At 58.7% G+C, this 57,671-nt stretch carries 42 protein-coding genes (1 of these 42 cut by a window edge); 25 read left to right on the top strand and 17 right to left on the bottom strand.

Annotated elements, in window-relative coordinates:
* Positions 1 to 6: 6 nt before the first annotated feature.
* The 6 genes from EYD00_RS21935 to EYD00_RS21910 all read right to left on the bottom strand — a co-directional run bounded on the left by EYD00_RS21935 (position 7) and on the right by EYD00_RS21910 (position 13,991).
* Positions 7 to 1,368 (bottom strand): polysaccharide biosynthesis/export family protein, encoded by a 1,362-nt coding sequence (locus EYD00_RS21935; RefSeq protein WP_502685800.1) that lies wholly within the window; start codon positions 1,366 to 1,368, stop codon positions 7 to 9.
* Between the two features lie 2 nt (positions 1,369 to 1,370).
* Complete coding sequence (locus EYD00_RS21930; RefSeq protein ID WP_034498075.1) at positions 1,371 to 2,681, bottom strand: capsule polysaccharide biogenesis protein; 1,311 nt, start codon at positions 2,679 to 2,681, stop codon at positions 1,371 to 1,373.
* Positions 2,678 to 4,273, bottom strand: coding sequence for an LTA synthase family protein (locus EYD00_RS21925; RefSeq protein WP_034498078.1), 1,596 nt, complete (start codon positions 4,271 to 4,273; stop codon positions 2,678 to 2,680). Before EYD00_RS21925 ends, EYD00_RS21930 begins: the two co-directional genes overlap by 4 nt.
* A gap of 61 nt (positions 4,274 to 4,334) precedes the next feature.
* Positions 4,335 to 5,126, bottom strand: a complete 792-nt coding sequence (locus EYD00_RS21920) for an SDR family NAD(P)-dependent oxidoreductase (RefSeq protein WP_034498079.1) — start codon at positions 5,124 to 5,126, stop codon at positions 4,335 to 4,337.
* A gap of 13 nt (positions 5,127 to 5,139) precedes the next feature.
* The gene (locus tag EYD00_RS21915; protein WP_034498081.1) at positions 5,140 to 6,495 is read right to left on the bottom strand and encodes an aminotransferase class I/II-fold pyridoxal phosphate-dependent enzyme; all 1,356 of its coding nucleotides are present in this window, start codon (positions 6,493 to 6,495) and stop codon (positions 5,140 to 5,142) included.
* 56 nt (positions 6,496 to 6,551) lie between these two features.
* Positions 6,552 to 13,991, bottom strand: a complete 7,440-nt coding sequence (locus EYD00_RS21910) for a type I polyketide synthase (RefSeq protein ID WP_034498084.1) — start codon at positions 13,989 to 13,991, stop codon at positions 6,552 to 6,554.
* A 260-nt stretch (positions 13,992 to 14,251) separates the two neighbouring features.
* Between EYD00_RS21910 and EYD00_RS21905 the strand changes: the two genes are divergently transcribed.
* Positions 14,252 to 14,578 carry a hypothetical protein gene (locus EYD00_RS21905; protein ID WP_034498086.1) on the top strand — a complete coding sequence of 109 codons (327 nt, stop codon included), beginning with the start codon at positions 14,252 to 14,254 and terminating at the stop codon, positions 14,576 to 14,578.
* 585 nt (positions 14,579 to 15,163) lie between these two features.
* Here EYD00_RS21905 and EYD00_RS21900 read toward each other — a convergent pair.
* Complete coding sequence (locus tag EYD00_RS21900; RefSeq protein WP_034498088.1) at positions 15,164 to 15,964, bottom strand: hypothetical protein; 801 nt, start codon at positions 15,962 to 15,964, stop codon at positions 15,164 to 15,166.
* Between the two features lie 140 nt (positions 15,965 to 16,104).
* On the opposite strand from EYD00_RS21900, the gene EYD00_RS21895 reads away from it, so the two are divergent.
* Positions 16,105 to 17,172 carry a linear amide C-N hydrolase gene (locus EYD00_RS21895; protein WP_034498090.1) on the top strand — a complete coding sequence of 356 codons (1,068 nt, stop codon included), beginning with the start codon at positions 16,105 to 16,107 and terminating at the stop codon, positions 17,170 to 17,172.
* A 40-nt stretch (positions 17,173 to 17,212) separates the two neighbouring features.
* On the opposite strand, the gene EYD00_RS21890 is transcribed toward EYD00_RS21895, so the two are convergent.
* A complete protein-coding gene (locus EYD00_RS21890) occupies positions 17,213 to 17,740 on the bottom strand; it encodes a dihydrofolate reductase family protein (RefSeq protein WP_034498091.1) in 528 nt (175 codons plus the stop codon).
* Positions 17,741 to 17,787: 47 nt separating this feature from the next.
* On the opposite strand from EYD00_RS21890, the gene EYD00_RS21885 reads away from it, so the two are divergent.
* The 4 genes from EYD00_RS21885 to EYD00_RS21870 all read left to right on the top strand — a co-directional run bounded on the left by EYD00_RS21885 (position 17,788) and on the right by EYD00_RS21870 (position 20,344).
* Complete coding sequence (locus EYD00_RS21885) at positions 17,788 to 18,357, top strand: TetR/AcrR family transcriptional regulator (protein WP_034498093.1); 570 nt, start codon at positions 17,788 to 17,790, stop codon at positions 18,355 to 18,357.
* Positions 18,358 to 18,730: 373 nt separating this feature from the next.
* Entirely contained in the window at positions 18,731 to 19,330 is a 600-nt protein-coding gene (locus EYD00_RS21880; protein ID WP_034498094.1) for a superoxide dismutase, read from the top strand.
* Positions 19,331 to 19,433: 103 nt separating this feature from the next.
* A complete protein-coding gene (gene fdxA, locus EYD00_RS21875) occupies positions 19,434 to 19,769 on the top strand; it encodes a ferredoxin FdxA (protein WP_034498096.1) in 336 nt (111 codons plus the stop codon).
* 11 nt (positions 19,770 to 19,780) lie between these two features.
* Positions 19,781 to 20,344 (top strand): flavin reductase family protein, encoded by a 564-nt coding sequence (locus tag EYD00_RS21870; protein WP_034498098.1) that lies wholly within the window; start codon positions 19,781 to 19,783, stop codon positions 20,342 to 20,344.
* 157 nt (positions 20,345 to 20,501) lie between these two features.
* Here the strand turns inward: EYD00_RS21870 and EYD00_RS21865 are convergent, their stop codons facing one another.
* The 4 genes from EYD00_RS21865 to EYD00_RS21850 all read right to left on the bottom strand — a co-directional run bounded on the left by EYD00_RS21865 (position 20,502) and on the right by EYD00_RS21850 (position 25,410).
* On the bottom strand, positions 20,502 to 21,458 hold the full coding sequence (locus tag EYD00_RS21865; protein WP_034498100.1) for a hypothetical protein: 957 nt from the start codon (positions 21,456 to 21,458) through the stop codon (positions 20,502 to 20,504).
* Positions 21,459 to 21,538: 80 nt separating this feature from the next.
* The gene (locus EYD00_RS21860; protein WP_034498102.1) at positions 21,539 to 23,224 is read right to left on the bottom strand and encodes an ABC transporter permease; all 1,686 of its coding nucleotides are present in this window, start codon (positions 23,222 to 23,224) and stop codon (positions 21,539 to 21,541) included.
* A complete protein-coding gene (locus EYD00_RS21855; RefSeq protein ID WP_022563749.1) occupies positions 23,221 to 24,306 on the bottom strand; it encodes an ABC transporter ATP-binding protein in 1,086 nt (361 codons plus the stop codon). Before EYD00_RS21855 ends, EYD00_RS21860 begins: the two co-directional genes overlap by 4 nt.
* A gap of 111 nt (positions 24,307 to 24,417) precedes the next feature.
* Positions 24,418 to 25,410, bottom strand: coding sequence for an ABC transporter substrate-binding protein (locus EYD00_RS21850; RefSeq protein ID WP_034498105.1), 993 nt, complete (start codon positions 25,408 to 25,410; stop codon positions 24,418 to 24,420).
* A 288-nt stretch (positions 25,411 to 25,698) separates the two neighbouring features.
* Between EYD00_RS21850 and EYD00_RS21845 the strand changes: the two genes are divergently transcribed.
* On the top strand, positions 25,699 to 26,832 hold the full coding sequence (locus tag EYD00_RS21845) for an ROK family transcriptional regulator (protein ID WP_034498107.1): 1,134 nt from the start codon (positions 25,699 to 25,701) through the stop codon (positions 26,830 to 26,832).
* A gap of 113 nt (positions 26,833 to 26,945) precedes the next feature.
* On the opposite strand, the gene EYD00_RS21840 is transcribed toward EYD00_RS21845, so the two are convergent.
* The gene (locus EYD00_RS21840; RefSeq protein WP_034498108.1) at positions 26,946 to 27,896 is read right to left on the bottom strand and encodes an AraC family transcriptional regulator; all 951 of its coding nucleotides are present in this window, start codon (positions 27,894 to 27,896) and stop codon (positions 26,946 to 26,948) included.
* A 95-nt stretch (positions 27,897 to 27,991) separates the two neighbouring features.
* Between EYD00_RS21840 and EYD00_RS21835 the strand changes: the two genes are divergently transcribed.
* On the top strand, positions 27,992 to 28,741 hold the full coding sequence (locus tag EYD00_RS21835; protein ID WP_034498110.1) for an SDR family oxidoreductase: 750 nt from the start codon (positions 27,992 to 27,994) through the stop codon (positions 28,739 to 28,741).
* Between the two features lie 133 nt (positions 28,742 to 28,874).
* On the opposite strand, the gene EYD00_RS21830 is transcribed toward EYD00_RS21835, so the two are convergent.
* Positions 28,875 to 29,771, bottom strand: coding sequence for a glycerophosphodiester phosphodiesterase family protein (locus tag EYD00_RS21830; RefSeq protein ID WP_034498112.1), 897 nt, complete (start codon positions 29,769 to 29,771; stop codon positions 28,875 to 28,877).
* Positions 29,772 to 29,982: 211 nt separating this feature from the next.
* Between EYD00_RS21830 and EYD00_RS21825 the strand changes: the two genes are divergently transcribed.
* The 5 genes from EYD00_RS21825 to EYD00_RS21805 all read left to right on the top strand — a co-directional run bounded on the left by EYD00_RS21825 (position 29,983) and on the right by EYD00_RS21805 (position 36,647).
* Positions 29,983 to 31,131 carry an ROK family transcriptional regulator gene (locus EYD00_RS21825; RefSeq protein ID WP_034498114.1) on the top strand — a complete coding sequence of 383 codons (1,149 nt, stop codon included), beginning with the start codon at positions 29,983 to 29,985 and terminating at the stop codon, positions 31,129 to 31,131.
* 194 nt (positions 31,132 to 31,325) lie between these two features.
* The gene (locus tag EYD00_RS21820) at positions 31,326 to 31,832 is read left to right on the top strand and encodes a sigma-70 family RNA polymerase sigma factor (protein WP_034498116.1); all 507 of its coding nucleotides are present in this window, start codon (positions 31,326 to 31,328) and stop codon (positions 31,830 to 31,832) included.
* 84 nt (positions 31,833 to 31,916) lie between these two features.
* Entirely contained in the window at positions 31,917 to 32,885 is a 969-nt protein-coding gene (locus tag EYD00_RS21815; protein ID WP_034498119.1) for a FecR family protein, read from the top strand.
* A 109-nt stretch (positions 32,886 to 32,994) separates the two neighbouring features.
* Positions 32,995 to 35,424: a TonB-dependent siderophore receptor gene (locus EYD00_RS21810; RefSeq protein WP_034498121.1), complete on the top strand. Its 2,430-nt coding sequence runs from the start codon at positions 32,995 to 32,997 to the stop codon at positions 35,422 to 35,424.
* On the top strand, positions 35,424 to 36,647 hold the full coding sequence (locus tag EYD00_RS21805; RefSeq protein ID WP_034498123.1) for an MFS transporter: 1,224 nt from the start codon (positions 35,424 to 35,426) through the stop codon (positions 36,645 to 36,647). The genes EYD00_RS21810 and EYD00_RS21805 overlap by 1 nt, the downstream gene beginning before the upstream one ends.
* Before the next feature lie 56 nt (positions 36,648 to 36,703).
* On the opposite strand, the gene EYD00_RS21800 is transcribed toward EYD00_RS21805, so the two are convergent.
* Entirely contained in the window at positions 36,704 to 38,686 is a 1,983-nt protein-coding gene (locus tag EYD00_RS21800; protein WP_034498525.1) for a phosphatase PAP2 family protein, read from the bottom strand.
* Between the two features lie 205 nt (positions 38,687 to 38,891).
* Positions 38,892 to 40,172, bottom strand: a complete 1,281-nt coding sequence (locus tag EYD00_RS21795; protein ID WP_034498528.1) for an ABC transporter substrate-binding protein — start codon at positions 40,170 to 40,172, stop codon at positions 38,892 to 38,894.
* A 195-nt stretch (positions 40,173 to 40,367) separates the two neighbouring features.
* Between EYD00_RS21795 and EYD00_RS21790 the strand changes: the two genes are divergently transcribed.
* From EYD00_RS21790 to EYD00_RS21765, 6 genes are read left to right on the top strand one after another with little or no spacing between them, the layout of a single operon-like run.
* Positions 40,368 to 42,890 (top strand): hypothetical protein, encoded by a 2,523-nt coding sequence (locus EYD00_RS21790; protein WP_034498125.1) that lies wholly within the window; start codon positions 40,368 to 40,370, stop codon positions 42,888 to 42,890.
* A gap of 13 nt (positions 42,891 to 42,903) precedes the next feature.
* Positions 42,904 to 43,998 (top strand): beta-galactosidase BglB, encoded by a 1,095-nt coding sequence (gene bglB / locus EYD00_RS21785; protein ID WP_034498127.1) that lies wholly within the window; start codon positions 42,904 to 42,906, stop codon positions 43,996 to 43,998.
* Between the two features lie 5 nt (positions 43,999 to 44,003).
* The gene (gene pglB / locus EYD00_RS21780) at positions 44,004 to 45,356 is read left to right on the top strand and encodes a polygalacturonase PglB (protein ID WP_034498529.1); all 1,353 of its coding nucleotides are present in this window, start codon (positions 44,004 to 44,006) and stop codon (positions 45,354 to 45,356) included.
* Entirely contained in the window at positions 45,356 to 46,459 is a 1,104-nt protein-coding gene (locus tag EYD00_RS21775) for an ABC transporter ATP-binding protein (RefSeq protein WP_022563733.1), read from the top strand. The genes pglB and EYD00_RS21775 overlap by 1 nt, the downstream gene beginning before the upstream one ends.
* Position 46,460: 1 nt before the next feature.
* Positions 46,461 to 47,456: a carbohydrate ABC transporter permease gene (locus EYD00_RS21770; RefSeq protein ID WP_034498130.1), complete on the top strand. Its 996-nt coding sequence runs from the start codon at positions 46,461 to 46,463 to the stop codon at positions 47,454 to 47,456.
* Between the two features lie 2 nt (positions 47,457 to 47,458).
* On the top strand, positions 47,459 to 48,508 hold the full coding sequence (locus tag EYD00_RS21765) for a carbohydrate ABC transporter permease (protein WP_034498132.1): 1,050 nt from the start codon (positions 47,459 to 47,461) through the stop codon (positions 48,506 to 48,508).
* Positions 48,509 to 48,598: 90 nt separating this feature from the next.
* On the opposite strand, the gene EYD00_RS21760 is transcribed toward EYD00_RS21765, so the two are convergent.
* Positions 48,599 to 51,298, bottom strand: a complete 2,700-nt coding sequence (locus EYD00_RS21760) for a DNA translocase FtsK (RefSeq protein ID WP_034498134.1) — start codon at positions 51,296 to 51,298, stop codon at positions 48,599 to 48,601.
* A gap of 375 nt (positions 51,299 to 51,673) precedes the next feature.
* Here EYD00_RS21760 and EYD00_RS21755 point away from each other — a divergent pair, with 375 nt between their 5' ends.
* The 6 genes in view from EYD00_RS21755 to EYD00_RS21730 are tightly spaced (at most 9 nt apart) and all read left to right on the top strand, a layout consistent with a single transcriptional unit that may run on beyond the window.
* On the top strand, positions 51,674 to 53,281 hold the full coding sequence (locus EYD00_RS21755; protein ID WP_034498136.1) for an ABC transporter substrate-binding protein: 1,608 nt from the start codon (positions 51,674 to 51,676) through the stop codon (positions 53,279 to 53,281).
* Between the two features lie 9 nt (positions 53,282 to 53,290).
* Entirely contained in the window at positions 53,291 to 54,280 is a 990-nt protein-coding gene (locus EYD00_RS21750; protein ID WP_006697258.1) for an ABC transporter permease, read from the top strand.
* Positions 54,277 to 55,107 carry an ABC transporter permease gene (locus EYD00_RS21745; protein WP_004438917.1) on the top strand — a complete coding sequence of 277 codons (831 nt, stop codon included), beginning with the start codon at positions 54,277 to 54,279 and terminating at the stop codon, positions 55,105 to 55,107. The genes EYD00_RS21750 and EYD00_RS21745 overlap by 4 nt, the downstream gene beginning before the upstream one ends.
* On the top strand, positions 55,104 to 55,904 hold the full coding sequence (locus EYD00_RS21740) for an ABC transporter ATP-binding protein (RefSeq protein WP_034498140.1): 801 nt from the start codon (positions 55,104 to 55,106) through the stop codon (positions 55,902 to 55,904). Before EYD00_RS21745 ends, EYD00_RS21740 begins: the two co-directional genes overlap by 4 nt.
* Positions 55,901 to 56,680 (top strand): ABC transporter ATP-binding protein, encoded by a 780-nt coding sequence (locus EYD00_RS21735; protein ID WP_034498143.1) that lies wholly within the window; start codon positions 55,901 to 55,903, stop codon positions 56,678 to 56,680. The genes EYD00_RS21740 and EYD00_RS21735 overlap by 4 nt, the downstream gene beginning before the upstream one ends.
* A 9-nt stretch (positions 56,681 to 56,689) precedes the next feature.
* Positions 56,690 to 57,671, top strand: partial view of a pyridoxal-phosphate-dependent aminotransferase family protein gene (locus EYD00_RS21730; protein WP_034498145.1) — the 5' portion only. The gene runs 137 nt beyond the window's last position; the window shows 982 of its 1,119 coding nt (coding positions 1-982); the start codon lies at positions 56,690 to 56,692; its stop codon lies beyond the right edge, outside the window.

The raw sequence follows: 57,671 nt of genomic DNA, 5'->3' as shown, positions 1-57,671 counted from the left end.
GAAAGCTTAATCAACCAGATTTCTAACCTGGTATGCGGTTCCTATCGGCCTTCCGACGAGCTGCAGGAAGCGATCCAGATCAACCACGGGGTGACGGGAAACATAGATAACGTCGCGGCTCTTGATCGGGAACGTCTGGCCAACGATGAGACTGTCGGCGCGGGTCATGTCCAGGCGATAGACCAGCGGGTAACGCCCGTCATTGTTCGGGTTCATGCCCTTGTCACGCAGCTGCCTGAAGCGCTCCGCACCAAGCAGATCCGCCACGATTTCGGGTTCTTCATAACGGAACACAAAATAGCCGGCGGCATTGGAACGATCGGAGGCTCCACCTCCGGCCATTGCCACCGCCTCCAGAATATTAAGGTCGTTTGCCCCGAACTCGATCCGGCTGTTCTTGCTGACCTCTCCAAGGACGGTAAATGTTCGTGGATCCTTAGTGACGAATATCTGGTCACCGGGCTGGACGTAGATATTCTCAGACGGATTTTCGATGACCGTCTTGAGAAGCGCGCTGCCGGTCGCGCGCCCGCGAACAAGGGTAACATAGGATTCATAAGGCTGAGCACTCGGACCACCGGCCTTTGCGATCACCTCGGTAATAGTCTCACCTGTGAGGCTCATCGGCACCATGGAAGGGCGCCCTACGGCGCCGGAGACGGTAACGTTTCTGGAACTTGTGGCAACACTGGTAACAAGAACGTCCGGCTCGATCGCTTTGCTGATCAGGCCCGAGAGAATCTTCTGGCGCGCCTCTTCAAGGGTGGCGCCAGCAAATTTGACGGTGCCGACATAAGGAATTGCGGCGGTTCCATCTGGCTGCACAACCACGTCCAGAACCGTCTGCTTGTTCTCGGAGCTTGAAAACAGCCCGTTCGCACCGGCTTCGAAAATGGAAACCTTGAGCTGATCACCGACGCCAATCACAACGCGCTTGGCTGCCCCGCCAATACCGAAGCGCCTGTGGAGCGTCGTCGTGGAGAAGTTCGCAATCATCTGCGCCGAACGATGACTGACATCGACGACATCGAAGACCGTGGAAACGGAGTCGCCTTTCACCATCGCCGGCTTGCCAGCCTGTGATTTTATCTCATCAGCAGTGGGGCCGGCGCTTGGCAATGTGTCGCATCCGCCAATGCCAATTGTCGAAACGACGATAAAGCAGTTGCGAAAAAGTTTCGAAGTCCCCAGAAAACCCAAACCAAACATCCCCAGAAATACTTGTATTCCAACGCGAACGCCGCCCTGTCCAAACACTCGACACAGTTGCATAAACCCATGACCTTTTAACCTCAACACGAGATTAATGAAGACCACAAAATATGACACAGCAACTCGCACCCACGTCTTTGCTGCTGCATGTGCCATTGTTACAACGCGGCCGCCTCTCTGGCTTCATGTCGCTTTTCCGGGCGGCGACGTGGGACGGACCCACAATCCCCTCCCGGGGCGTTGATCTCGTTCCGCAGCAACCTGCCGGCGATTGCGGCCGCTGCGGCGGCCGCCCCTTCCCCTGAATAAAAGTTTCCCCGGACGTGAATGGCTGCGGCCAGAAGCTTAAAAAAATCCTCGACCAGCGCCGTGTCGGGTCTTTCAGGCGTCCGCCAGAAATCATCAAGTGCCCCCTGATAGGTTGCACCTTGGACATCATATACCGCACAGCCGAGGACCTTGACCGGAATTCCGTGCCGCAGGCCATGCAATACCGCGGTTGAATTCACCGTCACCAGACCACGGCTAACCTCCGTCAATCTGAGAAGGTCGCCACCGTCCACAAAATGAACCCTGGCTTCGACACCGTTCAACTTTGCCGTTCGAGCAACCACGTGGCGCCACTTCAGCAAGCCGTTATCGAGCGGGTGAAGCTTGACGACCAGTTCCGCGTCATCGGGAGCATATCGTGAGAAGGAAGCGATGATCTCCTGGATCGCTTCGGCCTGCGTCGAATACGGCGAATGTGATCTCAATTGATAATCCGTCTCGAGCTGAAGCGGATAAACAAAGAACTCGCGGCCGGACCGAACAACCGCCTCCACGAGCTTCTCCGCCCTGCGGCGCTTCACTGATGACGTCAAAAATCGTCCGACCCAACCCGCATATTCGACGATGGGATGAAAAAGGCCGTGGCGGCGATAACCGGGATACAAGGCGGAGAGAAACACGTTTGGAAGATTATAGGCAAGATCGAGCAAGGCCTCCGTCAAGAAGCTCTGACTGAACTTCCGTGAAAAATCCGGCGCAGGAAGTCCCTTCGCCGCGCGCCTGATCTCGTCAGGATCATTCGGGAATCTGGAGTTCGAAGACATGCCGTCTTTTTCGACGGTAACCCAATCTGGCCGAAGATACCCCATTTCGATAACGGTCACGGCGACATTCAGCGTTTTGGCAGCCTCGATTGCTGCCCGATGATAGGGACGCTCCTCGCCCAAAAGGATCAGATCGGTAACGCCAAAGTCACGCAGAAAGCCACGGATGTAATCCGACCAGTCAGGCCAGGTCCCGCGATAGTTGACACCCCCCGGCCGTCTCCAGAACAGCCAGTCACCTGCATTGAGATTGATGCGCAGACAGCGGTGGCCGGCATGTTCCAGACGGCCCGCCAACCTGTAAAACAACGAAGAAGACGGTCCCTGCAAGAACAGGAATACCCTCTCCTCCGCTTCTGGGTACTGGCCGTTCATGCAAGCCGCTCTTTGTATAACTTCGCATGAAGCAAGATCGTCTCGATCAAATTCCAGGGCGCCTCCTCCCTGACCTGCACTTTAGAACCGGCATTCTGAGCAGCCGCTCCCAACGGAACGACAAAGTAATCTGTACGAGGGTCCGGGAACGGGTCCGCGTAGCTTTTAAGCAGCGGCGCGTGATCACCGTAAAAGGCAAGCCAGACAGGGCGATCCGAGGTGTCGAGCGCAGCAACGAGAGTTCCAAGGGCATCGTCGGCACGCTGCAGAAGCTCACGATAGATCCCTACGGGCTCAGTCAAGCCTTCACATCGACCAGCTTCCCACGGTCCATGGTTCGCCATCGATGCAACGAACACAAACGTGGGCTTGTCGTCATCGATGTTTTCTATCGTTTTCAATACTTTATATGTGAGATCATGATCCGAGACGTAGGGCTCGGCAGTTGTAGGCTGGTGATCAAACTCATCCAGCATCGTCAGATGCTCGAAACCCAAGAGTGGCAAGGCTTTATGACGCATGAAAAACGTGCGGTCGTATGGGTGGATGAACTGCGTGTGCCAACCGTTCCTCAACAATTTATTTGGCCATGCCAACTCGGCGTAATGTCCCGCGCGCAGATACGGGTAGGAGGCGTCGACATGAATCTCCTCCGGTTTCAAGCCGCTCAGAACGGCGAATTCCGTTCGCAGCGTGTAACCGCCTTCAAACACATTGGTAAGCCTACCAGATTGCGCCGCCCGCTTCTTCAGCCTGTCGATAGTCGGCAATTCAAGTTGGTTATCACCCAGATTGCGCAAGTCATAGAAGGATTCCGACTGCCAGACGACAACCAAGGGCGCGCCGTGATGCTCGCCTTCAATCAAATCGTGGATCACGCGATGCAGGCCATCAGAAATCTCTTTGACCAGCGTGTCACGATTTTTTCCGAGCCAGACGATGAAGTGCAAAACGACAGACGTGAAGGTTCCAAACCGGACCGTGTTTGGCCTCACTTTAAGAGTGACGAGAAGGGCTTCCGACAGGCTTGCGGCAATGCGGTTCACCCGCCTGACGAAGAGAAGACTTAAAAGGCCGATGTAACCGACAAACCCAAATATGACCCAGAATGCCTTGTGCCTCGAGGGCAGCACAGTTGGCTCAAAAATCATGTACAGCGCCGAGACGCCGAATACATATAGGCCCGCGAAAGTCCAGAAGATGATGTTGAATTTCGTCGCGTAGAAAATCGTCTTGTATTTAAATACGTCGAGGACCAGAGCTATGTCGGAAAACAGCAGCGGCTCGCGAATAAACGCAAATTTGACGCGTGAAATTGCGGTAAAAATAACGAAATAACTGGCAGCCGCGTTCGCGGCATAGATCGGGCGCCAGGAAATCACAAAAAAGAACGCAAATACCAGAGCGATGACCGGCAAGCGAGCGCAGTTCTCGACAAAAAAACGACGCCGACTCCGGACCTGAGAATATTTCCTGCGCGCTTCCGCAGGCAATGCGAAACGGTCTGTGACATATACTACAAAAGCAGCTGCGGCAAAGCATAGCGATGTCAGCAGGAATGGATGATCTTGAGGCGTTAATGGAATTTCCATGAGAGATGTCGTTCGGTCGTATAGGTTTCCCTGATTGTGAAAATAGGCACTGATTTTCCGGTCAGCATTTCCTTGCGTGAAGTGAGACAGACCGCTTCAGCTGCCAGTACAGAACAGGTTTGATGAAGCTGCCCAGCATAGCCAAAACCTTCAACTTTAAACCAAAATGGACTTCCGGCCTGCGGTGGGAGATGCCGTCGAAAATCTGCCGGGCAACGGCATCTACAGACCAAGGACTTGTGTCTCCCATCAATGCCTTGGCGAGAGGCGGCCTCTTCGGCAGCTCGTTCTGAAGCTGCGGCGTGCAGGTATCGGGAGGGAAACTTATGCCGATGTAGATTCCGGCACCAACTTCGCTGCGAAGACTCTCGGCAAATGCGGCCAGAGCAGCTTTGGAGGCGCAATAGGCGGAATATCCCGGGATACCGATAAAAGCGGCGGCAGAGGAAATCATCATGATGTTTCCCCTGTCTCGACTTTTCATCCCGGCGTAGATCGCTCTCACGGCATTGACCGTGCCTGAAAAATTGATGTCCATCTGCAATTCAAAGTGCGAAGGAACGAGTTCTTCAAAAAAAGCAGGCTCAACGACACCGGCAGACGTGATCAGTAGATCGCAAACACCAAACCCGAGTTCGCATTGTTCGAAAACCTCGAGGAGTAGATCCATCCGCCTGACATCGGCCGAAACCGCATTCACCCTGCCCGGTCCAACCTGCCGCAGGTTTTCACAGGCATTGCGGAGCGCATTTTCATCTCTTGCGACGAGCGAAACGTCATAACCATTCAAGATGCACAATCGGGCGATCTCCAAGCCGATGCCACTCGAACCACCCGTAATGATCGCGTGCATACTCCACCCCGCCTCAACGATTTGCGACGATGCGCTGCAGCTCATCCAGATTCAGGGACGCGGCTGAGATGTTTTGTGCGACAAGCTCTTCGAGAAGCTTTGCAGTCGTTTCAACGGCACGGGAGATCTGCTCTTCCGTGTGTTCAGCCGTTAGGAAGAACCGGATTCTGGCCAGCCGTTCAGGCACGGCGGGATGAATAATGGGCAGCGCATTGATACCCGCTTCAAAAAGGCGATTGCTCAATTCCACGGCGCGCAGAGAATCACCGACAATGACCGGAACAACCGAAAAGCCGGCGCTCGTACCCGTATCCAGTTCCCTGTTCTTCGCCGCCTCGAGAAACAGCTGTCCGTTACGGTAAATCTGACGTACGCGCTGAGGCTCCTGTCGCAAGACAGCCAGGCTACCAATCGCCGCGGCCGCCAGAGGAGGGGCTAAGCCGACGCTGTAAACGAAACCGCCGGCGTGCCCTTTGAGAATTTCCACCAGAGCCGCGTTTCCGGCGATATAACCACCACAACTCGATGATGTTTTCGACAGTGTTCCCATCCAGATGTCGATTTCGGTCGGATCAATACCGAAGTGTTCAAATGTTCCCCGCCCCTGCGCTCCCAGCACGCCAAGCGCATGCGCCTCATCAACCATCAACCAGAAAGGATATTCATCGCGAAGGCGCAATATGGTCGGCAGATCGGCAATGTCACCGTCCATGGAGTAAACTCCCTCGACGATCACGAGAACATTTCGATAGCCCTGCGCCGCGCCGGAGAGGATGCGCTCCAGATCGGCTATGTCATTGTGCTTGAAGACCAACCGCTTCGCGCCGGATAGCTGCGCCCCCGTAAGCGCACTGTTATGAATGAACTCATCATGAATGATGAGGTCCTGCGGCGTCATAAGACAGCTTATGGCTGAAAGATTTGTCAGGTAACCGCTTACAAAACAAACGGCTGCCTCAACGCCGTAATTTTCCGCAATGGATTTCTCCAGCTCGACATGCAACGGCCTCTCCCCGGCGACCAATCTGCTTGCCGAAGAGGAAACTCCAAACTGTTGAATGGCGCGTCTTACCGCCTCATGAACGTCCGGGTGAGTATTCGTTCCCAGATAATCATAGGATGCGAAATTGATCAGCTTTCGACCATCTATCATTGTCTCCGCCCCGGCGGCGATATCATGCGAGCGATGGAAGGGGTTTTTCACGCCTGCAAATTTCGCAGCAGCCTTCTGTATCTGAAGGGACTTATAGGCAGGATGGTCTTCAAACGCGCCACGCAACTTTTTCTGCGGCGGTGCATTCTTCTCCGTGGTCCTGAGGTCCCGTCTTTTCTCGACCTTGCCACGCTGCTCACGCAGCTTCTCCAGCATCCCTACCGAGAGCACCGGATTGGCTCCACCACGACCTGAACCTTTTTGTGCGCTCACTAGACGGCCTCCGGAATCTTCTGAACACCATGCCTGTTTGCCAGCCCTTCCAGCAAATCATCGACGACATTGTCGTCCGTATCCTGGGGTCGGCGACTCAGCAACTTTTCGCGAAGCTTCCCAACAATCGCTCCAACCGTCGTGTTGTCAGAAATGCTGCTCAACGGCAGATCAATCCCAGTTTTCTGCTGAAAACTCGCACCCAGCTCCATGGCCATCAAACTATCTAGGCCAATATCCCTGAGGACCTTATCCGGGGTAATGTTGTTTTCAGCCATTTTAAGGATCGAGGCCAGTTCCGCCGCGATCAGCGAGTGCAGAATTACCTCCGCATCCTCAGCGGATTTATCGGCAACCATCGAATGGAGATCTATCTGCTCACCAACGGCAACCTGCTCGTGCATCTGACTATTCGAAATTGCCGAAAACAAGGGCTGTTTCACGGTCTTCAAGGTTCCAGCCGCTGTCCAGTCGATGTCGGCAACCATTACCGTTGCACCGCCGACATCCGCCGGCATGGCAACGAGATATTCCTCGACAAAACGCAAGGCGTCGCGCGCTTTCAGCGCCGTCTTGCCGATCCGCTTGGACAACAGCTCGCTCACCTGCGTATTGCGGGCCAGGAACCCCGTATCCGCTATCGCGCCAAAACCAACGGCCAGGCCGGGCTTGCCCCGCAGGCGACGGGCCCGTGCAAGGCCTTCCAGATACCCGTTTGCAGCGACATAGTTGGATTGGCCCGGGTTCCCGACCAAGGTGGTTGCGGACGAAAACAACAGGAAGAGATCAAGATCGTCTCCCTCGGTCAGCTTATCCAGAAGTACGGCACCTTCGACCTTGGTGTGCACCACAGGCTTGTTACGTTCGCGGCTGAGATTTGAAATCAACGCATCATCCAGCACCATAGCAGCGTGTACGATGCCCTTCAGAGGGGCCGCTTTTCGCAGATCAGCCAGCAAAACACGAAGTTGCGTCTCATTTGTAACATCGCAGGCATGGACTGACGCCTCGATCCCCATCTCCTGCCAGCGTGCAATAGCATCGCGCGTATCGTCATCCAGAGTTCCGCTGCGCGTTGCGAGAGCCAGATGCGAAGCACCCTTATCCGCCAGCCAATTGGCCGCCTCAAGTCCAAAGCCGCCAACGCCACCGATGACGAGATAAGTACCGGGCAAAAGACCGAAATCCGGCCGACGCCTCTGCAACACGGCATCTCTTCCGCGAGCAGGCGGCGTAACGAGAATCTTGCCGATATGACCGGCGCTTTGCATCAACCTGAATGCCGTGGAAATCTCGTCATGGGAAAAGGCTCGGTAAGGTAGCGGCTTCAGCGCGTTTTGCGCAAAAAGAGCCGAAATTTCCTCGAATATCTTCGAGGTGATATGCGGTGCCTCAACCAGCAACTGATCCGCGTCGATGCCGAAATAAGAGATATTCTTGCGGAACGGTCGCAAGCCGATCTTGCGATCGGCGTAATAGTCGCGTTTTCCAAGCTCCAGGAAGCGTCCGAACGGTTTCACCAGTTCCAGACTGCGTTCCATGGCCTCTTGGAAGAGAGAATTGATGACGACATCCACGCCCAGACCGTTTGTCACGCGCAGGACATCATTGAAAAACTCGAGGGAACGAGAATCGAAGACAAAGTCGACGCCGAGGCTCGCCAGCAAATTCCGTTTTTCCACGGTGCCGGCCGTAGCAATAACCGTCGCACCCTTGAGTTTCGCGATCTGCAAGGCAGCAAGTCCGACACCGCCCGCAGCACCATGGATGAGAACCGTCTCGCCGGCACGCAAACCCGCAAGCTGTACAAGCGCATAATAGGCCGTCAGGAATGTAACAGGCAGCGTCGCCGCTTCGACAAGTCCGATGGTGTCGGGAATACGTGTAACCCCCTTTTCAGGGACGACGACATGGGTCGAAAACCCATTCGGCCCGATGCCCATCACCCTGTCGCCCGGGCCAACATGATGCACATCGCTCCCTACCGACAGAACTGTTCCGGAAAACTCCATGCCGATCGTTGCGCCTGCAAAGCCGTCCTCAAGCGCCTCTTCCGGCAGCATCCCCATGGCCCACATGACATCGCGGAAGTTCAGGCCTGTTGCCGAAACTTCCACAACGACATCACCGGCGCCCGCGACCGGCAGGCTGTTCTGCTGCCACTCGATGGTCTCGATGCGGCCGATTGTGCGCTGTACAATCGAAGCAGCCTCAAATGTATCTGTATGCTGCTTTGATCGTTTAAAGGGGCCGGAAACAACCCTAAGCGGCTGCCATGATCCATCGACTGCATCATGGAGCAGTTCGTTTTCACCCTGCGCATGTAATGTCAGAAATTCGCGCCACAGCTTCTCGGTCAGCGCGCCGCCGGCAACATCGATCGTAACGACGTCAATCTCGTCATATTCGTTTTGGAGAACCCGTGCGAAAGTCCAGACCGCGTGGGCAACCGGATCGACGCAGGTTCCATTCGTCGGCGCGCCGCCCGGAGCGACGATAATCAGTCGCGGCGGATATTTCCAAGCCCCCGCGGAGTAATGCCGCAGGGTTTCAGCCATATCGCCCAGAAGACAGATATAGTCCTGAAGTCTCGACGAATGGGTCGTGGGCGCAGAATGATCCGGCAAAACCAGTGTGATATCGAGCTCACCGGTGCCCAGTTCGACCAAGGCATCCTGCAAAATCCTGCGGGTCAAATCCGGACCGCAATCAAGTTCGACATGCTTGCCTGCCTGCAGATCAGGAAACGGTGCGTCTTTCGGCTTGATAGTCAAAAGGTTTTCACACGCCCGAAACAGCCGGGATTCATTGATGCTGATTTCACCGCGGGCAGTCAGGATGGCCAGCGATCCATCCTCGAAGTCCGCCCGAACAACAGCGCCATCGGCAAAACCGAGTTCACCGATCCGGCCCAGCATCTCCGCATTGGGAAGCATTTTTCCAACCGGCAACTCCGACAGAACGCTCTGCCTGAACCACCCTTCTTTCAGCCCGAAGACGAAATCCGCAAGCGAACCATATTGATGCTCGACAAAACAAAGCTCGGCGCCCGACTTTGCGATTGAACTCAGTGCTGAATTCAACGCTTCGCTGTCTTGCAGACGTCCGAGGAGAAAACCGTTGGCGCTGACGACAAAATCGACGCATCGGCTCAAACCATAAGCGTCACAATCCACGACATCGACCCGCGGATTTTTCGCAAAACCTGTCGCCAGATTGCTCTTCAGATTCTCGTCGTCTTCAACGATCACGAGCTTCGCGTCATAACGTTCGGCAAGGGCTGCGAGCCGCGTGCTGACAGCGACCGAAGTAGCACCTACTTCGGCGATCACCAGCCCCTGGCGATTCGGAGCAGCCTTCTCTAGGAAGGCTTCGACCAGATGGCACGCTTCATCAATGCGTTTGCGTGCAATCGCCGTTCCGTTCCGGAAATGATCGACAGTCGCTTCAGGAACGTCATACCCCGCCAATTTCGCGCAGTCTCCATCTGCCAGCAACAAATCCAGACTGTTCATTGCAAAATGAAATGCGTCGTTGACGAGGATGGCCGCCGGACTGATTTCGGGATATTCCCCAATCAATTCGCGAATGATGTCGGCGAAAGCCGGCAGCCCCGGATCGGAAGCAAGCACCCAGCGCTCTTTTTCAAATGTCGCGAGCCCGCAATCCTCGAGAATGAAGAAACAATTAGCGAGATAAGACCTGAACGAACGATGCTCATCCAGAACAGATGCGTCAACACTGCCGAAAGCCTTCTGGACCTTTTGCGCTATGTCATAAGACGCGCGATAGACAGCGGCATCCAGCACAAGGATCGAGACGGCGGTTTCGGCCGACTCGTACTGGGGAACGAGGCCGGGCAAAAGCGCATCCTGAGCCGAATTTCGGGAGCCGATTATCCGCTCATAATGGAGGGAGACAGTTTCGAGGTTGTGATGCACTTTCAGAAATGTGCGTCTGAATCGACAATCATCCAGACTCGCAACGAGTTCACCGTTTTCGTCCATCAGTTCCACGCGAATTTTCAGGGAGAACGGCGAGGCCCGCAATATCTCAATCTGCGCCGAACGTATGTCAGCCATATACGTTCGCGATCGGATTGCGCCAAATCTGACCGGAATATAGGGCGCACCGGACAAGTCGCCCGTCAGATCGGCGAACAGGGCGACAAGACCATGAAACGCCGCGTCAATGGAAATCGGGTTGAGGTTGTAGGAAAGATAGGGATGAGCAGGTTCGCCTGCTTCGAAAAGTTGCACATGAAGCTTGCGATCAGGCAAGACACTAACATTTTCCAGAAGCCTGAAGTCAACGCCGTAGTCCAGCCCGAACTGCCGCGCAGTCCTATAGGCGGCTGCGCCGTCAATTGTCCGGGCTTTTGATATATCGGCGCCCGATTGAGCAATCTGACGCGCAAACTCCGTGACAGGCCTGCGAATACGGCCTACGGCATGAACGCTCCAGTCGTCTTCGCTCAGATATTCGCGGGACCGAATTTCAATTTGGCCTGTTTCAGGCGAGATCATGGTGGAAAGTTCCGCCAATCTGTTTTCGTGCAGCTCCAGCGGTCGAATAATTTCCAGATTTCTTAATTCCACATCCGACGTCGCGAAAAATTGCCGTGCCGCCTGCACAGCGATTTCTATGAAAGCGCTGCCCGGCAGAATGGACTTCCCGTCGACAACGTGCTGCGCGAGGTCGGGAAACAGGTTCGCATCGATATGGTTCTTCCACGACGGGGCATTGGGGTCCGTGCGCCATCCCAGCAACGTGTAAGCAGCTTCGGCGTCGCCGCGACCGAACAGGTTCAGGTTATCGGAGGTGGGCTGCACTTGCAGGCACTGCGGCTCAAAAGGCAGGGGTGGCAATGCGACATGGGCATGACGCTGACAAACATCATCCGTCCATACCGAAGCGCCGCAGGATACTGCCTGCGCCACTATGTGAGGCAGAGGATTGGTGCTAAGCGCCGGTCGTGTCAATGTCGGCAAGATGGAAACCGACACGCCCGCTTGACGAGTATTCTCCGCCAGATAGGAGGAAAGGATCGGGCGAGGACCTATTTCGATGACGAGATTGCATCCCTGTTCAAGCGCTTCTGTCGTCGCGTCTGCAAAACGAACGGCATCCCGGACATTTCTCCACCAATAAACAGCATCGAGCTTATCACCGCTTTCGATAGTCCCGGTAACGCTGGAGATGAACTTTATGTCGCCGGACCGGGGCTGGTAAGCCGGGATCTCGGCGAGGAAAGCATCCCGCTCGCGATCAATGATCGGATGATGAAATGGATAGTCGATGTCCAAGATGTGAACGGGAATGTGCTCCTTGCGGCCGATATCCTTGAATGCTTTTATTTCAGCGACAGGGCCAGAAATAGTGACCGAGGAGGACGTGTTGATCGCGCCGATCTCAATTCCCGACAGACCATTCCTGCGTGCAACCTCTTGCGCCCTGTCCGCAGACAGAGCGACAGCAGCCATTTTCCCTTCGCCGGCAAGCGCATGCTGACGGCGCGATCGAACGGCAACAATCGCAACCGCGTGTTCAAGAGAAAGTGCGCCCGCACAATAGGCGGCCGCGATTTCACCAACCGAATGTCCGAACACCATGCGAGGCTTGATGTTTCGGCTGATCAAACGATCTGACAGGGTGGCCTGGGTGGCAAACAGGAGTGCTTGGGCAATCCTCGTGTCCGATAGCGAAGCGGCAAGATCCTGCGACACGAACAATGACACCAGATCGACGTCAAACCATGGCTTGAACGCCGCACAAATCTCGTTGAATCGATCGAAGAAATCGCAGTCGTATTGATAGGCGTCCTGAGCCATGCCGATCCATTGCGACCCATTTCCGGAAAAGGCGAAGGCAATCCGTGTTTCGCCGGCAGGAGCTTCCCCAACGCGGCCCAAACCGGTCGAGGATCCCGCCAGAAACTCTTCGGTACCTTTGCGAACGACATCGGGGTCTACACTATCGACTGCGAAACGATGTTTATGGCGCGTTCGGTAGAGAGCCGATACGGCGACAAGTTCGTGGCGGTCCAGACGGTCGCTTTTCAACTCGCGAACATAATCTTCAAGCAGCGCCTCAAGGGCTGACCGCGTTTGTGCACTCACCATAAAAGGCCCGGAAGGCAAGGTGCCTGCATCAGAAACCACTGCTGTTTCGGGATCAGCAAGTACGATATGCGCGTTGGTTCCACCGAACCCAAAGGAATTCACGCCGGCAAGGCGCCGCTTTTGTCCACGCGACAATGAGTGACCAAATCGATTGATCTCGACGTTCAATCCTTCGAAATCAATTTCGGAATTCAACTCGGAGGCATGGAGCGAGGCAGGAAGAAAATCATGCTGGAGCGCGAGGGCGGCCTTTATCAGACCAAACATTCCTGAAGCGGGTTCCGAATGACCAACATTCGATTTCACGGATCCCACCAGCAGGATCTGATTTCGTTTTTGTCCCAGCTCCGTCCCGATTGCCCACAATTCGGCCGGGTCTCCGACTTTCGTACCCGTGCCATGACCTTCGACAAATGCGAGGTCATTTGGATCGAGATCATGACGCCGATAGACGTCACGCAGAAGCGATGCCTGCATCTCGCGCGATGGCAATGAAATGCCGTTTGTTCTACCCGCAGAGTTCAATCCCGTTGCGAGAATAGTCGCATAACTACGGTCCCGGTTGGATCTAGTCCTTTCCGTTGTTCGCAGGACTACGACTCCCCCCCCTTCTGCTCGGACATAACCCTGACCGCCCTCACCATAGGCCCGGCACAATCCTTCGGGAGACAGCATGCGCGCTTGTGAAAAGCCAATGAAGGAAAAGGGGTGCGCAAGGACATTCACGCCGCCGACAATCGCGGTGTCGATCTCACCGCTCCGGAGCGCGCGGACGGCCTGGTCCAGTGCGACAAGGGAGGACGAACATGCCGTATCGATCGTCAGACTAGGCCCGTTCAATCCAAAAACGTGCGAAATGCGGTTGGCAATAATCGACAGGGTATTGCCGGTCATAAAATAGGGACTGCCGGAAGCGGGATCCTCGACAAACGTATTTCCGGAATCCAGGCTCGATGCACCAATATATACACCAACACGCTCCTGCTGCAGCATGGGAACCGTTAGGGATGCATCCTCCAGGGCGCGCCACGCAAGCTGCAAAATCACGCGCTGCTGCGGATCCATATATGTGGCTTCGCGGGCAGTCAGATTGAAAACTGCGGGATCGAAATCATAGACATCCTCGATCACGCCGGCAGCGAACGTATATGCCTTTCCTGGTGTACCGGCGACAGGATGCCAGAAACGGGCATGACTCCATCTGCCCTCGGGAACGCTGGTTACAACGCAACGCTCATCCTTCAACAATTGGAATAACTCGTCTACGTTCCGAGCCGCCGGGGTGCGGACGGATCGCCCGATAATTTCAACTGACATGGTTTACTCACAATCCTAGATAGCCTGAATGCAACAAAGCTCCGTGTTGATCAACCCAATATCAGCAAATTCACTGGTAATAAGCTATCCAATGTATATGACAGCGACTCCCCTCCCCCACCCGCAACTCACAAGGTATCCCTCCCGAAATACATCTGAAAATTGGCTTGTCCAGTCATCGGCCACGCGGCATCTCACTTTATTATCAGCTGTAAAGCACGCCGACTTCACACTTTAGACGGCAGGAAGCAGGGGAAAGAATGAATTGGAACTATCTGCAACAGCACTGGGATTGGGCGGGCCACATCGTCGAAGCCCTGTTTATGGCCGCGATTATCGCCATGATCGTCCGGATTTTTCTTTCATGGCGGATATCGTGGATCATCGGCCTAGCCTTCGCTGCCGGACATTTTCACGGCCGCGAAAAAAGAGACTACGAAGTGTCGGTCCACATGAAGCCGCCCCATCTGGAAGGGTATTACTTCTGGCGCTGGTCGTGGGACGGAGCGACGGATTTCTGGCCCACCGCGATCATCTGTTTCGCGCTTATTTTCATCGCGGTGAGAGACTCCGCTGGAGCACCATGAGTTGCGTTCCTTTTTTTGCGAGCACGCCGCAAGATTAACAATTCATAGGCTAGAATCGGAAGCTGCATCGTTCCAGCATTTATTGCACGGTGGACAGATTTATCTAATTACTGACTTTGGCCGTGGGAACGGATGGCACGCGAAGAGATATGCCGTCCTTTTGCCTGTGCGATGTCGTGGCGTCGGTAGTGGTGCCGATATTCGCCGGAACGGATTTGCAATCGAAAACAATCGGAGCGTTCAAAAAGGGGTTCCGACGAAGAGAACATTCGACTTCTCAGCGCCCGCGCCCAGTCTTGAAGGTACGGTTCCCCAAAGATGCTCCGCGGTGTCAATTTTCGCCACTATGGCACAATGAGACTTAGCGAACGAAAAGTTTGTTCGCTATTTATTTGAATTCTGGCAAATTCACACCGAAGAATTTCACGGTATCAGCACAATTATCGTCAATAGGAGCTTTTACGCGACGCCGACGACCGGGCCTGCCCCCGCGGTGCTTTCCAATGTGAGCTGGGTCGGCGACAACGCCCGCGCCATTGTGACCCTAGTTGGACCCATTATGGTGGAGAGTGAGAGCAACGATGACTAGAACCGGTAAGTTAGGCCGAGTACAGGCCCGCTCAATCGGGAATCGAAAACATAACCTTCGTCTGAATAATCGACATCGAGCACCTTGTAGCCTGCCGAGACGGACAATGAGTCGGTAAAGATGTAGTTCATCGTCGCCAGCGCTGACCAGGTGAGATCGGATCCCGCGCCGAAACCGCCGATATCCACCTGCCCCTGAACGGACAGCTTATCCGTCAGGCTAAAAAAAGCGCGCGCGCCGATGACGGGATCTATCCAGCCAAAACTTTCCTTGTGGGTGGCGGACACGCTGCCGATCAAGGGATGGCTGGCGGTCACCGTCACCTCATTGGAAATATGCCAGAAGCGAGCCCCGGCCAGCGCGTCCAGCGAAAATCCATCTGCGTCAACGATGCGGTACCCGGCCTGCAGCGTCGCCATGAATTCCTGCGTGTCGACATCCGCATCGATTGCAGCGCCGGCCGGCAAGGTTGGTAAACTGGGAATCTGCAGTGCTGGCAGCGGCCCGGCCGCCTTGCTGTCCGTAGTATCGACATACATCAAGTCGCCGGAGAGGACGAAGCGGTCGTAGCGGCCCCATATGTTGAGAAACCCGCCGAAGTTGAGATCCTCCATCACGTCGGAGAAAGATTTTTCGACATGAAGCGTCGGCGCCCGCCGGAACGGCGAGATGTTGCCGTTCAAACCAGTGGCCCACAAATAACCCGTGGCCTGAAACGCCCAATCGGCTCCAACAACCGTTGCGGGCGCGGCCCGAAGCTCATCCGCGCCTGAGGCCGAAGTTACAGAAAAGGCCATAGAGACCGCAAAAACCGATAATTTTAGCAATGCCTTCTCCCCAATTAATCGCCCGTAGCTAAACCCGTTTGACTCCCGACAACAAGTCCGATTTTCTATCATACGCTGTATCTTGTACCGAAAGCACCGGAGACGTTTAGATGCGCCCGAAGACCTTGCCGCTTTTCTCTGCCTTCACCGCCGCCATGTTTTCCATCGCCACGCTCACCACGTCAGTTGCGGAAGCCTGCACGCGTTTCGTTTATTTGGGCGAAAATGATCAGGTGATGACGGCCCGTTCGATGGACTGGAAAACGGATGTGGGGACAAATATCTGGGTTTTCCCCCGCGGCATGGAACGCTCCGGTGAGGCCGGTCCGAATTCCATAGAATGGACCTCGAAATATGGCAGCGTCATCGCATCGGGTTACGACATTTCCACGACGGACGGCGTGAACGAGGCAGGCCTGGCGGCCAACGTTCTCTGGCTCGTCGAGTCGAGTTATCCCGCCTATGACGGTAAATCTCCAGGCTTGTCCATCGCTGCATGGGCGCAATATGTGCTCGACAATTTCGCGACCGTGGAGGAAGCGGTGCGTGCGCTCAAGAAAAACCCGTTCACGATCGTGACTGATAATGTCCCCGGCGAAGAGCGTCTGGCGACACTGCATCTATCGCTCTCCGATGGGAGTGGCGACAGTGCGATCGTTGAATATATCGATGGCAAGCAGGTCATCCATCACGGCCGCCAATATCAGGTGATGACCAATTCGCCGACTTTCGACCATCAGTTGGCATTGAACGAATACTGGAAGCAGATTGGCGGCACCGTCATGCTGCCGGGCACGAACCGCGCGTCCGACCGTTTCGCCCGCGCATCCTTTTACGCAAACGCAATACCCAAAAGCGAAAACCCGGTCGAAGCCATCGCAAGCGTGTTCAGTGTCATCCGTAACGTTTCGGTTCCTTACGGCATCACGACCCCGGACCAGCCCAACATATCCTCCACCCGCTGGCGCACAGTGATCGATCACAAGCGCAAGCTGTATTTCTTCGAATCCGCGCTGACACCGAATATTTTCTGGATTGACCTGACGAAGCTCGATCTTTCCAAAGAGACGGGTACAGTGAAGAAACTCGACCTGGGCCCCAATCAGATCCATATCTATTCCGGCATGGCGAATGACAGCCTGAAAGGGACTCCTCCTTTCAAATTTCTGGGGCTTTGAGTCTCATCCTGGCCGCTGCGGTTCCATGGTCGCCGGAGCGTCATGAAAAGCGGTAATGCAATCTCACACAGCCCCTGTCGATTGCTGTTGCACTTATCAGCGTCGGGCTTGCCCGGTAACCGGTCAAGGGAAAGAGAGGCTGGCCGGAGCCTAGTATTTCAGGGATCACATATATTTCGATCTCATCCAGCGCGCCGCGCTCCATGAAGGCCATCTGCAGCCGGCCCCCGCCGAGCATCCAGACATCGCCGTCTTCGAGAGCACGCAGTTCCTCGATCAGGGAATCCAGGTTGGCGCGCACTTCCAGCGCGCCTTTCGGCTGCTCGATCGGCCGCGACGTGACGACGATGACACGGTGGCCGTCATAGGCCCACGGACCTTGCTCCCCGGCGATGAAATCATAGGTCGCCCGCCCCATGACCACGGTCCTTATCCCCTTCAGGAACAGGCGATAGTCATGCTCGCCGAGGTCCATGTCGTCATACTTGTAGAGCCAATCAAGAGACCCGTCTCCCGACACGATCAAGCCGTCGAGACTGGCAGCGATATATCCGCGAATGACCGCCATTTCATCCTCCTTGATTTATAAATGAATATACGTTTATAAATATCCTCATGCCAAGACACAAGCTTGTTTCCGATGAAGAGGTGCTTGACGCCCTGCTGCCGCTGATGTTGCAGACAGGGCCTGACGGCCTAACCTTTGCTGCCGCGGCCAAAGCCAGTGGCCTCTCTGCCGCTACGCTGGTACAGCGCTACGGCAACCGCGAAGACCTTGTGGAGTCTGTGCTGATGCGCGCGTGGGACAACCTGCTGACGCAGACGCGGACAGCGGACGAGGAGGAGCCTTTAACGCCACAGGGCGCGATATCGCTGCTGATGCGGCTTATGCCGAGCGACGCTGCAGAACAGAACGCCTGTGACGGGCTCCTGCTGCTCAGGGAGGATATCCGCAATCCGAAACTCAGGGCGAAAGGTGCCCTCTGGGGCGAGATTCTCGCACAATCGCTGGGGCGCCGGGTCTCGAAAGATGAACAATCCGCAGCCAGTCTCGGCTGGCAGATGGCTGCCGTCTGGCAGGGCGCGCACACGTGGTGGGCGTTCACCCGCGGTGAAGATGCGGATTCGGCAATTCGAAGAGCGCTTCAGGACTGGGTGGACATGGTGGAACGGGCTGGGCGGTGAAATTCGGAGGGTACTGTCGGTGTCTCAAGTCTTACCGGATCTGGCGCATTTGGCTCCCTCACGACGGGTGTTTCCATGGAGACGGCAGAAAACTGGTCGCTTGATGCAGCACTCCTTTTTAACATAGAGGGCGATGGGGAAACATCAGCAGGCGCGAAACTCGGCGTCAGTAAGAAATTCTAGGCGCAAAAGCGAGCAAACCGAAGCGCCGTCCCGTTGGCTGGCCTGCCTCACCCGCACGGCGGCACGCCGTTGGCATGGCGTCAAAAAACCGCTTGACCTCAACCGCGATTGAGGTCCTAGAAGTACGGTCACCTTGTTTTCGCAAGGCTCTTTCATGCTCTTGAGCGAACAGTTGACAAAGGAATACCCCATGGCTTTCCAGCTTCCCGACCTGCCCTATGCCCATGATGCGCTCGCCCCCTCGGGGATGTCCGAGGAGACGCTGAAGTTCCATCATGATCTTCATCACAAAGCCTATGTCGACAATCTCAACAAGGCGATATCAGGGACCGAGTGGGAAAACAGGAACCTCGAAGAGATCGTCCGAGGCACCTATGAGAAGGGTGCGGTGGCACAGTCCGGCATATTCAACAACGCCTCCCAGCACTGGAACCACACTCTCTTCTGGGAAATCATGGGGCCTGAGCATCATGCGATGCCCAAGGTGCTGGAGGAGGCGCTGACACAGTCCTTCGGCTCGGTAGCATTGTTCAAGCAGAATTTCGCCCTTGCCGGCGCTTCCCAGTTCGGCTCCGGCTGGGCGTGGCTGGTAGTGGATACCGATGGTTCTCTGAAAATTACCCGCACTGAAAACGGGGTCAATCCACTGTGCTCCGGACAGAAGGCGCTTCTTGGCTGCGATGTGTGGGAACACAGCTATTACATCGATTTCCGCAACAAGCGCCCGGCCTATATCGAGAACTTCCTCGATAATCTGGTGAACTGGCAGGCGGTCGCCGGTCGTCTCTGATCTGATTGAACCAATCTGACCGGCGCCGCTACCTCGTGCGGCCCGTCGGCTCAGGCGCAGCCGGACAGCCGCCGTCCGGCTGCCATTCCGTTCGAGCACCCAGATGCCCTATGTCGTCACCGAAAACTGCATCGCCTGCAAATATATGGACTGTGTGGACGTCTGCCCGGTCGAATGTTTTTATGAAGGCGAGAACATGCTCGTCATCCATCCCGATCAATGTATCGACTGTGGCATTTGCGAGAGCGAGTGCCCCGCCGCAGCGATCAGGCCAGATACGGAGCCCGGACTGCACGTCTGGCTCGACCTTAACCACCACTATTCCGGCATCTGGCCGCGCGTGCATCAAAAGAGAGCGCCGCCAGACAATGCCGATATCATGAATGGCGCGGCGGCCAAGTTTTCCGTTTTTTCGAAAAATCCGGGAGCGGGCGGTTAGCCCGGCGTCGCATGTCTCATAATCTCAAGCTCATCGATGGCGGTGCGGTCAATCACGCGCATCTTCCGCTTAAAACCTCCGCTACGCCGGCAGTCTCACCACGTGAGTTCAAAGACGCGATGAGCGCCCTCGCCTTCACCGTCGCGGTGGCCTCATCCGCCCATGGGGGTGAGCGGATCGGACGCACGATCACCTCCTTCATGCCGCTCAACGCGGAGCCACCGCTTCTGATGATCTCCATCGACGCCAGCAGCCGTATGGTCGACCTCGTAGCCGCATGCCGGCGGTTTTCCGTTGCCGCGCTGTCCAGGGGCCAGGAAGAGATCGCCGACGTTTTCGCGGGGAAGGGAAACCTGCCGGATCGGTTTTCGATTGGCCAGTGGGATTCCTGGCCTTCAGGAAGCCCTCGGCTTGCCGGGGCGCTGCTCTCCCTTGATTGCGAGCTCGTCGGCTCCGTTGATGCCGCCGACCACATCCTGTTCGTTGGCGCCATCACCGAATCGATCCCGGATCCCTCACGCGACCCGCTGCTCTGGAGCGATCGCTCCTATACCGGCAGAGAGATAAGGGGCTAGCTCGATCCAGGGTTTTCCCGCGACGACCTCAGATACACAGCGTCTTTCAGTTGGCCTTAACACTCCCATAAAGTGGCGCGAGCCCGGCAGTCAATTACGGGATTTTGCAGCCTGGTAGAACACAGCCAGCGACCTCATACCTGCCGCAGCAGATTTATTACCGAGCCTTTAGGCATATCACCGTCCTGTCGTCACTGAATTCGCCCGTCGTGGATCCCTTCACCGACGGGTAGTCGCTGAGCTTGTGAAAATCTGCTGCCTCGACGCGGGCAAATTCCGCTTCCCAGTCTGCGACGTCGATGCCGCTTGGCAATGACAGATAACCATCGGAGAAAATTTCGAGGCTTGTGACCGTGTCCTTGGCAAGGGATAGATCAACCAAGCCCTCCCCTATCACCTGCCCACCGTTGATCGACGCGTAACCGAGAACATGGCCCTGCCTGTTTGCATAATGTGGCTGGGCACGAATGCCGCCCATCAGAAACTCTTCGACCGCTTCCATATCGTTTTGAAGGCCGCTTGCGACAGCCGCGGCGGCGACGACTTTTTCGGCTTCCGGCATCGTCATGATGCCAGCTTTAACAGCAGCGTGAAGGCCGGAAAATATGGTGGCGCGGGTTTTTGCCTCAGCAGCATCGCCGTCCCCATGCGTCGCCAGGAGCCCTTTGAAAACATGGATTCGCGCCGACGTGCTGACCTTGTCTATTAGCTTGGCGTGCTGCAGGAGGCGGGTACCGTTGATACGCACACCAGAATCCCCGGCCAGAAGCAGGCGAAAACTATCACCCAAATCTGCGACTATCGCGAGCGTTGTGGATGGCGGATGGCTTGCATTGATGCGCTTAGCCTCGCATTTCAGGAGGTCGCTGATACTTTGAAACAGAGCTGCCGCCTCACAGCTTTGCAAGGTGCCCTTTATGCTCATCTCGGCGACCGCGTTTGCTGCGGCAAGTGCGGCGATACGGCCGGAACTCAGCCCGTCGTAACTTGCTCCGGTCGGATCGGTCGCACCGTCGAAAACAGCCATAACCCGGCCGGGAAGAAGAACTGCCACGTCGTCCCCCGGCGTTGCGGCGTTCTTGTATTTCGATTGCGAAAAGCTCGCGATATTCATTTTGTTGATTTCCTTGCAGAGGGGAGCGGACGGCGACACGTCGGTCGCCGCAGCTATTGTCTTTACTGGGGTGTAAGAGGTCAGACGAAGGAAGCTTCCTTGTCTTCCGAAAGGCGAAACACGACGAAGACACAGATCCCGGTGCTGACCAATAGTACGGTCGAAAGCGCGGCGGCAGTCCCGAATTCGCCGTCGATTACCTGGATGTAGATCAGGACCGGCATGGTAATCGTGCGCGCCGTATAAAGGATCAGCGTCGAGGAAAGTTCGTTGATGGCGGTGATGAAGCTCATCAGCGAACCGATGATGAGGCCTGGCAACATCAATGGCACCGTCACCGACAGGAATGTCTTTGCGGGTGAAGCTCCAAGATTAACCGCCGCCTCCTCGATCGACGGCTTGATCTGCCTCAGGATCGATGTCGTGGATCGGACGCCATAGGGCAGCCGGCGTATGAACACCAGAAGGATGACGATGAGCGCCGTCCCGGTGATATCGAAAGGAGGATATCGGAACGTCGTAACGTAACCGATCGCCATAACGACGCCCGGAATGAGATACGGCACCATCAATAACAGATCGAGCGAGCCGGAAACGGCATTATCGCGCCTAACGACGATAAAGGACAGGAGCCCGGAGACGACCGCGATAAGCACCACTGCGGCCAGTGCGAAGGTAAAGCTGTTGGCTATGGCCTGAGGGGAATCCCTCAAAATGCGAGCATAGCTGTCTAACCCGAAGCCACCGGTAAAGACGGGGCCGTTTGTCGCCAGGAAAGATGTATAGATGACCGTTAGAGAAGGTAGCATGGCAATGAAGACTACCAGATAGCAGAAACCGTGAACGATGAATGACTTCAGCGGGCGCATCGACTGTTTAACGGGTCGGTTGGTCAGGGAGCTGGCGTAGCGGCGCTTGGCGAGAATGTGCCGTTGGAGAAGAAGCGCTGCCATGGAAATCCCGATCATCACCATTGAAATCGTGACGGCCATGGTCGGCGTGCCCGCCATTTCGGAGGTATATTGCGCATAGGCAATGGTCGATAGCGTTCTGATGCCCTTGCCAAGAATGGCTGGTGTTCCGAAGTCGGCGATGGAAAGCACGAAGCAGATGATCGCACCTGTGCTGACTGCTGGAAAAACAAGGGGCAAGGTGATTTTGCGGAAACGCTCAAACGCCGTGCAGCCGAGGTTTTCCGCCGCATCCTCATAAGACTTGTTGATGGTGTTCAGGGCATTTTCCGTCATCAGGAAGATATAGGGGAAGAACTTCAGGCTGAAGACCATGACGATGCCGGGTATTCCATAAATCGTTGGCAATGAGATGCCGGCAAAAGACAAAAGGTTGGTGACCGCACCGTTGGCACCGAACAGCATGATCCAGGCATAAGCACCGATGAAAGGCGGTGCGCAGAGAACAAGAACTGCAAAGGTCGCGATGAATGTGCGTCCCTTGATGCGATAACGCGACGTGCAAAATGCAAGCGGGATCCCAAGAAGACAGGCACCGAGCATGCCCAGGACGCCGATCAGCAATGTGTTCCAGAGGGCCACGGTGTAAAACCGGCGCGTGAACACCTCCGCGTAGTTGCTGAGCCCGAACGCACCGGTCTTCGCATCAAAAAAGCTGATGAAAAACACACTGAATATCGGAAGGATCAGGAAAATTGCCAGCAAGATCACGGCAAGCGCCGTGACACTTGTCCAGAAACCTGGCAGCCGCAGGCGGAAACCTCCAGGCGTTGAAGTGGCGGTCATATCCGTCATGACAAGCGCTCCCCCGTCACACCTTCACCGAAAAGCTGAGTATCAGCCGCCCGCCAGGAAAAGGTTGTCTTCTGGTTCGGCTCAAGGGCGATGATCTCTGGTGACGGCTTGGTGATTGCCTCGATCTCTTCACCCGAGGAGAGTACGGCCGCCACGTTCATTTCACGTCCGGTGAAACTGACCTGACGGATGGTCACGGGCAGGTCGATGCGGTCTTGGGCAGAGATCGCGGAAAGACCCACTGAAATCGCCTCGGGGCGGATCGCTGCGACGACCTTCCGTTCCGGTGAAATCGCATCCGCTTGCGGCAGTGCAACCTTGTGGCCTGACAGGAATATCTGCCCGCCCGTGCGATCAAGCGTCAGGAAGTTATTGGCTCCAACGAAAGACGCGACGAAACGGTTAGAGGGATTATTGTAGACTTCCCAGGGTGGCGCAGCCTGCTGAATTACTCCCCCATACATGACGCAAACCAGATCGGACATGGCGAGCGCCTCTTCCTGATCATGGGTAACATAGACCGTCGTGATGTTCATGGCCTGCTGGATTTCACGCAGTTCCCGCCGCAGGTCCACGCGCAGTTTGGCGTCGAGGTTGGATAGCGGCTCGTCCATCAAAAGCACTTTGGGATTAATGACCAGTGCGCGCGCGAGGCCCACACGCTGCTGCTGGCCGCCGGAAAGCTCGTGCGGCATGCGCTTGGCATACGGAGCAAGCTGCACGATATCGAGGATCTTGGCGACTCGTTCGCGGATCTCGGCGGACGATGCCTTACGTTGCTTCAGACCGAAGGCAATATTATCGAACACGGAAATATGCGGAAAAACTGCATAATCCTGAAACACCATCCCGACATCACGCTTATGGGCGGGCACATGCTCAATCGCCTGTCTTTCGATGCTGATGCTGCCACTGTCCTGTTGGTGAAACCCGGCGATCGTGCGCAAAAGGGTGGTCTTTCCACAACCGCTCGGGCCAAGCAGCGTGAAAAATGATCCCGAAGGAATTGAGATGCTGATGTCGGAAAGTGCAACGACATCCCGATAGCTTTTCTTGATGCTGTTAATCTCAACGGCGGCCATGTGCTGCTCCAAGATATATCCTGCGCGGCGCGCGACCACGGTGGACGGAATGAAAATGTGGATGTGAACGAGTAGAGGGGGGGACGGCGCGTGATGCGCCGCCCTATGCTCTTACTGGACGTCGAGAAGTATCTCGTTCCATTTTTCCATCAGGCGCGATCGGTTGTCGGCAGCCCACTTGAAATCGTATTTCGCATCAGGAACATCCGAGAGCGGAACAAGTGCCGCGTTTGCCGGAACATCGGTTCGTACCGACCGACGGCCGGCTTTCACCACGACTTCCTGCGCTTCCTTGGACACGATGAAATCGATGAAAGCCCTGCCGTTCTCGGCGTTCGGCGCACCCTTGACGAGCGCCATACCATCGGGCGCTATTGCCGTGCCTTCTTGTGGGTAGACAATCTCGACCGGAGCGCTGCCTAGCTTGTAACGCAGAGCGGCATCTTCGAGCGTAATGCCTACGGCCTGCTCGCCATCATTGACAAAACGTGGAACGGCGCCGGAAGAGGTGGATAGGACAGAGTTACCAAGGATGCCGGTATAGATCTCCCAGCCCTTCTCCTCACTGTCGAAGTCCTGCAAGACAGTTGCCATCTGGATGTATGCTGAACCAGATTGATCAGCGCGGGCCGAGGAAATCAGGCCCTTATATTCAGGCTTGGCGAGATCGGCCCAGGACGTCGGAACCGGCGCGCCTTTCAAAGCCTCTTTGTTGACAATGAAGGCTGTCACGACAGCTGTGAAAGGCACCCAGTTCGCACTCGGCGAAAAAGCTGTGTTGATCGCGGCCGCTTCGACAGGCTTGTAAGGCTCGAAAAGATCAGCGGAGAAGTCGATGACGGTGCCGTCAACGCTCCAGATCACGTCGCCCGCCGCCTTGCCGCTTTCTGCCTTAATGCGGTTCATCAGTTCGCCGGATCCAGCTTTAACAAGCTCCACCTTGGTGCCGGTCTTCTTTTCAAACATTGGCAACAACTCGTCCATGAGCTGCTGCGGCGCTGCCGAATACACCACGACAGTGCCTTGTGCGTGGGCGAGTGCGGCGCTTGCTAGGAATGCTGCGCCAGTAAAAAGGCGCGCGAAAACAGTGCATGATTGACGCATGAGGATCTCCGTTTTTTGTTCCCTGACAGACGAGGACTTGCGACAGGTTCTTGCTATTTTTGGTGTCGTTGCTCGTTGTCCGATATTTATTTTCTTTACGTAAATTAATAAGTCAAGCGGCGATTGGTTCTAAAATTCCTAAAGGCCCTAGTTCATTGATAAAACGGGGAATTAAGGGAACTCAATTCGCCTCATACTGGCTCGATATGCCGCTGACTCATCGAAATTTGCTGTACAACCGCCTGGTTTGCGCTATTCATCCGGCGTAACGTCTCGCAGGAGAATGGTTTGATCGACCTCGGCTACAATGAGCGGCGACTGCTTGAAATCTTGCGCGGAAAGGGAGGCATGTCGCGTATCGAGCTGGCACGCGAGATGGATGTTTCTGCACCGACCCTAACACGCCTGACCGCAAATCTTCTCGAATCCGGCCTGATCCTCGAGGCGGAGGAAGCTCGCAGTGGCGGCAAGCGCGGCAAACCCTCCACGGCAATTGAAATAAACCCGAATGGACTATTCACTCTGGGGGTCTATTTCAATCCAGACGATCTGCGTGTTTGTATCGCCGATCTGAACGGCACGATCAGGCAGGAAATTCGGTCCGAACTCGAAGGGCACAGTTTCGAACACATCATGGAAATGGCTGAAAGGGCTTCCCGCCAAGTGCTGGAAAGGGCTAAAATAAGAAAGAAGGATGTCCTGGGTTGCGGCATCAGCTTTCCGGGCCACTTCAAGCGCGATCGAGGCCATGTGTTTCGCATCAGGCAGTTCGAGAACTGGCGCGATATAGACGTCGAAAAGGACTTCCAACCCTATTTCGATTTCCCGGTCTTTCATGAAAACGACGGCAACACCGTCATTCTCTCAGAGCTTTATTACGGTGCGGGCCGCAGTATCCGTAACTTTGCGATGATCTGGTTGACATATGGTATCGGCGGCGCCGTCGTGGTGCAGCGTCATCTTTATCGCGGCACGAACGGAAATGCTGGCGAGTTTGGTGGCCTGTTTCCCAAATCACATCCTCGTCCCTCCGGACAGGATCTTTGCGACACGCTTGCCGCCCACGGGGTGGGTGTCCGGCGCTTAAGGGATATTGATGAAAGCTATCGCGACCATCCGGCGGTGGTTACCTGGCTTGAAAGGGCAACGGACCAGCTGCGGGTGTTGGCTCTGACCGTCGCCCGCACGATGGATCCCGGCGCCATCATTTTTGGCGGATCACTGCCCAATTGGATTCTCGACCATATCGTGGAGCGCATCGGGTCGCTGGAAATGCTTGGCGAGGATTTCTTCGTGGAGCCCCCCGAAATACGCAAATCGATGATGAGTGACTTGCCGCATCTCGGTGCAGCCAGCATACCGATCTACCGTGCCACGACGCCCAGCTATTATTCAGGTAGGGCGCTGAAGGGATGGGCTTAGCCGCTGTTAGCCGGTAGCCGTCTGCCCAATAAGAGCCGGCGAAGATCCGCGGCGCCTACTGTGGAGCGAACCCGCCTATTCCGCCCCTCCCTCACGGTAAGCCGGGACGGCCCTTACCGCATGACCGGCAACGGCTCGAAAAATCCTGCCTGCTGTCGGCGTCTGTCGCCATTTGCGCGGGCAAAGACGCCAGGAGCGACACCGCTTCTTCTGCGGAAAGCGGTGCTGAATGCACTGACGGATTCATAGCCGATCTCCTCCGCGATATCATCGAGGGACTTCACCCCGCGTATCAGCGCGTCCCTGGCCAGCGCCATCCGCCAGCGAGCCAGATACTCAATCGGCGCGCAGCCTAGCATTTCATTAAATCGTGCTGCGAAGGCCGAACGCGACATGCCGGCGATGCGAGCCAGTTCGGCCACCGTCCAATTCACACGTATATCGGCGTGCATGGCGGACAATGCGCGGGCAAGCCCCGGCAAGCGCATTCCCTTCACCAGTCCTGCAGGAATGGCCTCGTTACCGGCGTTCGGCCGACGTAGCACTTCAACCAGCAAAACCTCCAGCATGCGCCGTATGATCAAATCCTTGCCCACATCCTCGCGCGCGCACTCCTCCGCCAGCAACTCGATCAGACGCGCCAGCCGGGATGCTCCACCCTCTCCCGCAGGCACATGGATCAACTCGGGCATCAACGAAAGCAGCAGCGCCGCGTTGATCCGCTCGAACGTGAAACTTCCTCCCAGCGCAACAAAATCGGGTTCCCCATGCTGTTCCCCATGCCGCACCGCCTGATCTTGCGGCTCGACCGGAATGCAGTCGACGTCGGCATCGCTGCAAAGCGAGAAGGCGGGCGTGGACGGCAAAAGCAAGAAATCGCCACGCGCCAGCCGCAGAGGTTCCCGGCCATCGATCATAAGCCATGCCGCACCGACCAGCACGACGGCAAAGCCCGGGGCGTCATAGGCGCGATAACGCACGCCCCATCGGCCTCGTCCGGAAATTGGCTTCGAAACGGCGGCGCCCGGCCGCAAAAGATCGATAATATCGCTGAGAGGATCCATTATCTGGACGATCAATAATAAATTGTGGTGTTACGAGCATATATCATCCAGAGCACATCGTCTATCTCCGGCCATATCAAACAAAGGAGATTATGATGACCAAAACGATCCTCGTCACCGGCACTTCGTCGGGCTACGGCAAGGCAACCGCCGAGTTCTTCCTATCACGTGGATGGAATGTCATTGCGACCATGCGGCGTCCGGATCCCGATCGCCTCGTTGGCAACACCGACCGGTTGCGCGTCCTCCCGCTGGATGTGACGGACGAACAAAGCATCGCAGCCCTGATCGATGCGGCAGGTCCGGTCGATGTGCTGGTGAACAATGCCGGCATCGGTATGGTCGGCGCTTTCGAAGCGACACCCATATCGGCAATCCGCACGATCTTCGAGACCAACAGTTTCGGTGTGATGGCGATGACGCAGGCCATAATCCCGCAGATGCGAAAGCGCAGATCCGGCACCATCATCAACGTAACATCCAGCGCCACGCTCGCCTCTTTCCCGCTCGCCGCCGCCTACACTGCCAGCAAGCAGGCAATCCAGGGCTTCTCCGGCTCGCTCGCGCATGAACTGGGTCATTTCAATATCAGGGTAAAGCTGGTGGAACCTGGCTATGCCCCGACAACTCGCTTCGCGACAAACGCCATCGTGCCGCTGGAACGGCTGTTGCCGGAGGATTACATGGACTTTGCAACGCCGATCCTTGAAGGCTTCGCCAAACCGGCCATGACGACCAGCGAAGGCGATGTTGCCGACGCGATCTGGAGCGCCGTCCATGACCTATCCGGCCAGCTTCGTTTTCCCGCAGGTCCTGATGCAATTGCGCTGTCCCGGGCGAACTGACGACCGATAGCGGCCCGACCGGACATTGCTCGGTTGCGGCGTTTCAGCCGGCTGATATGCAGATGGCAGATGTTTCAACACATCTGCCATCGACTTTACCAGGACGATGGCGACGGCGCTTCGAGACGCTTGCTCATCTTGCCCATGCTCTACCGGTCGCGGCGAGGGCCGTCTTTAGCCAGCCGGTGAAAGCTTCGACCTCATCCGTCTGGATCGCTCCGACGCCGGCCTCGGCGAGAGCGCCCCACACCGCTTCAGGGTCCGCCAGCGCGCGCGTGTCATTGAAATCGAGGCAATGGGCGACGTCGAGCGTGTTGACCCAGAGACGGATGTTCTGGCGCTCCATCTCGGCACGACCTTCAGCCAGATCGGCTATATCGGTGAATTTCACCTCGATCATCGGCGCACGCAACGCCTCGATACGGCGCAAATCCTCCGCAAACTTGCCCTTCCGCACCGGGAACATCGGCATATGCGGGATCTTGCCGAACCAGTGCGCATCCAGCACCTCGAAACGGGCGGCTTCCGGGTCGACATCGGTCTTCACTAGCACCTGATCCTGAATGCCGAGCCGCAGCACGGTTTCCATGACCAGTGGCAGATCGCGGGCGAATTTGGTGTCGATATTGACGGCGATCCGGCCGCGCGCCTCTTCCAGCAATTCTTCCAGCGTCGGCACGCATTCATCGGTCACCTCGGCCGCATCGCCACCCGCACCGGCCTTCAGTCTTGCAGCGCGGACCACCTCGAAGGGCAGCGCATTCACGACGCCCTTCCCCGTCGTCGTGCGGTCGAGTGTCCCGTCGTGAATGACGACCAGCCGGCCATCGGCCATCGCCTGCGTGTCGATCTCGATCATCTCTACCCCCGCTGCAACCGCGGCACGGACGGAAGCCAGCGAATTTTCGGCGGTGGCGGTCCAGAAACCGCGATGGGCAATGGTCAGAATGGCCGGATTGTCGCGCGAGCAGAGCGCAAGGACATTGCAGGGGCTGGAGGTATTTCGAGAGGCGGCAAGGGTTTGATGCATGATTTTCACTTTCAGACGTTGTGTTTACCGGCACTGGTTGCCGGTGTCAGACTTTCCCCGTGCCGCGGCCGAGGCGGCTCCTGCGAACCGGTTGTTGACCGTCTGGATTTAATACACTCATAGTGTATTATTTATAACAGGATCCGTGAAAAGTTATGTCAGCCACGGTGGTCCGCATTGCAGCCGCCCAGCACAGCCATTATCCAGAGCGATGACCATGGATCAGACCCAGCCCCAGAGTTTCGACCGCCAGCCGCTTGCCAGCGAAAACGAGCGTCTCATTCTGGATATCGTGCGCCGCCAGGGGCCGATTGCCCGCGCGTCGATCACCGGCCACACGAACCTGACCCAGCAATCCGTGCACCGCCTGATCGAGGGCCTGCTGGAGCGTGGGCTTCTGCGTACCGGCGCACCGATCAAGGGCACCCGCGGCCAGCCGAGCCCGACCATCGAACTCGTGCCGGAAGCGGCTTACTCTCTTGGCATTTCCATCAACACCGACTCCCTGGTGATCTGCATCGCCGATTTCCGTTGCGATGTGATTGTCGAGGAAAAGCTGAAGATGCTTCCGGAGGACCGGGAAGAGACGCTCACGGCCTTGTCGTTGGCGCTCGAACGGCTGCTGGCGGAACATGGCGTTCCGCGCGAGCGACTACTTGGTCTCGGTTTTTCCATGTCCGGCTTTTTCGTGTCGGAGGACCGCGCCTTCAACGCGCCTGAACCTCTTCGCGACTGGTCGCTGATGGACCTGAAGCCTATCCTTGAGAAACAGTTCCAACTGCCTGTCTGGCTGGAGAACAACGCCACCACGGGCGCGATCGGCGAAAGCCTTCGGGGTGTCGGTTCCTGGTGCCAGACCTTCGCCTACCTGTCCTTCAATTACGGCTTCGGCGGCGGCTTGATCCTCGGCGGGCAACCGTTCCACGGCTTCCATGGCAATGCCGGCGAATTCAGCGGCATATACAGCCCGGATGAATCGCCCAAACGGCCGGCCCTGCAATATCTGATCGCCACCCTGCAGAAAAACGGTGTCGACATTCACTCGATCGAACCGCTGTATCAGCAGTTCGACCCCACATGGCCGGGTGTTGAGGAATGGCTGAACGAGACCATGCCGCAGGTGGACAGGCTAGTAGCGAGCCTGATCGCGGTTCTCGATCCGCAGGCCATCGTCTTCGGCGGACAATTGCCGCGCGCGCTGGGGCAGATGATGATCGAACGCGCGCACATGCCCTCCCGGCGCGAACATCGTTACGGTGTCGGCCCGAAGGAGGCGAAGCTGGTTCTCGGCGAGGCTAAGGGCGATCCCTCGGCTCTCGGTGCGGCGCTGCTGCCGCTCAGGGTGCGCTATTTCCTGTAACTCAGCCCAAGCGGTCTGATGTAATCCCGCAACAATCATAACGGAAACGTGAGCCTGATTTCGCCCCCGGTTTTTTACTGGTTGGCAGCTTGCATCCGAGGGCGATAAATATGATTGCAACTATCATGTTTATGACATGACGCAGCATATCCTGTTGCTTCATGCGTCAAGCCAGTACGCCACCGGGTCGATTGATGAGCAAAGCTCTGTTACAGGTTCTCGATGCCGACGAGGAAAGCCGCCTGATGCGGTTTTTCCGCCGGCGCCTGCAGAACCGGGAAGACGCTGCCGACGCCATGCAGGAAACCGTGCTGCGGGCGCTGGAGGTTTCTCATGCCACGCTGATCGACAATCCACAGGCCTATCTCTTCCAGATCGCCCGGTCCGTCGCCCGCCTGACAGCCATTCGCCAGTCGCGAGAGCGGCCATTATTCGCGCCCTACGAAGCGGGTTTTGCCGTTGCCTGCGAAGAGCCGGGGCAGGAGCGGATCGTCGCCGGGCGGCAGCACGTTATTTTAATGGCGCGGGCCATCGAGGCCCTGCCCAAGCGTTGCCAGCAGGTCTTCGTGCTCAGCCGCCTGCATGGCCACTCCAACGGCGAAATCGCCGCCCGTCTCGGCATTTCCCGCAATATGGTGGAAAAACACATCATCAAGGCGCTGCTGCACTGCCGTCAGGTCCGCGCGCAAATAAAAATGTAGACCGTCATCAGGTGTTCGCATCCTTTTTCACTCTATAAGGGAAAGGGGACACATCTCAGCACGCAACGAACGGCAGATCAGGACATGAACAAGCGCCCGGACGGTCTGAAGGATAAAGGCTTGACCGATGACGGTCTGGCCGAAGAGGCCGCGCTTTGGGTGGCGCGCATGCAATCGGCAGATGCGACGGAGGCGGAGCGCGAGGCGTTTCATGTCTGGCTGCGCGCCGATGCCGCCCATGCCAGCGCCTATGAGGACATGCAGAGCCTCTGGGGCGAGCTTGGCGATATAGAGCTTGCGCCGGTTGAACAGCGAAAACGGCGCGGACCTCGCCGGGCAATGCTGGCGGGCGTTGCCGGTCTCTGCCTCATCGGGTTTACAGCGCTGGTTGCGGAGAAAAGCGGATTGAAGGACCGCTGGCAGGCGGATTTTTACACCGAAATCGGCGAAACACGCCTGCTTTCGCTCGAAGACGGCAGCCGCATCAGCCTGAACACCGATACCGCGATTTCGGTTCATTATTCGCAAAAGGAACGGCGCATCACCCTTCTTCGTGGCGAAGCCTATTTCGATGTCGCCAAAAACCCGGAGCGGCCCTTCATCGTCGAGGATGGAGCGCTGACGGCAAAAGCGCTCGGCACCCATTATTCGGTGCGCACCGGCAATGGCGCGCTGCCGCAGGAGGTGCAGGTGGAGGAAGGCCGGGTGGAGGTGACCACGGGCGCCGAGATCGCCGTACTCACGCCCGGAGAGGCCGTGACCCTTGGCGGCGACGGCCGACTGATGCGCGGCCGCAAGGATGTCGCCAAAAGCATGGCCTGGCGCGAAGGCAAGCTCGTCTTTTCCGGCCAGCCGCTACGCGAGGTTCTCGATATTCTCTCGCAATATCGCCGGGGCCGCATCGTCATCCTCGATGAGGCGGCGGCGAGGCAGCACGTCTCCGGCATCTTCGATCTCAAGGACACAGATCAGGCCCTCACAATTCTCGAAGAGAGCCTTCCCGTTTCGGTATCGCAGCTTTCCGGAATGCTGGTTTTCGTCCGCTCGCGATAAAGTAACTTTTTTCGCAGATCCGACGTCAGGAGTCGGTCCGCCTTTTCACTCTAGGCAATCAGGACCCGTTTCAGCGGGGGGCATGAGATCACGAGTGAGAGGGAATGACATGAATTTTGGCAAGCAGGCACGCGGCTGGTTCTGGCTGACGACGACGGCGATTATCGGGGGCATCGTCTCGGCAGGTCCGGGCGCCACGACCGCCAGCGCGCAGACACCGCCCGCCGCAAGCGGCGCGCCCGCCACCGTCACCGTCTCCATTCCCGCAGGGCCGCTGGAAAACGCCATTCTCAGCTTCGGTCGCCAGGCCAATCTGCGCATGGTCTACCCCTCCGCGATCACGAGGGGTCGCAGCACGGTCGGCGTCAAGGGCACGCTCAGCGTATCGGCGGCAGTCAGCGGGCTTCTGGCCGGATCGGGACTGAACTATGCATTGGCCGGCGGCAATACCGTCCGCATTTTCGATCCCGCCAGCCAGACCGCCGAAAGCGGCGGTTCGGCTGCCGCCGGCAGCACCCTGCTTGCGCCGATCACCGTGCAGGGCACCGGCCTTGAAGGCGCCAGGGGCATCATCGAGAGCGATGGCTATGTCGGCAAATCCGGCCGCACCGCCACCAAGACCGATACGCCGGTTGCCGAAACCGCCCAGTCGATCACCACCGTCAGCCGCAAGCAGCTTGACGACCTGAAGCCGCAGAACCTCTCGGAAGCGCTGAACTACACGCCCGGCGCGCGCATCGGCCAATATGGCGCGGAGCCGCGTTTCGACGCCTTCAAGGTGCGCGGCACCGATCTCAGCACCACCGGCATCTTCCGCGACGGCCTGCGGCAGGTCAGCAGCCAGAACGGCAGTGCCCGGCTCGAGCCCTATGGCGTGGAAGCTGTTTCCATCCTGCGTGGTCCCGCCGCCTCCATCTATGGTGCAAGCAGCTCCGGCGGCATTGTCGATATCATCTCGAAACGCCCGACCGAAGAGACGCTGCGCGAGGTGGAGCTGCAATATGGCTCCTTCGGCCGCGTGCAGGGCGCTTTCGATCTTTCCGGCGCCGTCGATTACGAGAAGACCATGCTTTACCGCCTGACCGGGGTGGCCCGCGACGGCCGCAACGAGATCAGCGCCATCAAGGACGACCGGCTGTTCATCGCGCCGGCCTTCACCTTCCAGCCGGATGCCGGCACCAAGCTGACGTTGCTCGGCGAATATATGGACAGCACCACCGGCGGCACCTGGGGATACATCAACAATTACGGCAGCGACGGCAAGTCGATCGGCGCGACGCCGGTTTATGGCGGCGATTCCCGTTTTAATGATTTCGAGCAGAAACAATGGCGTATCGGCTATGAGTTCGAGCATGAAATCAACGACAACGTCACCTTCTACAGCAAGGCGCGTTATTCGGCCCTTTCGGCCGACCAGCAATGGGTCTTCGCCAACTATCCCGGCATCACCATCGAGGACAATGAAGGCGTCTCCGCCGACAATTACTTGAAGACAGAATTCGACACAGGCCCGGCGAAACATACGCTGCTGACCGGTATCGACTTCAGCCACATGTCCTACACCTCAAAACAGGGCAGCGGCGCCAGCCCCTTCACCGACACCTTCACCTATGTGCCTGATGTGTCGCTGATACTGAAGCAGAGGATGAACACGCTCGGCATCTATGCGCAGGATCAGGTCGAAATCGACCGCTGGCGCCTGACGGCAGGCATTCGTCACGACTGGCTGGACACCGAATATCAGGCCCAGACCGTCGGAGACGCAGCGGCTCCCATCTATGATGGCGATGAAACCAAGACGACCGGCCGCGCCAGCCTCGGTTATGTCTTTGACAGCGGCGTGATGCCCTATATCAGCTACGGCACCTCCTTCGTCGCCAATCCGGGCGTCATCATCACCACGGGAACGGTAACGGGACAGGCGCAGCCGACGCTCGGCAAGCAATATGAGCTCGGCGTGAAATATGCCCTGCCGCAATATAACGCCCTGCTGAGCGCCGCCTTCTTCAATCTCGATCAGGACAATGCGACGGTCTATGAGACCTCGTCCGGCATCAACCTGCTGCGCCAGCTCGACCTGCGCTCGCGCGGCGTGGAACTCGAAGCTACGGCCTCGCTCGACAATGGCTGGAGCCTCGTCGGCTCCTATTCCTATAACGACGTTGAAATTACCAAACTGACGTCGGAAACGCTGGGCAAGCAGCTCAATTCCTCGCCCTATCACACCTTCTCGCTGTGGGCCGATTACGAGTTCCAGAGCGGTGCGCTCGAAGGCCTCGGCATCGGCGCGGGCGTTCGTTACGTCGGATCGAGCTTCGGCGACAACCAGCACACCCCCATTCTTGACAATGAGGCCCGCACCTTCGTCGACGCCTCGCTGCGCTACGATCTCGGCAAGGCCCTGCCCTCGCTGGAAGGCGTGAAATTGCAGATCAACGCCACCAACCTTCTCGACGAGGTGAAACAGGTCTGCACCACAGGCTTCTGCTATTATGACGAAGGCCGCAAGGTCGTCGGCAGCATCCGGTATCGCTTCTGATGCTGCAGCAGAACCCTGCCACAACCAAGCCGTCGCCGGCCGCCGTCTTCGTGGCGGTCGGCGGGCTTTATGTCGGCCAGAGCGTGATTGGCGGGCTGACCTTTCTCGGCCTGCCGGCGGTGCTCAGAACCGCCGGACTGCCGCTGGACCAGATCGGCCTTCTTTATCTCGTCGTTCTGCCCTGGGCGCTGAAATTCCTCTGGTCGCCGCATGTGGAGCGTTACCGGCTGCCGCCCGTTGGCAGGAACCGGTCGCGGGTGATCGTCGGCACGGGCATCGCCGCCTGCGCCTGCGGCCTCGCTGTTCTTGCTTTCACCGGCCCGTCGCCGGTTTCCGTCGCAATCGCCATCCTGTCGGTAATCGCGCTGGTGACGGCGACAGTCGACATCGCCTGCGACGGCTATGCGGTCGAAACGCTGGCGGAAGAGCATCATGGATGGGGCAACGCCGCACAGGTAGGCGGCTCCTATCTCGGCTCCGCTATCGGCGCCGGCCTGTTTCTGGTGCTGGTGGACCGCGCCGGCTGGACGAGCGCCACGCTGGTCATGGCCGGGCTGGTCATCCTGCTCGCGCTCCCCTTCCTGCTCGGCCCGGCGGCAAGAACGGTCCCGCAAACACGGGACCACCTGCCATCGATCAAACACGCGCTCAAGCGACGGGAAGTCCGCACCGGCCTTCTCGTAGCGGCCGTTTATGTCGCGGCGCAGAAATGGGGTCTGGCAATGCTCGGCCCGTTCCTGGTCGATTACGGTTTCGATCTCGCCACCATCGGCGCACTGAATGGCGTGGGCAGCATGATCGTCGGTTTCGCCGGCGCGCTGCTCGGCGGAACGCTGGTACGCGTCTACGGGGCGTCACGAATCCTGCTCATCGCCATCTTCGTGCAGACTGCGCTGTTGTGCCTTTTCGCCTATTTCAGCGTTCATCGCGATATTTCGCAATGGGTCGTCATGGCGGTTGCGGTGGCTAGCTCGTCGGGCATCATGTCCATCGGCTTCGTCGCGCTTTACGCCTGCTTCATGGGCTGGTCCGACCCCCGGCAGGCCGGGGTCGATTTCACCCTGTTCCAGTGCATGGATGGCGTTGTCGGCATGATTGGCGGGCTGGGCGCAGGCGCGATTGCCGAAAAATTCGGCTATCAAGCCTCCTTCATCATTGCCGCCATCGTTTCGGTGCTCGCCGCACCGGTCATCTTCCTGCTGATGCGACGGCAGAACTCTTGAACCGAAGCCCCGGGCGCGGCGGCTTAAGCCGCGCCCGGCAGGCCTCTTGCATCGGCCTATTCGACCACCACCGACAAGTCCGAACCGGTATAGACCGGCCGCACCTTCACGTTGCCCGCATCTATCGTGGCGAATGTCCCGGTCAGGCCGTTGGCGGAGATGACGTCGAGCCGCGTGCCGGCGGCCGACGCGCCGCCTTCGAAAGCGAGCTTCAGCGTCGCGCCGTCAAGCACCACATTGCCTTTGACGCGCAGAGCAATCTTTTGCGGATCAAGCGCCAGCGTGCCGCCGGACTGCGTATAATCACCGCCGATGGCGACATCCTTGCCTGCGGCAAGCGAGAGCGTGCCGCCCGTGACCAGCACGCCACCGGTTCCAAGCGCATCGGCGGAAGACGCAACCAAGGTTCCGTTCCTGACAATGGTGCCGCCGCCATAGCTGTTGTTGCCGCTGAGCGTCAGCGCCCCACTGCCGGATTTGACGAGACGCCCTGCCCCGGCAATATCATTCGTCCAGCGGTCTGCCGCATTGAAGCCACCGACCGCAGCGTCCATCGTCACCTCGACGTCGCCGTCAAATGCGCCATAACCACCGGCAGCGGCCACCAGATTGATGCGTCCCCAGCCGTTGCTGTCATCGAGCAGCGGATAACCCGCCTCGATGCCGGTGGAAAACAGCACGGCGCGACGTTGTGCGGCATTAAGATAAGGCAGGCGTGTTTCGAGCAGAACCTCGGCGCCCTTCGGCACCACCATGGGTGCATGGCCCCCAGCCGTGTTGCGGCTGAAGGAATAGGTCATGCGCCGGCGATAATCGGCCTGGTTTTTCGCCGCATCGGCATAGGGGTCGCTTTCCAGACCCGCGCTATGGGCGAACTGGATCAGAGACTGGCCCTGCGGCAGGCGTTTTACGAAATAGGCCTGCAGGTCGTAATGCGCCGCCTTTTTGACCTCTGCGTTCTTTGGATCCTGCAAGACGGCAGCGGCGATCGCAGTTGCCGTTATGCGGCCACCGATCACATCGACGGGGGAATGCATGCCGGCGACGATGCGGCTTTCGCCCAGTTGCGAAGCCGCCGTCAGCAACTCGGAAAAACGCTCCGGCACGGCATAAGCATAGGCAATCGCGGCAAGATAGGCGGCATTGGTGTGGCCGCTTGGAAAGCCGCCATCCTTGCCACGGCCGCGATTTTCGCGCGCATATTTCAGCGCCGGGACAACAATGCCGGCACTGGATTCGTAGCCTTCGAAGGTACGATCGCCGATGGTCTCGGTCCCCTTGTCGACGACCTCACCCTTATCGTTCATCCGCCACGGGCGCGGCGAGGAATAAAAGTATTTCGCGGGCGATGTCGTGGCTTCCGGTCCGCGGATCGCCTTCATCAAGGCCACGACGCTCTTTAACTCGGATTCGGCCGTTCCGGCTTCCGTACCCTTGTCCTCCTCCTTGTGGGTAATCACCTCGTTCGGATCGAAGTCTGCAAGTGTATGGTTGATCGTGGTGGTCGCACCCGACCCCTCACGATACCAATCGGCAAGCGGTCCCATGCCGTTGATCACGCTGTAGCTCTGCGAGCGCCGATCATTCATGTAGGCATTGAAAGCGGCGGCGGTCGTGCGGTTTTCCCCGGTCACAGACAGCACATAGCGCATGTTTTCCTGCCAGATCGCGGGATTAACGGCCTTCGCACGGCTAAAATCCGTCGGACCATCGCCGTTGGCGCCACCAGCGGCCCATTTCTCATCGCCAAGCGTCCAGATCCGGTTGAAGCCTGAGAGGATTTTGATGACGGGATTGTCATGGTCGTCATAGGCACGGACATCCTCGCCCTTCTCATTCTTGCCCGTCTGGTTGCGATAATTATCGGCAAGCGGCAGCGGGTAGGCCGCAGTCGGCTCCGTCACGGCGATGGCATAGCCCTGACCAGCCGGTGCCTTGCTATCGAATGCTTCGGCGCTCGAAACGAGCACCAGCAATGCAACGGAGGCAAGCAGTGCCGAGCGTGCGGAGGGAATGGACGACATCTTCAATTTGGGCATGATGAATCCTGTGATTTGACGCGTGACGAAAGGGGAGCGCGCAAAGCCTCGGCGCGCCGTCAGCTTTAAGCCGGGCGTATGGCAGTTTTTTTTCGGCATGCTGATTAAGATAGATCGCATGTGAAAGAGCGGCCGGCAGATGAAGGCGCGATTTGCCCGACGCGTCGCCCCGGGCAGATCGACTTTTTATCTCGAAGCGGCGCTCTTATTTCTTGACCGCGACAGCCTCGTTGATCTTGGCGATGTCATCTTCCAGAACCTTGTAGGTCTGATCGAGCGTCAACTCACCGACGATAAGCTGGCTCATGCGCTGCACGATCTGTTGATACATGGCGCTGCCACCCTTGGCGCGTTCGAAATCACGCGCGGCCTGCGGCACGTTCTTTTTGTTATCGAGGAAGACCTGCATCGCCGCCTTGGCATTTTCGCTCTTCAGCTTGTATTGCGGATTGGCGATCTCTGCACCCGTCAGAATGACGTAGTTTTCAGCGATTTCCCGTTGCACTTTTTCGGAGCCGAGGAACTCGATGAAATGGGCCACATCTTCAGGGTATTTGGTGCGCTTGAAGCCAACGATCGCGGTGCCACCAGGCATCGCGTAGCATCCCGCATCGCCGCAGGGAGCATTGATCGCGGTCCATTCGAAAGTGTCGCCGATCTTGTTCTGGAACGGATTGACCATCCAGTTTCCGGCGAGATACGTCACGACATTGCCGTTGACGAACTCGTCACCCATGTTCTTGTACTGCGAACCGCCAGCCGCACCCCACATTTCCTTGGGGAAGCTGCCGTTTTGCGTCCATGAAAAGAGGTCGGCGATGTATTTTTTTGCCGCATCGTCAGGGAAGCTGAACTTGCCGTCCTTCACATAAGTCGAGCCGTAAGAGAAGGCGCCGCCGGAGAAACGGTGGCCGGACCGGTCCATGGTGAAGGGGATCTGCACGCCCGTCGCCTTGGCGACACGGGCGGATGCCTCGACGATCTCGCTGAATTTGGCGGCCGGGCCGGGCAAGGGTTCGCCGGCCTGCTCGAACAGCGTCTTGTTGACGAAGGGCAGGTTCAGCGTCTGTGACGCCATGTAGCCATTGATCGACTTCGGATCGTTGACATTGGGCAGGCGAAGCTGGTCGAGGCTTGCACCATGCAGTTTCGCGAAGGCGTCCGCATCCCTCATGTAAGGCCGCATGTCGAGATAATAGGGCGCGAGCTGCCAGTCGGTGATCTTGGCAATATCGGGGCCCTCGCCCACCGCCAGCTGCACTGGCAGCTGCTTAGAAACGGCATCATAACCCGACGATACGAAATTGATCTTCACGCCGGGATTGGCCGTCTCGAACTCCTTGCTGAGCGCTGCCATGCGCTGCACATAACCCTGATCGTCATCGGTAAAAAGAAATGTGATCGTGCGGGTCTCGGCCTGCGCGGCCGAAAGACCGGCCACAGAGGCAAATACCAGGGCGCTGACACCCGAAAACAATTTCATCATGCTCATCCTCCCAATGAAAACATTTTCATAAATCGAGTAAAAGCTCCTCTGCTTACTTCGATTTGTGATGTTTTGCGGCTTGACAGAATAAACGTCAAGCTGTTTGTTCTGGCGAAATTGCACAAATCAACGCCGAGAGGCAAAAACAGTTTTGTGAAAATAATTTCATTACCGATCGACGGGAGGCGATCCATTATGCCGGATGGACCATTTACGGCGAACACGTCGGAGCCCACATACACCGTCACGGACGGGGAGACGGTAACCGCCTGGATCGTCTCCGATCTCGTGGAAACATCGTTTCCGGGCACGCCGGCACCGGCGGAAGATCGGGTCAACTACCGTTTCATCAACGGTTTTGTCGATGTCGGCGACCTTCCCTGCCGCAAGGCCTTCCAGCAGACCATGGTTGGCCGCCACATAGCCCCCGATACCAGCTGGCCAGTCTCCCACCTCAACCTGCCCGGCTCCAATCGCCGCGTCGAATTCACCGGCTTCTGGCATGTTCCGACCCACGTGCAGCGCTGGCTGAAGGGCACGTTTCGCAGCGAGACTGCACGGAAAGCGCAGTTCCGGCTGCGAACCTGTGGCGGCGTGCGCATCTGGGTAGGCGGCGTCGAGCAGGTCCGTTTCGAACCCTTTATCCGCAATGTCGAAAGCAGCCGTGACATCGCGCTCGATCTTGCGGCCGGTGACAACGAGGTCCTGCTTCTCTGCGAGGATCTGGCGGAGCGAGACATCATCTGGTTCTTCGAACTTGAGGTTATTGATCCCGCGCCGCTCACCGTCGTGTTGCCGGTGCCGCTCGACCGGGAAGAGACGAAGCGCCTGGCCGCGCTGGTACGTGACGTGCACCCTGCCCGCGACGTGTTTTCTGGCAGCGCCCTCGAACTCGTCTTTGGCGCAGCGCCGGCAAGCGATCTGCCGGTGCACATCGCCGTCAAAAGCCATGGCCATGAGCGCGCCGCGCTTGCGGAAGTGGATACGGTGCTGAAAGCCGGGCAATCCTCACTGACGATCCCCGAAACAATAGGCATTGCCGACGGGTATCACGGCGTCAGGATCACCCTCGGATCGGGTTCCGGCACTGTCACCCGCGTCATCGACGCCGCCTTCATGCGTGATATCGCGCCGGAAGCATCCTCTAACGACATCAATGAACGGAAGAAGGCGGCGCTTTCCTTCAGCGCCCGTTTCGGCGCCTGGCGCATCGGCCGCGCGCTTGCCATGGTCGCCACCGGCAGCGATGACATCGAGACGATCGGCGGCATCATCGATGCAACGCTGCACTCCATCGACAGGCGCGAAGACTGCTCGGATTTCATCATGATCCCGCTGCTGTGGCTGGTGCGTGCTCATGGGGCCCGGTTGCCTGCAGATATGCGGGCACGGATCGATGCTTCGATCCTTGGTTATCGTTACTGGGTGGACGAGCCGGGCAATGACGTCATGTGGTTCTGGAGCGAAAACCACGTCCTTTGCTTCCACACCAGCCAGTTGCTGGCCGGCGATTATCTGCCGGACGCCACGTTCACCGCGTCCGGCCGTAGCGGGCGCCAGCAGGCCGCGCTGGCAGCTGAGCGGCTGGCGCGCTGGTTCGACAGCGTCGAGGCGCATGGGTTGGCCGAGTGGAATTCGGCCGCCTATTACCCCGTCGATTTCATCGGTCTTCTCGCCATCGAACATTGGGCGGAGCCGGAACTTGCCGCCCGCGCGCGCCACCAGATCGATCTCATTTTCGAGATGATCGCGCTGCATACACTGGGCGGTGTCCCCTCCGGTTCGCAAGGGCGGGCTTATGACAAGGAACTGCGCGCCGGGCCGCTGACGGAACTGGCGCCCTTTGCTGAGGTCGCCTTTGGCAAAGGCTGGCTCAACAACGGCGTCGCCTCGCTACCAATGTTCTGCTGCGGAGATTACCTGCCGCCGGCGCATCTTGCCGCCCTCTCCCAGCTGGAAAACGGCCGCATGGTCGAGGCGCGCTACGCGCAGGGGCTGGAGCCCGGCAAACTCGTGCTGTTCAAGAACGAGGCCGGCCAGCTTTCCACCGTTGTCGATCACAAGACCGGCCGCAGGGGTCACCAGCAGCACGTCATGGACATCAAGCTTGCCGGCCACCCGATGGCGCGACTGTGGGTCAATCATCCCGGTGAGGACGATCCCTGGGGCAGCCAGCGTCCCTCCTATTGGGCGGGAAGCGGCATCCTGCCGCGCGTAGCGCAGCACCGCGATTTGGCGATGCTGATCTTCGATACCGAAGATCACCGCAACGACTGGACCCACGCCTATCTCGGCCGCGACGGGCTGGAGGAGGTCATGATGGAAGACAACTGGCTCATCACCCGTTCCGGCCGCGGCTTCGCGGCCCTTTACGCGACGAACGGACTTGAACCCGTCACCTCTGGTGCCACCGCCAACCGCGAGATTAGATCGCCCGGCCGCCGCGCCGGCTGGATCGGCGTTATCGGCTGCGGCGACGCGCAAGCCTTCGCCGGCTTCCGCGCGAAAATTCTCGCCACACGGGTCACCTTCGATGCCGATAGCCGGCTGCTCGCAGTCACGCCACCCGGCGGGCCGGAATTCACTCTCAGCTGGGACGGCGCCTTCACTATCGGCAGACAGGCCATGGCCTTCGACCATGACCAGCCGCAACCGAAAATCACCTTCGACAGCGCCGACCCCGCATCGGGCAGCGCTGCAAAACCCATCTACTCCTAAGCGGAATTGACAGATGAACCAGCCAAGCATGGAAAAAGACACTCTCAGGACAACGATCGATAATGTCGCCGCCGCCTTCAGCCGCCTCAAAGGCATTCAGGAAGGTCTGGTCAGCGGCAGTTCCGATGGCAAGATCCAGTTCGATGAATGGGATTGGGAAGTGGGTGTTGGCCTTTATGGTTTCCTGCGCCGGGCACTCGCGGCCAACGACCAGAAGGCACTGGATGACCTCGTGACATGGTACGGCTGGCAGATCGACCGTGGCCTGCCGCCGCGCCAGATCAACAGTTCCGCGCCGATGCTGCCGCTCGTCATCCTGACAGAACATGTCGACCGGCCGGATTTCCGCGCGCTGGTGGAAGACTGGGCCGACTGGCTTGTGCATGAATTGCCCAAAACCGAAGATGGCGGCTTCCAGCATGTCGTCAAGGAACGGCTGAATGAGGGGGAGCTCTGGGACGACACGCTGTTCATGGCCTGTCTGTTTCTCGCCCGCGCGGGCGTTGTCTGCAAACGGCAGGACTGGATCGACGAGGCCGTCTACCAGTTCATGATCCATGCGCGCTATCTCTCCGACCCCGTCACCGGGCTCTGGTATCACGGCTGGACCTTCAACGGTCGCCACAATTTCGCGGACGCGTTTTGGGCACGCGGCAATTCATGGATCACCGTCGCCATTCCCGAACTCTTTGAACTGGTACCGACACTTGCTCAGAAGGACAAACGTTTCCTCGCCAATGTGCTTTCAAGCCAGGTGCGGTCGCTGAGAAAATATCAGCGTGAAGACGGCATGTTTCATACGCTGCTCGATGACCCGACCTCACCAGTCGAGACATCGGCGACGGCCGGCATCGCCTATGGCATTCTGCGCGGCATCGAGGCCGGCATTCTCGATGAAGAGAACCGTCCGCATGCGGAACGCGCGCTGAAGGCGGTGCTCGGCAATATCGATGAGGAAGGCGTCGTTCACGGCGTCTCCGACGGCACGCCAATGGGCCACGATCTCGATTTTTACCGCCGCATCCCCAACCTGCCCACGCCCTACGGGCAGGCACTGACGATGCTGCTTCTGATCGACGTTTTTCTGAAAAGGCCAAAGACATCGTGAGCATCATGAACATCAGTCAGGACATCACAGTTGCGGCCAGTGGCCTCGATGCCACGGCGACCGTCCAGCAGGCTATCGACGCCGTATCATCAGCAGGTGGCGGGCGCGTATCTCTTTCGGCCGGACGACATGTCAGCGCCGGTCTCCAGCTCAAAAGCGGCGTGGAACTGCACCTTGCAGCAGACGCGGTACTCGCCCCCGTTTCCGATTACGACGCTTATGCACTGACCCGGGTTTCGGTGATTGCCGAAGACTCCGATCGCGGCATGATTATCGCCAAGGGCGCGCACGACATCGCCGTCACGGGCCCGGGCCGTATCGAGGCCGGCGGTGAAAACTTCATCATTGGCGATGACACGGCCATGGGAACCCATATCCCGGCGAAAAAGCGCCCGCGCGTGATGGTGCTGGAAGCCTGCCGTAATGTGCGCCTCGAAAACCTGCACGTCAGTGGCTCCCCCATGTGGACGCTGCATATGGTCAATTGCGAGGACCTTCATTTCCGCAATCTGCGCATCGAAAACGACCGCCGCCTGCCCAATACGGATGGCATCGTGCTGGATGCCTGCCGCCGCGCGCTGATCGAGGATTGCTTCATCTCGACTGCGGATGACGGCATCTGCCTCAAGACCAGTGCCGGGCCGGATGGCAAGGCAGTGGGCGTGTGCGCCAATATCGCGGTTCGCCGCTGCACCGTTTCCAGCATGAGCTGCGCGCTGAAGCTCGGCACCGAATCCTTCGGCGATTTCACTAATGTGGTGTTCGAAGACTGCAAGGTGGTGCAGTCAAATCGCGGCATGGGTCTTTTCTCCCGTGATGGCGGCGCCATGCGCAACATCCGCTTTTCACGCATCGAGGCCGAGTGCCATGAAACGCCGGGTGGTTTCTGGGGTTCTGGCGAAGCAGTGACAGTCACTGTCGTTGACCGCCGCCCCGAACGGCAGGCAGGCAGGGTGGACAATCTTGTTATCGAAGATTTGAGCGGTTCGATGGAGGGAGCGATCAACCTCGTCTCCACCTCGGCAGCCGGCATTCACAATGTCAGGCTTGCGCGCATCACGCTGGCGCAGGAGCCCGGCAAGCTCGGCACCGGCCTGCAATATGACCTGCGTCCCACCAATGCCGATATAGCGCCAAGCGCCGATGCGGCCGGCCGCGCCAATGCCTGGACGCAGGATGCTGAGGGCCGGATCGTCGGTATGGAGGATTATCCAGGCGGCATGCCCGCGATCTACCTTAAGGGCGCTCACGGTTTTTCGGCTGATGATGTCGCCATCAAAAGAGCAATGCCCTTGCCCGAGGGTTGGAACAGCCAGGAGATCGTCGCGACGGCGAGCTCGGTTGAAGGGAGCAGGTGATGGGAAGTCTGAAACTCGAAAACCTCAACAAGGCGTTCGGCGCCGTTCACGTCCTGCATGATATCGATCTCCAGATCGAAAACGGCGAATTCGTCGTTTTCGTCGGCCCGTCGGGCTGCGGAAAATCGACGCTGCTGCGCATCATCGCCGGTCTTGAGGACGTCACATCAGGCAGCATCGCCATCGGAAATCGCGATGTCAGCGCACTGTCGCCGGCAGAACGCAAGATCGCCATGGTCTTCCAGTCCTATGCGCTTTATCCGCATATGAGCGTGCGCAAGAACCTCGCCTTCGGCCTGGAAAACCTGCGCTTCAAGCGGTCGGAAATCGAAAACCGCATCAACGAGGCGGCGCGGATGCTTGCCATCGAGCCCTATCTCGACCGCAAGCCGAAACAGCTTTCCGGCGGCCAGCGCCAGCGCGTCGCCATCGGCCGCGCCATCGTGCGCGAACCTGACATCTTCCTGTTCGACGAGCCGCTGTCGAACCTCGATGCGGCACTGCGCGTGCAGACGCGCGCAGAAATCACCCGGCTGCACCGCGATATCAAGACAACGATGATCTATGTCACCCACGATCAGGTGGAAGCCATGACCATGGCCGACAAGATCGTGGTGCTGCGCGCCGGGCGCATCGAACAGGTGGGCAGCCCGCTTGAGCTTTTCGATAATCCGCGCAACCTCTTCGTTGCCGGTTTCCTCGGTTCGCCGCGCATGAACATGCTGAAGGGCACCATCATCAAGCGCGACGACGGCACCATTTCCATCGATGCCGGCTATGGCGTGTCGCTTCCCTGCCTCGTCGATCCGGCAACCGTCAGCCCCGGACAGGCGGTTCTGGCGGGCATCCGACCCTCGCATTTCACCATCGCGGATGCCGGCCTGCCCTTCGAGGTGCAATACCACGAAAGCCTCGGCACCGAGACCTATCTCTACGGCAATATCAAGGGTGAGAAGGACCAGATCATCGTGCATCAGGCCGGCCATTTCGCGCCAGCCTCCGGCGCGGTGCTGAAGGTCATGCCAGCACGGGAGAAGGTTCATGTCTTTGATCCCGCCACCGAACTGGCGCTGCCGCGCCTAACGGGCGAAGGGAGAGGGTAGCATGGCCAATCCGACCCTTGCGAGACTGTCCGACCGCGCGCTTGACGCCGTTATGGCGATTGCCGAGGTGCCGCTCAACTTCATCGAGCGGCTGATCGGCAAAAGGCGCATGCCCTATATCTTCCTGATGCCGAACCTCGTTCTTTTTGGCATCTTCACCTTCCTGCCGATTGCGATTGCCGTCGGTTATGCCTTCACCGGCGGCACCGAACTTTTGATCACCGACCGCCCCTTTGTCGGTTTGGAGAATTTCGGCAAGCTGCTGGATTGCCAGAGCTATATGGACCCGGGAAGCTGCCGGGAATCGCTGTTCTGGACGGCAATCTGGAACACGCTGTGGTTTGTCGGTTTCAATGTCATCGCCACGTTGCTGGTCGCGCTCATAACCGCCCTCATCCTCAACAGGGCGATAGCCGCGCGCGGTTTCTTCCGCGCCATGTTCTTTTATCCCGTCCTGCTGTCGCCCGTCGTCATCGGCCTCATCTGGAAATGGTTTCTGGACCGCAACGGCCTGCTCAACGCCTTCTTCCAGATGCTGGGCGTGCCGCCGGAAATCTTCCTGCTTGATGTCGGCTGGTCGCGCTTTTTCGTGGTGGTCGTTTCGGTCTGGTTCCACATGGGCTTTTATACGCTGATCCTGCTCGCCGGCCTTCAGGCCATCCCGAAGGATCTCTACGAAGCCGCCGCCATCGATGCCGCCTCGCCCCGGCGCACGCTTTTGCGCATCACCCTGCCACTTCTCGGCCCCAACCTGCTCGTCGTGCTCATCCTGTTGATGATCCGCTCGGTGCAGATATTTGATGAAGCCTGGGTTTTGACGAATGGCGGCGGGCCAGGCACGGCCAATACATTCGTGGTGCAATATATCTATCAAATGGCCTTCGGCAGCGATCTCAGGCTGTTTGGCCTTGCCTCCGCCGCGTCGGTGCTGATGGGCCTTGTGCTTCTCGCACTGACGCTCGTGCAGCTGCGCCTTGGCAAAAAGATGGAGTCCTGACCATGTCCAATGCCGTCTCTTTCCTCACGCGCACCCGCTGTCCCGGCCGGATCGGCCTCACCGATATCCTCTCCTGGGTCTGGCTCATCGGCGGCACACTCGCCGTCCTCATCCCGGTTGTCTGGGCCGCCATGTCGTCGCTGAAACCGGAGGCTGAAATCACGCGGTTTCCGCCAAGCCTCCTGCCGCGCGCTGCCGTGCAAGTGGAGGTTCAGGGCTACGACAGGCCGCTCAGCCTGTGGAAGGCCACCATCGACGGCGCAGAGCGTGAGATGGCCATGGTCCGCCGCATCGGCCTCAAAGCTCAGATGGTGGACCCAGCCAATCCGGGCCCGCCAATCAGTGTCGACACACGGGAAATAACGCCAGTTCAGAAGCTGACCATCGCGACGGAGAACTTCACCGATCCCCTGACACAGTTCAGCTTCCTGACCTTCCTCAAGAACTCGGTCTTCGTCACCGTCGTCGCAACGGTCCTGACGCTGATCGTCAACGCCATGGCAGCCTTTGCGCTCTCCAAATACCGTTTCCGTGGCGAAAAGGCGATCTTCGTGCTGATCATCTCCACCCTGATGATCCCGCTCACCGTCGTCATGGTGCCGGCCTATCTCGTCATCGTCGGTGTCGGTCTCGTCGATAATCTCTGGGGTGTCATCATTCCCACCGTCGCAACGCCGACAGGCGTCTTTCTGCTCCGGCAATATATGCTGACCATCCCCGATGAGCTGATCGAGGCGGCGCGCGTCGATGCCGCCAGCGAATTCCGCATCTTCTGGCGCATCATCCTGCCGCTGACGGCCCCGGCGCTCGCGGTTCTCGCCATATTCTCGGTTTTGTGGCGCTGGAACGACTTCCTCTGGCCGCTAATCGTTCTCAGCAGCCGTGAGAATTTCACGCTGCAGGTGGGGTTGAACGCCTTTCAGGGCGAGTTCTCGGTGCAATGGCACTATATCCTCGCCATGACCTTCCTCAGCCTGGCACCCGTCACGGTCGTGTTCCTGTTCCTGCAGCGCTACATCACAACAGGCATCGCCGGAACGGGAATGAAATAGGCTTCGCAGACATTAGCGCCGAACGCCACAGAAAGAAAAAGGGAGATGTTGTTTGCAACATCTCCCTTCGTTCATTTGGTGACGCGATGATCAGTCGTCGGAGCCCATCGCATCGTAAGGGTCGCGCTCGCCGGCGATGATGGCGCGCTTGCCGACATGGTTGGCAGGTCCGACGATGCCTTCCTGCTCCATTCGCTCCACCAGCGAGGCGGCGCGGTTATAGCCCACCGAAAGGCGGCGCTGGATATAGGAGGTCGAGCACTTCTTGTCGCGCATCACGATTTTGACGGCCTTTTCATAGAGGTCATCGCTGTCGTCGTCGCCCATCGAGGTCTTGTCGAAGACAGCCGTATCCTCTTCCGCCTCTTCTTCCGCTTCCTCGGCATCTTCCGTGACCGTGCCCAGATATTCCGGACGACCCTGCGTCTTCAGATGCGCCACGACCTTTTCAACTTCCTCGTCGGACACGAAGGGGCCGTGAACACGGGCGATGCGGCCACCGCCCATCATGTGCAGCATGTCGCCCTGGCCGAGCAGATGCTCCGCCCCCTGCTCACCAAGGATCGTGCGGCTGTCGATCTTCGAGGTGACCTGGAATGAGATGCGGGTGGGGAAATTGGCCTTGATAGTGCCCGTGATGACATCGACCGAGGGACGCTGGGTTGCCATGATGAGATGGATGCCGGCGGCGCGCGCCATCTGCGCCAGACGCTGGATCGCACCTTCGATCTCCTTGCCGGCGACCATCATCAGGTCGGCCATTTCATCGACGATGACAACGATATAAGGCATCGCCGTCAGGTCCATTTCCTCCTGCTCATAGACCGCTTCGCCGGTGGCGCGATCGAAGCCGGTCTGCACATTGCAGAACACCGTCTCGCCCTTGGCACGGGCAGCAGCGGCCCTTGCATTGTAACCATCAATATTGCGCACGCCGAGACGCGACATCTTGCGGTAGCGGTCTTCCATTTCACGCACCGCCCACTTCAACGCCATCACCGCCTTTTTCGGATCGGTGACGACAGGCGTCAGGAGATGCGGAATACCGTCATAGACCGAGAGCTCGAGCATCTTCGGGTCGACCATGATCAGGCGGCATTCTTCCGGCTTCAGGCGGTAGAGCAGCGACAGAATCATGGTGTTGATGGCGACGGACTTGCCCGAACCGGTGGTACCGGCGACCAGAAGGTGCGGCATCTTCGCAAGTTCGGCGATAACCGGTTCGCCGCCGATGGTCTTGCCGAGGCAAAGGGCAAGCTTCTGGCGTGTCTCGGCGTAATCCTGCGCCTCGATCAGTTCGCGCAGGTAAACCGTCTCGCGCACCGGGTTCGGCAGCTCGATGCCGATGACATTGCGGCCGGGCACGACCGCAACGCGAGCCGAGAGCGCCGACATGGAGCGCGCGATATCGTCAGAGAGACCGATGACACGCGAGGACTTGACGCCAGGGGCGGGCTCGAATTCATAGAGCGTGACGACAGGACCAGGACGGACATCGATGATCTCACCCTTGATGCCGAAATCCTCCAGCACGCTTTCGAGTAGACCGGCGCTCTGTTCCAGGGCTTCCGGTGTCATGGTCGTGGTCTGCTGGACGCGGGCTTCCTGCAGGAGGTCAATCGAAGGATACTCATATTCCCCATCGGCGAAGACAGGTGCTTCACGGAACATGGGCTGAGAAGACTGGATAGGCGCTCGCGGCGTAAAACGCGGCTCGGCAACGATCCTTTCCGCCGGCTGAACCTGCTCTGCAAGCTGCTGCGGCGCGACAACCATGGCAGCTTCCGCTATCAGCTGCGACGCGAACTCCTGTTCGGGAGCCACGCCGGCGGCTGGAATGAATGTCTGCCGTACGCCAATTTCCCGATAGAGCCGGATGGCGGAGCCGCCGGGTACGGTGACGACAGGTGGCTCGGCCGAAAGGACAACCGGGGCGGCTGCGGGCGAGACGGGAGCGACAGCCACTGCGGATGAAGGCGCTGTCAGAACGGTGTTTACAGGCGCCGGAGCTGCGGGCGCCGAAACGGAAAATGCGCTCCGCACCTGGGCGGTAAGAGCTTCAGCCGCATCGCCGGGCAGATCAAGCGTCATCACTTCCCAGAACAGCTCATCCGGCAGATGGGCGGCAAAGGCGGGAATGGAAGCCTGCGTCTCAGCTTCCGGCTGCGCGGCAGGTTGCGGCTCAAACGTCTGCGGCGCTGCGGGTTCCGCATCGGGCGCGGCAGACGTCGATGAAGATGGATCCCGCACGGCTGCGGCTGCCTCTTCCGCCTGTTTACGGGCAAGCTCCAGCCGCAATTTGTAAGTCAAGGCGCGAGCACCGCGGGCGTCGGGCGGCTGCGGCAGAAACGGCATGCGCGGCGGCGCCATGCGTTGCTCGGCCGGCTTCTCGGCGGGCTGGGGTGCCGGCGCATCCTGGCGAGCAGCCGTCTCGGGCTCTGCGGCAGCCGGTACGGAGGCAGCGGGCGCCTCCTCGTCCGGGATATTCGGCGTCTCCACCGGCATACGCCGGTTAAAGACGCTCTCCGGCGTGCGGGTAAAGCGGACATTCGGGCCAAGCACGAAGGCATTCTGCCAGCCGGGCATCTCGGCGCGGCCTTCGATGGCATCGGCTGCGATCACGTCAGCATTCTGCCGCGGCGCTGCACCTGCAGCCGTCACGATCGTCCGCTGCCCCGCAGGCGTCTGGACACCGGCATGACGGGCATTTTCGCTCCCCTCCCCTACGCTATTGGACGAATTCTGAAATCTGGATCGGGAGAAGCTCATGGCAGCGTGCACACTCATCATAAACGTACATATTTCGGTCTCCTTGAAATAAAAAATAAAGGTTAATTACCCCTTTCCAAACGGGGTCGTACCGACGGATTTTCAACCGCTCCACAGGTTCGCAGCGCCATCCGCTGCCTCGCAAAACACATATCAAACGATTGGTTTCATTTGGTTATGTCGAGTTTTCCGCCGTGAATTCGCCGCTGATGGCGGACTGGAGAACCGAATTTTCCGAGACGGGGCATATTGTTTCCGCAAAGCTCTCCGCAACGTAAAATCATTGCTGTAAAGGGCGCGAATTAACGTGGACACTGCCGAGGTTGCAGCCTTAAGATCGGCACGCCGCGGGCCAAGCGGAAAAGCCCGCCTCGCCCTCATTCCGGAGTGAAATTCATGTCGCCTGTCCAGCTTTCCCGCCGCTCGCTTCTCAAGACCTCGCTCGCGCTGGCCGCAACCACAGGATTGGCGGGAATTACCGTCGCACAGGAGAAATCCGGCGGGCGACTGATCGTCGCGGCCGATTCGGAACCGAAAAACCTCAATCCGGCCATCGTTGCCTCCAACGGCGTGTTTTACATCGCCAGCAAGATCGTCGAGCCCCTGGCCGAGGCCTCCTTTAACGGCACCGACGGGCTGGAGCCGCGACTTGCGACGGAATGGCAGGGAGCCGATGACGGGCTCAGCGCCACCTTCAAGCTGCGCGAGGGTGTGACATGGCATGACGGCAAGCCATTCACCTCGGCGGACGTTGCGTTTTCGGCGCTTTCCGTCTGGAAACCGCTGCAAAATCTCGGGCGGCTGGTCTTTGCCAATCTCCAGACGGTGGAAACGCCTGATGACCACACGGCAATTTTCCGCTTTTCCAAACCCACGCCGTTCCAGCTCATCCGCAATGCGCTGCCGGTGGTTACCAGCGTCGTGCCGAAACACCTCTATGAGGGTACCGACATCGCCACAAATCCGGCCAATACCAAACCGGTGGGCACCGGGCCTTTTGTCTTTTCCGAATATAAACCCGGCGAATATTACCGCCTGACGAGGAACCCGAACTATTGGGGCAAGGGTCAGCCGCAGCTCGAGGAAATTATCTATCGCGTCCTTCCCGACCGGGCCGGCGCGGCCTCTGCGCTGGAAGCTGAAGAAATCCAGCTGGCCGCCTTTTCAGCCGTGCCGCTCGCCGATCTTGCCCGCATCGCCAAGGAGCCCGGCATAAAGGTTATTGCGGATGGCTATGAGGCACTGACCTATCAGCTGGTGGTGGAAATCAACCATCGCCGCAAGGAACTGGCGGATCTCAAGGTCAGAAAGGCGATCGCGCACGCCATCGACAGGAAATTCGTCATCGACAAGGTCTTTCTCGGTTACGCCACTGCATCGACCGGCCCCGTACCGAAGAATGCGCCGGAATTTTACACGAATGACGTTGAGACCTATGATTTCGACGTCGCCAAGGCCAACGCTCTCCTGGATGAGGCGGGTTATCCGCGTGGTGCGAATGGAACACGTTTTTCGCTGAAGCTTCTGCCCGCGCCCTACTTCAATGAGACCCGCCAGTTCGGTTCTTATCTGCGGCAGGCGCTTCAGGAAATCGGGATTGATGCAGAACTGGTGAACAATGACGCCGCGGCGCACCAGAAGGCCGTTTACACCGACCACGCCTTCGATCTCGCCATCGCGCCGCCGGTGTTCCGCGGTGATCCCGCAATATCGACCACGATTCTCGTCCGTTCCGGCATTCCGGCCGGCGTCGGCTTCTCCAATCAGGGCGGCTACGAGAACAAGACGCTGGACGAATTGATCGACAAGGCGGCGATAACAGTGGATGCCGCCGCGCGCACGGCGCTTTACAAGGACTTCCAGAAACAGGTCGCGGCCGATCTGCCGCTGATCAACGTCGCCGAGTGGGGTTTCATCACTGTGGCGCGCGATACGGTCAAACATGTCGCCAGTAATCCTCGGTGGGCGGTGTCCAACTGGGCGGATACGGCGGTGGATACCTGAGGCAACGCCGTGAGACGTGCGGCGAAATTGCTGCGGCGAAGGGCATTCACCGCCATTCCGGTGCTGCTGATCGTGCTCGTCTTCACCTTCCTGCTGCTTGAAAACGCATCGGGTGACGCGGTCGACGCCTATCTCGTTTCCATCGGCGGCGGCGATGCCGGTCTGCGCGATGCGCTGCGCGAACAATATGGTCTGAACGGCTCCGTGCTGGCCCGTTTCTGGCTCTATGCGAGTTCGGTGCTGCGGCTTGATCTCGGCTGGTCGCTTGCCTTTGACCGGCCTGTGCTGGGGCTGATCCTGGAAAGGCTGCCGAACACGCTTCTTCTGATGGGCAGTGCGACAACGCTCGCCTTCATCCTCGGCACAGCACTCGGCATCGTGGCGGGCGCGCGTCCGGGCGGGGCGACAGACCGCGCGCTTTCCACACTCTCACTCGCGCTTTACGCCACGCCCGGCTTCTGGCTTGGGCTCGTGCTCGCCATCGTCTTTGCGGTGAAATTCAGATGGCTGCCTACCTCCGGCATCGAGACCATCGCTTCGGGCAAGCACGGCATGGCGAGGGCGGTTGATATCGGCCGCCATCTCGTGCTGCCGGTCGCCAGTCTTGGGCTGATCTATCTTGCGCTTTTCCTGCGCGTGATGCGCACCGCCATGGCGGCGATCTGGCCATTGGATTTCGTGCTCTTTGCCCAGTCCAAGGGGCTTTCAAAACGACGGATCGTGCTACGCCACGTCGCCCGCAACGCCGCCCTGCCGCTTGTCACCGTGCTTGGCCTGCAGGCGGCAACCATGCTGGGCGGCAGTGTGGTCATCGAAAGCGTTTTTGCCATTCCCGGTTTTGGCCGGCTGGCGCAGGAGGCCGTCACTGGCCGAGACGCCCCGTTGTTGATGGGCATCATCCTGACTAGCGCGGTTTTTGTCATCCTCGTCAACCTCTCCGTCGACATTGTCCATTCCGTGCTCGATCCGCGCATTGGCAGCGGGGAACAAGGCGCATGAGTTTCGCTTTCCGGCTCCTGCGCAGTTTCGAAGGCATGACGGGAACCGTCATACTGGTGCTGCTTTCCCTGACGGCGCTTGCCGCACCCGCCGTCTTTCCAGGTGACCCGCTGGCTATCGTTGGCGAACCGCTGATTACGCCTTTTACGGATGCGGCCCTACCGCTCGGCACCGATCGGCTGGGCCGCAACGTGCTTGCCGAGCTCGCCCATGGTGCGCAGGCCTCCCTGCTCGTCGGCATAGGCGCCGCCGCAGCCGCGCTGATTATCGGTACCGTCATCGGCACCATTGCCGGATTTGCCGGCGGCGTGGTGGACGAAGCATTGATGCGCGTCACCGACGCCTTCCAGATCGTCCCGAACTTCCTGCTAGCGCTCGCCTTCGTCAGTACAATCGGCCCCTCCATGCCGATTGTCATACTCGCCATTGCGCTTGGCGCATGGGCGGATCCGGCGCGGTTGATGCGGGCGCAGGTCTTGAGCATCCGCGAGCGCGATTATGTTCAGTCCGCCCGCGCCATCGGCATGCACCCGCTTGAGATCGCATTCAGGCAGATCCTGCCAAATGCCCTGCCGCCGGTCATGGCGCTTGCCGCCATCATCGTCGCCGCGGCCATTTTGACCGAAGCCGCCCTATCCTTCCTCGGGCTCGGCGATCCCAATATCGTCACCTGGGGTTCGATGATCGCAGAAGGACGCAATGTCCTTCGCTCGGCCGCGTTTCTGTCGGTCATTCCCGGCATCGGCCTTCTGGTTACGGTTCTCGGCGTTTATCTTCTTGGTGAAGGCATCAACAAGGCGATGGCGACAGGGAGGCGAGCGCCATGAGCGGAAATGCACTGTGCCGGATCGACGACCTCAGCGTTTGGTATGCGGCAAGTGATGCGCCGGCATTGCAGAATGTCTCGCTGACGATCCGGCAAGGCCAGAGGCTGGCGATCATCGGCGAAAGCGGCTCGGGGAAATCGACGCTCGGCAAGGCGATTGCGGGGCTTCTTCCCGGACATGCGAAGGTTTCCGGTGATATTTCGTGGAGCCGCGACAGCCTGTTCCACGGCAGGCCGCTGCCAGGGCGGGATATCGGCACGATCTTTCAGGACACCGGCGCAACGCTGAATCCGGTTCTCACCATCGGCGAACAGGTGGCGGAAGGGGCTGTCCGGCATCAAGGCCTCTCATGGCGGCAAGCGCGCGATCTTGCCCGCGATCTTCTGGAGCGGGTTCGGCTGCCGCACCCTTCCCACCTCATCCGGGCCTATCCGCACCAGCTCTCCGGCGGCCAGAGGCAACGCGTGACGATTGCCGCCGCCATTGCAGCCAGTCCTTCAATCCTGATTGCCGATGAAGCCACGAGCGCGCTCGATACGGTTAGCCAGGCCGCCATCGCCACGCTGCTCGACGATCTGGTGCGGCAGGAAAACAAGACGCTGGTCTTCATCACCCATGATATCGGCCTTGCGTCCAGCCTTGCCGACGAGATTGCGGTTCTGCGCTCGGGATTGCTGGTGGAACATGGTCCGACGAGGCGGGTGCTGTCCGCACCCGTCCATGACTATACGCGTGCGCTGCTTGCCGATTATCTCGATCTGTCCACGCCGCCGCTGGTCAGCGAGGCCGCGTCATGAACGATGCCCTGCTCACCCTCGACGGCTTGTCCAAGACCTACCGCAGCGGCGCAAGAAGGGTGGCGGCGCTTTCCGACATCTCTTTTTCGCTTCAGCCCGGTGAGACGCTGGGACTTGCCGGTCCCTCCGGCTGCGGAAAATCCACGCTTGCGCGCATTCTCATGCGATTGATTCCGGCCGACGAAGGCACGATCCTTTTCAGGGGCCACAATTGGCTGACACTGGACGGCGGCAAGCTTCGCGCCGCCCGCCAGCACATGCAGATGGTGTTTCAGGATACACATGGCGCTTTCAATCCACACGCCAGCGTCGAAGATGCCATCGGCGAACCGTTGCGCATTCATCGCACGGTCGCAAGACGCGAGCGTGCGGCGGAAATCCGCCGCCTTCTCGACCGCGTTGGACTGCCCGCCAGCTATGCCGGCCGCTCGGTCTTCGAGCTTTCCGGCGGCCAAAGGCAGCGCGTCTCGATCGCACGGGCGATTGCGCTCAAGCCGTCGCTTCTCATCCTGGACGAAGCCGTCTCCGCGCTCGATGTTTCGGTTCGCCGGCAAATCCTTGAACTGCTGGTGGAAATACAGCGCGAGACGGCTGTTTCCTGTATTTTCGTCTCCCATGATCTCGCGGTCATTCGCGCCGTCTGCCACCGCGTCGCCATCATGGAAGCAGGAAGGATCGTTGAAATCGGCCGGACAGGAAATATCGTCTCGGCGCCGCAATCCTCGACCGCCAGAACCCTGATCGACGCCGCACCGCGCCTGACCATCACCACGTAAGGAAAAGACATGCACGCTCCGGATTATGCATTGCTGCTCGACCCACCCGCTTTTCCTGCCGAGCGTTATGCTGCCCTTGCCGACCGGCTGGCCGCGCTGATGAGCACAAGCAACGACGTGCTGCTGATACAGGCGGAAGCCGTGCTGGCGCTCGAAGCCGCAGCCACCAGCCTTGCGCGACCGGGCCTGAAAGCGCTCAACATTGTCACCAGCCCTTATGGTACGTGGTTTGGCGGCTGGCTGGAAAAGGGCGGCGCGACCGTGCGCAATCTGGTCGCCAGCCCGGCAAGGCCAGTCACCCTGGAGGAAGTGGAACGGGCGCTGGACGAAGGGCCGGATTTCGACCTTCTCGCCATCGTCCACGCGGAATCGGCAAGCGGCATCCTCAACCCCCTGCCCGCCATCGCCGCGCTCGCCCGGGAACGGGGCATCGTGACCCTTGTGGATGCCGTCGCGTCCATTGGCGGACATGCTTTCGACGTCGACCGTTTAGGTATCGATATCGCCGTCATCGGCCCGCAAAAGGCGCTGGCCGGCCCGGCCGGCATTTCCGCCATTTCCGTCAGCGAAAGGGCCTGGACGCTTCTTTCGCATGACGGCGCTCCTGACAACTCCATGCTCTCGCTTATGGACCAGAAGAAACTCTGGCTCGATACCGGCCGCGGCGCACTGCCCGGAACGCCCGCCCCGTTGGAGTTTTACGCGCTGGAGGCCGCCCTCGACAGGATCGAGTCAGAAGGGCTGGCATCCGCCAATCGACGCCACAAAACGGCAGCGGCGGCCACTCGAAACGGCCTCAGGGCGCTTGGCATTCCAACCTGGGTGGAAGAGGCGCACGCTTCCGCCCTCGTTTCCACGGCGATCCTGCCGGATACCCTCGAAGCCAGGGCATTCCTCGCGGCTGCGTCCCAGAAGCAAGGCGCGGACATTTCCGGTGGCGTCGGCCCCGGCGCGGAACGGTTGATCAGGCTTAATCACACCGGTCGGAGAG

It is taken from the genome of Agrobacterium sp. 33MFTa1.1, assembly GCF_004328495.1.
GTDB lineage: Bacteria > Pseudomonadota > Alphaproteobacteria > Rhizobiales > Rhizobiaceae > Agrobacterium > Agrobacterium pusense.
This window is presented reverse-complemented; position numbering and strand designations above follow the sequence as displayed.

Excerpts from the sequence above, each read along its gene's own strand:
- EYD00_RS21935 (WP_502685800.1), bottom strand. The coding sequence starts at position 1,368 with ATGGCACATGCAGCAGCAAAGACGTGGGTGCGAGTTGCTGTGTCATAT.
- EYD00_RS21930 (WP_034498075.1), bottom strand. The coding sequence starts at position 2,681 with ATGAACGGCCAGTACCCAGAAGCGGAGGAGAGGGTATTCCTGTTCTTG.
- EYD00_RS21925 (WP_034498078.1), bottom strand. The coding sequence starts at position 4,273 with ATGGAAATTCCATTAACGCCTCAAGATCATCCATTCCTGCTGACATCG.
- EYD00_RS21920 (WP_034498079.1), bottom strand. The coding sequence starts at position 5,126 with ATGCACGCGATCATTACGGGTGGTTCGAGTGGCATCGGCTTGGAGATC.
- EYD00_RS21915 (WP_034498081.1), bottom strand. The coding sequence starts at position 6,495 with ATGCTGGAGAAGCTGCGTGAGCAGCGTGGCAAGGTCGAGAAAAGACGG.
- EYD00_RS21910 (WP_034498084.1), bottom strand. The coding sequence starts at position 13,991 with ATGTCAGTTGAAATTATCGGGCGATCCGTCCGCACCCCGGCGGCTCGG.
- EYD00_RS21905 (WP_034498086.1), top strand. The coding sequence starts at position 14,252 with ATGAATTGGAACTATCTGCAACAGCACTGGGATTGGGCGGGCCACATC.
- EYD00_RS21900 (WP_034498088.1), bottom strand. The coding sequence starts at position 15,964 with ATGGCCTTTTCTGTAACTTCGGCCTCAGGCGCGGATGAGCTTCGGGCC.
- EYD00_RS21895 (WP_034498090.1), top strand. The coding sequence starts at position 16,105 with ATGCGCCCGAAGACCTTGCCGCTTTTCTCTGCCTTCACCGCCGCCATG.
- EYD00_RS21890 (WP_034498091.1), bottom strand. The coding sequence starts at position 17,740 with ATGGCGGTCATTCGCGGATATATCGCTGCCAGTCTCGACGGCTTGATC.
- EYD00_RS21885 (WP_034498093.1), top strand. The coding sequence starts at position 17,788 with ATGCCAAGACACAAGCTTGTTTCCGATGAAGAGGTGCTTGACGCCCTG.
- EYD00_RS21880 (WP_034498094.1), top strand. The coding sequence starts at position 18,731 with ATGGCTTTCCAGCTTCCCGACCTGCCCTATGCCCATGATGCGCTCGCC.
- fdxA (WP_034498096.1), top strand. The coding sequence starts at position 19,434 with ATGCCCTATGTCGTCACCGAAAACTGCATCGCCTGCAAATATATGGAC.
- EYD00_RS21870 (WP_034498098.1), top strand. The coding sequence starts at position 19,781 with ATGTCTCATAATCTCAAGCTCATCGATGGCGGTGCGGTCAATCACGCG.
- EYD00_RS21865 (WP_034498100.1), bottom strand. The coding sequence starts at position 21,458 with ATGAATATCGCGAGCTTTTCGCAATCGAAATACAAGAACGCCGCAACG.
- EYD00_RS21860 (WP_034498102.1), bottom strand. The coding sequence starts at position 23,224 with ATGACGGATATGACCGCCACTTCAACGCCTGGAGGTTTCCGCCTGCGG.
- EYD00_RS21855 (WP_022563749.1), bottom strand. The coding sequence starts at position 24,306 with ATGGCCGCCGTTGAGATTAACAGCATCAAGAAAAGCTATCGGGATGTC.
- EYD00_RS21850 (WP_034498105.1), bottom strand. The coding sequence starts at position 25,410 with ATGCGTCAATCATGCACTGTTTTCGCGCGCCTTTTTACTGGCGCAGCA.
- EYD00_RS21840 (WP_034498108.1), bottom strand. The coding sequence starts at position 27,896 with ATGGATCCTCTCAGCGATATTATCGATCTTTTGCGGCCGGGCGCCGCC.
- EYD00_RS21835 (WP_034498110.1), top strand. The coding sequence starts at position 27,992 with ATGACCAAAACGATCCTCGTCACCGGCACTTCGTCGGGCTACGGCAAG.
- EYD00_RS21830 (WP_034498112.1), bottom strand. The coding sequence starts at position 29,771 with ATGCATCAAACCCTTGCCGCCTCTCGAAATACCTCCAGCCCCTGCAAT.
- EYD00_RS21825 (WP_034498114.1), top strand. The coding sequence starts at position 29,983 with ATGACCATGGATCAGACCCAGCCCCAGAGTTTCGACCGCCAGCCGCTT.
- EYD00_RS21820 (WP_034498116.1), top strand. The coding sequence starts at position 31,326 with ATGAGCAAAGCTCTGTTACAGGTTCTCGATGCCGACGAGGAAAGCCGC.
- EYD00_RS21815 (WP_034498119.1), top strand. The coding sequence starts at position 31,917 with ATGAACAAGCGCCCGGACGGTCTGAAGGATAAAGGCTTGACCGATGAC.
- EYD00_RS21810 (WP_034498121.1), top strand. The coding sequence starts at position 32,995 with ATGAATTTTGGCAAGCAGGCACGCGGCTGGTTCTGGCTGACGACGACG.
- EYD00_RS21805 (WP_034498123.1), top strand. The coding sequence starts at position 35,424 with ATGCTGCAGCAGAACCCTGCCACAACCAAGCCGTCGCCGGCCGCCGTC.
- EYD00_RS21800 (WP_034498525.1), bottom strand. The coding sequence starts at position 38,686 with ATGCCCAAATTGAAGATGTCGTCCATTCCCTCCGCACGCTCGGCACTG.
- EYD00_RS21795 (WP_034498528.1), bottom strand. The coding sequence starts at position 40,172 with ATGATGAAATTGTTTTCGGGTGTCAGCGCCCTGGTATTTGCCTCTGTG.
- EYD00_RS21790 (WP_034498125.1), top strand. The coding sequence starts at position 40,368 with ATGCCGGATGGACCATTTACGGCGAACACGTCGGAGCCCACATACACC.
- bglB (WP_034498127.1), top strand. The coding sequence starts at position 42,904 with ATGAACCAGCCAAGCATGGAAAAAGACACTCTCAGGACAACGATCGAT.
- pglB (WP_034498529.1), top strand. The coding sequence starts at position 44,004 with ATGAACATCAGTCAGGACATCACAGTTGCGGCCAGTGGCCTCGATGCC.
- EYD00_RS21775 (WP_022563733.1), top strand. The coding sequence starts at position 45,356 with ATGGGAAGTCTGAAACTCGAAAACCTCAACAAGGCGTTCGGCGCCGTT.
- EYD00_RS21770 (WP_034498130.1), top strand. The coding sequence starts at position 46,461 with ATGGCCAATCCGACCCTTGCGAGACTGTCCGACCGCGCGCTTGACGCC.
- EYD00_RS21765 (WP_034498132.1), top strand. The coding sequence starts at position 47,459 with ATGTCCAATGCCGTCTCTTTCCTCACGCGCACCCGCTGTCCCGGCCGG.
- EYD00_RS21760 (WP_034498134.1), bottom strand. The coding sequence starts at position 51,298 with ATGATGAGTGTGCACGCTGCCATGAGCTTCTCCCGATCCAGATTTCAG.
- EYD00_RS21755 (WP_034498136.1), top strand. The coding sequence starts at position 51,674 with ATGTCGCCTGTCCAGCTTTCCCGCCGCTCGCTTCTCAAGACCTCGCTC.
- EYD00_RS21745 (WP_004438917.1), top strand. The coding sequence starts at position 54,277 with ATGAGTTTCGCTTTCCGGCTCCTGCGCAGTTTCGAAGGCATGACGGGA.
- EYD00_RS21740 (WP_034498140.1), top strand. The coding sequence starts at position 55,104 with ATGAGCGGAAATGCACTGTGCCGGATCGACGACCTCAGCGTTTGGTAT.
- EYD00_RS21735 (WP_034498143.1), top strand. The coding sequence starts at position 55,901 with ATGAACGATGCCCTGCTCACCCTCGACGGCTTGTCCAAGACCTACCGC.